Below are 56,370 nucleotides of genomic sequence, written 5' to 3' on the forward strand. Positions count from 1 at the left end.
CGGCCACGTCCCGGGTCTGGATCGTCCGGGACGGCGAGGTGACCGAGGAGGCCTTCGACCCCCGGGACGTGGGCCTCGAACTGGTCCCCGTCGAGGCTCTGCGTGGCGCGGACGCCTCCTACAACGCGGAGGTCGCGCGGCGGCTGCTGGACGGAGAGACGGGGCCGGTGCGGGACGCGGTGGTGCTGAACTCGGCCGCGGCCCTGGTGGCCCTGGAGCCCACCACCGCGCCACTGGCCGATCAGATCCGCGCCGCGATGGTGAAGGCGGCCGAGTCGATCGACTCCGGTGCGGCGAAGCGGACGCTGGAGCGCTGGGTGGCCGCGAGCAACACGTAGGGAACCGGGACGGCGTCCCGCGATCCGGACTCGGGTTGCGGGACGCCGATCTTTTCGCGTACGTTCCCGGCAGGTCATGAGTGACAGTCATGAGGCCCCGGCCGACTGTCCGGCAACCCTCCGTCCGTGGCGGGGTGCCCCGGGTGAAGACCAGGCCGCAGGCAGCGAGGTCTGTGGCAAGCGCGTGACGAGGAGTCTCTCGTGAACCAGCGAATGCGATAGGGCCGCAGAGCCCCGCCTCCGCATCCCCTCTTTCCTTCACCCCCGCTTGTAGCCGTATGTGCTCGCGGGCGGATTCCACCTGCCGTCACGGGAGTTCACCCATGTCCGTCTCCACCGTTGCCGCCGATCAGTCTGTTTGTGCCCCGCTGCCCGTTCTGGGCCGGGATGTCACCGTCCCGCTCGTGACCGGGGGCGAAGTCACCTACGCCGCGCTCGACTACGCCGCCAGCGCCCCGGCCCTCCAGCGGGTCTGGGACGACGTGGCCGCCTACGCGCCGTACTACGGCAGCGTGCACCGCGGGGCCGGGTACCTGTCCCAGCTGTCGACCGACTTGTTCGAGAACGCCCGCCGGACCGTCGCGGAGTTCCTCGACTGCCGCGAGGGCGACCAGGTGATCTTCACCCGCTCCACCACCGACTCCCTCAACCTCCTCGCCGCCGCGCTCCCCGCCGACTGCCAGGTCTTCGTCTTCGAGACCGAGCACCACGCCGCCCTGCTGCCCTGGCGCAACGCCCGCGTGACGTGCCTCGACGCCCCGCGCAGCCCCCGTGAGGCCGTCGAGACCCTGGAGCGCGCCCTGGCCGGCCGGTCTGTGTCGACCGAGGGGGGCCACGGGCCGGCCTTGGTCTGCGTCACCGGCGCCTCGAACGTCACCGGCGAGCTGTGGCCCGTACGGGAACTCGCCGCGGCCGCGCACGCCCACGGTGCGCGGATCGTGCTGGACGCCGCCCAGCTGGCCCCGCACCACCCGGTGTCCGTCGCCGGCCTCGACGTGGACTGGGTCGCCTTCTCCGGGCACAAGCTGTACGCGCCCTTCGGCTCGGGCGTCCTGGCCGGACGGGCCGACTGGCTGCGCGCCGCCGAGCCGTATCTCGCGGGCGGCGGCGCCAGCCGCAAGGTCGGCCGGCGGGATGACGGGGGAGTGGACGTGGAGTGGCACGACAGCGCCGCCCGCCATGAGGCCGGTTCGCCCAACGTCATCGGCGCCTACGCCGTCGCCTCGGCCTGCAAGGCGCTGACCGAGGCCGGTTTCGACACCCTCGTGGCCCGTGAGCAGTACCTCATCCGCGCGGTCCGGGAGGGTCTCGCCGGCGTTCCCCAGGTGCGGTTCCTGTCCCTCTTCGGGGACGACGCCCCGCGGGTCGGGGTGCTCTCCTTCGTCGTCGAGGGCTGGAACAGCTCCCACTTCGCCGCCGCCCTGTCCGCCGAGTACGGCATCGGCGTGCGGGACGGGCTGTTCTGCGCCCATCCGCTGGTGCGCACGCTGCTCGGCAGCGACCCGCAGTCGCAGGGGGAGTGCGGGTCGCCGGAGGCCGTGCCCGGGGAGAAGTCGCTCAACGCCATCCGGGTCAGCTTCGGCGCGGGCACGCCGGACGAGCACGTGGAGCGGTTCGTGCGGGCGGTGCGGGAGCTCGTGACGGACGGGGCGAAGTGGAACTACCGCACCGAGGACGGGCGCTGCGTGCCGGACACCTCCGCCTGAGCCGGTGGGCGGCTGCCCGGGACGATCATCCGCGGGGCGGGTTCGGGGGTGTCCGTGAGCAGGTCACGCGCGCGGGGCGGGACGCGACGGCCTCAGTTGTCCAGGCCGATCGAGAATGCCGCCTCCAGGTCGTGCTGCGAGTACGTACGGAACGCCACGTGCGTGTCGGTCCCCTCCACTCCGGGGATCTTGCTGATCCGGCCCGGGATGACCTCCGCCAGGTCCTCGTGCTCCTTCACCCGGACCATCGCGATCAGGTCGTAGGTGCCGGTGACGGAGAAGACCTCGCTGACGCTGTCCAGCGCCGCGATCGACTCGGCGATCTCGGGGATCCGGTCCACGCTGGTCTTGATCAGGACGATCGCGGTGATCACGGCTGGTTCTCTCCCTCGGGGGCCGGAGCAGGGGCGGCCTTCACTCTAGTAGGGCTGGTGGGGCGGCCGTAGCGGACCGACGCATAGCCGAAGCCCAGACCGAACCCGATGAGGTGGGCGAGGTAGGCCACCCCCGGCCCGTCCGAGGCCCGCCCCGCCGCCAGCCACTGCAGCGCCGCCCAGAACGGCAGTACGACCCACGCCGGGAAGCGCACCGGAAGGAAGAAGAGGAACGGCAGGAGACTGGTGACCCGGGCGCGGGGGAACAGGTACAGGAACGCGCCGAGGACCGCCGAGATCGCCCCCGAGGCGCCGACCAGGGACTGCTCGGAGTGCGCGTTGGCGACGGTGTAGCCCAGCAGGGCCAGGTAGCCGCAGCCGACGTAGAACAGGGTGAACTGCACGCGGCCCATCCGTTCCTCGGTCATCGCCCCGAAGACGTAGAGGAAGAGCATGTTGCCGAGCAGGTGCACCCAGCTGCCGTGGACGAAGAGCGCCGTCGCGGGCGTGAGGGCCGACCCCGCGGACCCTTCGAACAGTTCTGCGGGAATCACCCCCCAGCGCCGGAAGTAGGCCCGCTGTACGGCCAGGAGCTCGTCGCCGGTGCCGTACGCCGGGTTCAGGCCCGAGGCGGGTCCGGCCAGGAAGGACAGACAGCACAGGGCGATCAGTGAGTACGTCACCGGCGCCGACGACCCCCTGACCGATCTGCCGGCCCGGACGATCGACGCACTCCACTTGGAGATCATGAGCACAAAGCATGACGCAAACGGACGCAACCACCCAGGTCGCCTCGCCGCCGTGGACGGGCAGGCGGCGAGGACCCGCCAGGCCGTAGGGTTACGAGCCATACGCACCGGGGATGCCGGTCGCGTCACGGACACTAGAAGGAAAGAGAACAGGTCACGATGACGGTTCCCCTGCCGACCGCCGAGACGCGGTGGCGCTGCACCCTCTGCGGCAACCTCACGAGGTTCGACGTGACCCGCTCGTCGAAGGTCGTCGAGTACGTCCACCTCGACCTGGCCGGAGAGCCGAAGGTCGAGGAGCGCGAGGTGCTCAGTGAGAGCATCGAGTCGGTGCGCTGCCGCTGGTGCAACGCGGTGGACCAGGTGGAACTCGTGGACAGGCCGGGCGCCGGCTCCTGACGGGAGGCGGCCCCGCACAGGCATTGGGGTGTGACGGATGGTGGAGACCACGGGCGGGGGGCCGGGGGACGGCGCCGCCGAGGTGCTCGACCGTCCCCTGCCCGACGGTGTGCGCCGCAGGGTCGTGCAGATCGTCTCCGACGGCTTCGGCTCGCTGACGGTGGGCGAGCTGCCCGCCCAGCTCAGGCAGTACGCCAGGTTCGCCCCGAACCGCAGGGCCAAGTTCGCCGGCAACGCGATGGCCGCGGCGCTGGAGACCGATCCGCTGTTCCGGCAGCGCATCGGGGAGAACCTCAGAGAGACCCAGCCGGAACTGACCGGCGCTCTCGACTCAGGCTCCCCGCCCCCGGCCGCGGACCCGCTCGACGTGGCGGCCGCGGCCTACGTACTGCGGCCGCCCGGCTGGGTGAAGCTGGTCACCGCCGCCGGCGAGGAGGCCCAGCGGGCCGACGCCGAGCGCGCCGACGAGGAGAGCCGGGCCGAGCTGGAGCGGCTGCGCGCCGAACTCGACCGGGCCCGTGACCACACCCGGGCCGAGACCGAGCGGCTGCGCACGGAGCTGGAATCGGCCAAGAAGGAGACCGAGTCCCTGCACCGCAAGCTGCGCGCCGCCCTCAGCGACGTCAAGCGCGGCGAGGCCGCCCTGCGCAAGGTGCACGGTGAGATCGAGGCCATCCGCGCCGAGGGGCACGCCCAGGTGTCCGCCGCCGAGAGCGAGACCCGGCGGCTGAAGTCCCGGCTGGGCGAGACCGAGGCCGCCCTGGAGGCCGCGCGTCGGGCCGCCCGCGAGGGCCGCAGCGTCGAGGACATGCGGGTACGCCTGCTGCTGGACACCCTGCTGGACGCGACCCAGGGGCTCCGGCGTGAACTGGCCCTGCCGCCCGTGTCGGTGCGGCCCGCCGAGACAGTCGACGCCGTCGAGCCGGGCCGGATGACCCCCAAGGACATCGCCGCCCGCGCCCTGTCCGAGAACGACCCGCAGGTCCTCGACCAGCTGCTGGCGCTGCCGCAGGCGCATCTGGTCGTCGACGGCTACAACGTCACCAAGACCGGCTATCCGCAGATGCCGCTGGAGAAGCAGCGCCTCAGGCTGCTCGGACAGCTCTCCCAGCTGGCCGCGCAGAGCGGCGCGGAGGTGACCTGCGTCTTCGACGGCGCCGAACTCGCCGCACCGGTGCTGCTGGCCCCGCCGCGCGGGGTGCGCGTGCTGTTCTCGAAGCCGGGCGTCACCGCCGACGAGCTCATCCGCCAGCTGGTGCGGGCCGAACCGCCGGGCCGCCCGGTCATCGTGGCGTCCACGGACCGCGAGGTCGCCGACGGCGTGGCCCGCGCGGGCGCCCGCCCGGTCGCCTCGGCCATGCTCCTCAAGCGCCTTTCGTGAGCCTAGGGGGCGTACGCACCATGCGTAACGTCCGGGCGTGATGCCTGAATTGATGGCGTCTGTGGGCCACGTTGCGTCAAGAGGGCCTTACCGCCTGTGAGTCCAGAGGAAAAGTTGGCCTACCGTGACGCGATTTTTCATCTGAGGATTTGAACTGATCACAGGAAGGTCACTAGGGTCAGGCCGAACCTCCGCTCGGGTGATCACTCATCGGGAGAGACGGCGGAGGGGCCAGAAGGAGCTTTTCACCCGTGGCGTCCCACCGTCGTCCGAAGCAGCCGAGCCGCGCACGTGTGACCGTGCTGACCACCGCCGCCGCCGCTGCCGTCGCCTTCAGCTCGCAGGCCGCCAACGCGGCCCCCAGTGAGAAGCCGAGCAAGGACGAGGTCAAGGCCAAGGTCGACAAGCTCTACGAAGAGGCGGAGCAGGCCACCGAGAAGTACAACGGGGCCAAGGAGAAGCAGGAGAAGCTCCAGAAGGAGATCTCCACCATCCAGGACAACGTGGCCCGCGGCCAGGAGGAGCTCAACGAGCTCCGCGACGGCCTGGGTCTGGCCGCCGCGTCGCAGTACCGCACGGGCTCCATCGACCCCTCCGTCCAGCTGTTCCTCTCCGCGAACCCCGAGGACTACCTCGACAAGGCCTCCACGCTCGACCAGTTGAGCAGCCAGCAGGTCGAGGCGCTGAAGAAGGTCCAGGAGAAGCAGCGCGAACTCGCCCAGGAGCGCGCCGAGGCCTCCGACAAGCTCAAGGACCTCGCCTCCACCCGGACCGAACTCGGCGAGAAGAAGAAGGAAGTCCAGGGCAAGCTCGCCTCGGCGCAGAAGCTGCTCAACAGCCTCTCCGCCGCCGAGAAGGCCAAGCTCGCCGAGGAGCAGAACCGTGCCAGCCGGGCCAGTGAGCGCGACGCCCTCACGGCCGACGTCCCGCCCGGCTCGGGCCGTGCCGCCGCCGCCTTCGCCTTCGCCCAGGGCCAGCTCGGCAAGCCCTACGTCTACGGCGCCACCGGCATGAGCTCCTTCGACTGCTCCGGCCTCACCTCCCGGGCCTACGCCGCCGCCGGTGTGCAGATCCCGCGCACCTCCGAGGCGCAGACCGGAGCCGGCACCAAGATCTACTCGGTCAGCCAGCTCAAGGTCGGCGACCTGGTCTTCTTCTTCAACGACCTGCACCACGTGGGCCTCTACGCCGGCAACGGGCAGATCATCCACGCCCCGCGCACCGGCACGGTCGTCCGCTACGAGTCGATGAACACCATCGGCGGCCCGTTCATGTTCGGCGTCCGGGTCTGATCCTCGCGCCGCGAGGTCCCTCGAACTCTCCCCGGCGTCCCGGAGATCGGACACCACGTCCGCCGTTCGGGCGAATCACGACAGCTCCGAGTGAGCCCACGCCCCGCCATTGACCTGCGTCAGCGGCGGGGCGTCGTGCCGGACACCCACGGATGGTCGTTGGCGGCACCCTGTCACGGGGCTACTGTCTGCCGCGTTCCAAGTCCGCCAGCGGAAGGAGAGCGGCTTCCCGTGGGGTCCCATCGCCGCCTTGCCACGTCCGGGTTCGACCGGGGCGCCAGTGTCGCCGTCGGTTTCCTGTCCGTTTCCGCCGCCGCCCTGGGGGCGGTACCGGCCGGCGCCGCACCGTACGACGACACCCGGGCCACGGTGGACCGGCTCTACGAGCAGGCCGAGAAGGCGACCGAGGCCTACAACGAAGCCGACGAACGCGCCGACGAGCTGCGCGCCGAGGTCGGCACCGCCCGGGACCGCATCGCCCGCCGGCAGCAGCGGATCAACTCCATGCGCGAGTCCCTCGGTTCGCTCGCCGGCGCCCAGTACCGCTCGGGGGGCATCGACCCCTCCCTCGCCCTGCTGCTCTCCGCCGACCCGGACGACTACCTCGACCGCGCGTCCCGGCTCGACCGCCTCACCGCCCACCAGGCCGGTGAGCTGAGGGAGCTGCAGGACGCCATGCGCGAACTCGCCCAGGAGCGCGAGGAGGCCGCGGGCAAGCTCCGCGAACTGGAGAAGAGCCGCAAGGCCGTCGCCGCCCACAAGAAGACCGTCGAGCGGAAGCTCGCCGCGGCCCGGCGGCTGCTCAACTCCCTGCCGGACGACGAGCGCGACGCCTACGGCCGCGCCTCCCGCTCCGGGCGCGGCGGCATGGCCGGCCTCGACGGCGCCACCGCCGCCTCGGGACGTGGGTCCGCCGCCGTCGCCGCCGCCCGCAGCGCGCTCGGCAGACCCTACGTCTGGGGGGCCAACGGGCCCTCGGGCTTCGACTGTTCGGGCCTGATGCAGTGGTCGTACGCACAGGCCGGGGTCGCCCTGCCGCGCACCTCGCAGGCCCAGCGCTACGCCGGCCGGCAGGTCCCGCTGTCCGAGGCGCGCCCCGGTGACCTGGTCGTCTACCGGGGCGACGCCAGCCATGTCGGGATGTACACGGGCAACGGCCAGGTCATCCACGCGCCCTACCCCGGCGCGCCCGTGCGCTACGACCCGGTCGGGATGATGCCCGTCTCGTCGGTCACCAGGGTCTGACCCGCGCGGCCCGTCGCCCGTACGATCGGGAACGTGGCTGGTCGAAGGTCGGGATCCGGGGTGGTGGCACTCGTTGTGCTGCTCGTCGCCCTGGCCGGGTGCGGCGGGCGGCCGGCCGCGGACAGCGCCACGGCCGACGTCCAGCGGCTCTTGGACCGGCGGGCCGCCGCGGTCCTCGACCGCGACGAGCGGGCCTACGAACGGACGGGCCGGGGCACCGATTTCGCCCGGCTGCGCGCGATGCCCGTGGCCGCCTGGTCGTACCGCGTCACCGGGTTGCGCCGCAGCGGCGACACGGCCACGGCCGACGCCGAGCTGCGCTATCGCGTCGCCGGGTACGATCCGGCGCCGGTGACCGCCGGTCGCACCCTGCGGCTGAGCCGCGACGTGGGCGGGCAGTGGTCCGTCGACACCGACCGGCCCGCGCGGAAGTCCGCGCAGCAGCTCTGGGACCAGGGGACGGTGCAGCTCGTCCGGGGACGCCACAGCCTCGTCCTCGGCGTCGGGCAGTCGGGACGGTCGCTGAGCGACTTCGCGGACCTGGCCGACCGTGCGGTGCCCGCCGTGTCGGACGCGTGGGGCGCGGACTGGAGCAGACGGGTCGTAGTGCTCGTGCCGAAGTCACTGGAGGGGATGGCGGGGCTCCTCGGCTCGCCCGCCTCCTCCTACCGGGGGATCGCGGCGGTCACCACCGGCGAGACGGGCGCGCGGCGACGGGCACCGGCGGACCGCATCATCGTCAACCCGGATGCGTTCGCGCTCCTCGGCGGCCCCGGCGAGCAGGTCGTCGTCACCCACGAGACCACCCACGTCGCCACCCGCGCCCGCACCACCGCCGCCACACCCCTGTGGCTGTCCGAGGGGTACGCCGACTGGGTCGGCTACCGCGCCGCCGGCCGCACCCCCGCCGAGGCCGCGCCCGAGCTGTCCCGGTCGGTGAGCGAGGGCCGGATCCCCGCCGCGCTGCCGGAGGACGAGGACTTCGGCTTCACCGGCGACGCGAGCCGCCTGGCCCGCGCATACGAGAGTGGCTGGACGGCGTGCCGGCTGATCGCCGACCGCTGGGGCGAGTCCCGGCTGCGCGCGTTCTACCGGGCCGTGGGGGCGCACGGGAAGCGGGCCGGGGCGGTTGAGGACGCCATGCGGGAGGTACTGGGGACGACACCGCAGGCCTTCACGACTGAGTGGCGGGAGTCCCTGCGGGGGCAGCTGGGCTGACGTGCGAGCGGGACCATCGGCGGTTTCACTCCGGCCGGTCGAGCACCTCGACGGCCTCCCGCAGCCAGGCCCGTTCCGCCTCGCCCGTCGCGCGGGCCACCCTGAGCATGCCCTGGCGGAACAGGTCCTCCGCCTCCTCGGCACGGACCGGCTTGCCGGACGCGTAGAAGAAGCTCGTCGGGGTCTCCAGGAACTCCAGCCGGCGGCGGAGCACCGCGGCCTGCTCGTGCCGGTCGGGCAGGTGGCGCAGGAAGGCCAGGACCGTGTTGAAGCGGACCTGGTCGGTGATCTCGGTCTGCTTCGGGTGACGCAGGCGCTGCAGCAACTCCTCGCGGCCCTTCCCGGTGAGGGCGAGGATCCGGCGCGGGGCCGCGCTCGCGCCAGGCTCGGTGCGCTGGTCGAGCAGGCCCGCTGTGGTCAGCCGGGTGATCGCGGGGTAGAGCGCGCCGTCGCTCACCGGCCGGACATGCCCGGTCAGCGCCTTGATGCGCTCCTTCAGCTCATAGCCGTGCAGCGGCTCCTCGGCCAGGAAGCCCAGGATCGACAGCTCCAGCATGGTCCTCCTTGCGGGTGGATGACACTGCATGCTACCTCTTAACGAGCTACCTCGAATCGATATAGCTCGGTTCGAGGTCGCTCGACCTCAGGGGGACCGCCACCGTGAACGCCCACCGCAGACAGCTCGTGCTGCTCGCCCGCCCCGTCTACTTCTCCCTGCTCGCCCCCGTCGCCGCCGGGATCATCAACACCGTCTGGGTCGCCGGACTGGGCGGGCCGGCCGTGGCCGCCGTCGCCGTGGCGACCAACACGGAGAACGTGCTGCTCGGCATCGCCCTGGTCTTCGGCTCCGGCACGACCGTGCTGGTCGCCCACGCCCGGGGCGCCCGCGACCCCGGCGCGGTGCGGGCCGCGGTGCGTGGCGGATGGGCCTTGTGGGCCCTGGTGACACCCCTGGTCGTGGCGGGCGGCCTGCTGGGGCGTGAACCGCTGGCCCGGCTGGTGCTGGGCGGACCGGACAGCTCCGCCTTCCCGCTCGCCGTCGCCTACCTCACGGTCTCCCTGCCCGGCATGGCCGTCTTCTTCGCGCAGCAACTCGTCGACGGCCTCCTCAAGGGCACTGGCGACACCCGAACTCCGATGCGCCTCGCCCTCTTGGCCAATGGCCTGGTACTGGTTCTGGACCCGCTCTTCATCCACCTCCACGGTGTCCGGGGCGCCGCCGCCGCGACGGTGCTGGCCCGATGCGTGGCGCTCGGGGCCGGACTCGTCGCCGTCCGGCGCAACGCCCTGCTGCGGACGGCCCGCGGGGTGCAACCGGGCGAGTCCCCGGGCGCCTGCCTCCGGCGGACGCTGAGGACCGGCCTGCCCATGTCCGCCGACTTCACCGTGCGGCAGACCGGCACCCTCGTCCTGGTCGCGATCGTGGCCCGGCTCGGGGTGACGGCGGTGGCCGCGTACGCGATCGCCTACAAGGTCATGTACGTGGCGACCATGGCCTTCTACGCCGTCCGGCAGGCCGCCTCCATCCACACCGCGCACACGTGCGGGGCCGGGCTGGACGAGCGGCGGGCGATCGGCCGGCAGGCCGTGCTTCTCGCCGGTGCTCTCGGGCTCACCGCGGCCGCTGTGCTGTCCGTCGCCGCCCCCTGGATCATGGCCGCCTTCGGCGCCGGGCCCACGGTCGCGCGGGAGGGCGTGCTGTTCCTGCGCTGCGCCGGCCCCTACCTGCTGCTGATGAGCTGCCTCATCGCGCTGGGCGGGGTCTTCGAAGGCAGTGGGGGAGCCTCGGTGCTGCTGCGGGTGAGCGTGCTCGGGACGGCCGTCCAGCTCGGACTCGCCTACGGCCTGGCCGGGCTGGGGCTGCCCGGGGTGTGCCTGGCGCTCGCGCTGGCGACGGGTGTGCAGTGTGGCCTGGCCGGACTGCTGGCGCGGTGGGTCCCGGCTCAGGAGGAGACGGGAGTCTCCCCGGCGCGGGCGGGCTGAGGGGGCACGGGGGCGGGGAGCGTACCGGGGACCGTCGCCTTCCACAGGGCCCGGGCCGCGGTCAGCGTGGCGGCCACCAGGAGAGCGTTGCGCAGGAACAGCAGGGTCAGACCGAGGCCGTCGCCGGCCACCACGCTGCCGAAGTAGAGCGGGAACTCCAGCACCGTCACGAAGCTCGCCACCAGTACCAGGACGACCGGCAGCCGCATCCGGCTCCCCGGGAAGTACAGGCACACCGCCGCCAGCCCGACCAGCCACACCATGTACTGCGGGCTGATCACCCGGCTGGTGGTGGTGAACATCAGCACCGCCACGAAGGCCGCGTCGGCGAGCGTGTGCTCCGCGAAGCGCCGGGCCAGCAGCCGCCACAGCACCAGCCAGCCGAAGGCCGCCCCGGTCAGGAACAGCGCGCCCGTGCTCACCTCGCTCACATACGGCCCGAGGAACTCGATCGATCCGTAGTTCAGCTTCACCTCACCCTGCCAGCCGAAGTGCCGGGCGACATGGAAGACCAGCCCGCCCAGCGACTCCACCTCGGTGCCCCGGTCCCGCTGGAACGTCAGGAACGCGAACGCACCCGGCATGGCCACGGCGAACACACCCGTCACCGCGATGCCCGTCACCAGGGCCGACACCCAGGCGCTACGGCGGCGGGCGGCCAGCAGCAGCATCACCGGCCAGACCTTCAGCAGAGCGCCGAAGGCGGCCAGGGCACCCATCGCCCGCGGGTGCCGGGCGCCCGCGAGCAGCGCGGCCATCGCCACCGCCGTGACCATCACGTCGTAGCGGGCGTACACCGTCGGCCCGAGCAGCGGCACGCCGATCACCCACACCCAGGCACCGCGCAGCGACCGGCCCGGGCGGCGTCCCGCCCAGGTCATCAGGGCCAGCACGGCCGCGTCGGTGACGCAGACCAGCACGAAGAACGCGGTCGCGTAGTCCAGGAAGGGCAGCAGGCCGGGGGAGAGGATCGCCAGCGCGGCGGCGGGCGGGTACTGCCAGGTGACATCGTGCAGAGGGAACGTTCCGCTGCTCAGGACGCCGTACCAGCCCTGGTAGATCACGTGCACGTCGCTGGTCACGTCCGGGCCGGGGAAGACGTACACCTTCAGGACGAACAGCAGCAGCAACAGCCTCGTGAGACACCAGACCACCGGCAGCCATGCCGGGGACCGCCTCAAGCCCGTCGTCTTCACGTGATCCCGCCCGTTCGCATGCCGTGTCGAGGGCCATGATGGGCCCGCCGCCTGTGAGCGTGCCATATCTGCCGCGGCGCGGAGCTGTGAGGGGCGGTTCGGTAGGGTCGGCGGCGTGCGCAAGACCCTGATCGTGACGAACGACTTCCCGCCCCGGCCCGGTGGCATCCAGGCGTTCCTGCACAACATGGCGCTGCGGCTGGACCCGCAGCAGCTGGTCGTCTACGCGTCCACGTGGAAGCGGAGCCGGGAGGGCGTAGAGGCGACCCGCGCCTTCGACGCCGAGCAGCCCTTCACCGTCGTACGGGACCGCACGACCATGCTGCTGCCGACTCCGGGCGCCACCCGCCGGGCCGTCGGGCTGCTGCGGGAGCACGGCTGCACCTCGGTGTGGTTCGGGGCGGCGGCCCCACTCGGTCTGATGGCCCCGGCGCTGCGCGACGCGGGCGCCGAGCGGCTGGTCGCCACCACGCACGGCCACGAGGCGGGCTGGGCCCAGCTGCCGGCCGCCCGGCAGCTGCTGCGGCGGATCGGCGACGCCACCGACACGATCACCTACCTCGGCGAGTACACCCGCTCGCGCATCGCCCCCGCCCTGACGCCCGAGGCCGCCGCGCGCATGGCGCAGCTGCCGCCCGGCGTCGACGAGAAGACCTTCCACCCCGGATCGGGCGGCGACGAGGTGCGGGCCCGGCTGGGTCTGACGGACCGGCCGGTGGTGGTCTGCGTCTCCCGGCTGGTGCGGCGCAAGGGCCAGGACACCCTGATCCGGGCCATGCCCCGCATCCTCGCCGCCGAGCCCGACACCGCCTTGCTGATCGTCGGCGGCGGCCCTTACGAGAACGACCTGCGGCGGCTCGCGCGCGAGACCGGGGTCTCCTCGGCCGTGCGCTTCACCGGCGCCGTGCCCTGGTCGGAGCTGCCCGCCCACTACGGCGCCGGTGACGTCTTCGCGATGCCCTGCCGCACCCGGCGCGGCGGCCTCGACGTCGAGGGCCTCGGCATCGTCTACCTGGAGGCCTCCGCGACGGGTCTCCCGGTCGTCGCCGGCGACTCGGGCGGCGCCCCGGACGCGGTCCTGGACGGCGAGACGGGCTGGGTGGTGAGAGGCGGCGACCCGGAGGAGACGGCCGACCGCATCTCGGTCCTCCTCGGCGACGCCGAGCTGCGCCGCAGGATGGGCGAGCGGGGGAGGGAGTGGGTCGAGGAGAAGTGGCGCTGGGACCTGCTGGCGGAGAAGCTCAGAAGCTTGCTCTAGGGAAACAAGGGGCGCGAGGAACTGCGCGACAAGCCACCACCCGCACCCGCCCACAAGGATCAAGCCGCACCCCACTAGGCGGAACCGCATAATCCGCCGATGCTGCGCCCATGACAGCTAACCTGACGCATCGTCACCTGACAAGACGTCAAATCCTGGGCGTGGCAGCCCTGCAGACCGCAGCCGCCCTCGGCTTCACGCGCATCGGCCTCGAAAGTGCCCGGGCCGCTCAGCCCGACGCAGTCGACACCGCCCCCGCGATCGTCGTCGGCTCCGGCTACGGCGGCGCCGTGGCCGCTCTCCGTCTCGGCCAGGCCGGCATCCGCACGATCGTCCTGGAGATGGGCCGCCTCTGGAACACCCACGGCCCCGACGGCAAGGTCTTCTGCACCACCAGCGCACCCGACCACCGTTCCATGTGGTTCCGCACCCGCACCGAGGCCCCCCTCGGCTCCTTCCTCTGGCTGGACGTCGTCAACCGGGACATCGGCCGCTACCCGGGCGTCCTGGACCGCGTGCACTTCGACCACATGTCGGTCTACGTCGGCCGGGGCGTCGGCGGCGGCTCCCTGGTCAACGGCAGCATGGCGGTCACCCCGCCCCGGTCGTACTTCGCCGAACAGTTCCCGACCGTCGACGCCGACGAGATGTACGGCACGTTCTTCCCGCGCGCCCGGGCCGCCCTGGGGGTGAACACCGTCGACCCGGCCTGGTTCGAGTCGACGGAGTGGTACCGCTTCACCCGCGTCTCCCGCAAGCACGCCGAGAAGACCGGCCTGCGGACCACCTTCGTGCCCAGCGTCTACGACTTCGGCCACATGCGGCGCGAGGCGGCCGGCACCGCCCCGAAGTCGGCGCTCGGCGGCGAGGTCATCTACGGCAACAACCACGGCAAGCGCAGCCTCGACAAGACGTACCTCGCCGGCGCGCTCGGCACCGGCAAGGTCACCGTCCACACCCTGGAGAAGGTGCGTGCGATCAGCCGCGCGCCGGACGGCACCTACGTACTGACCGCCGACCGCATCGACGAGACCGGCCGCGTCGTCGGGACGAAGGAGTACGGCTGCACGTACCTCTACCTCGGCGGCGGCAGCCTCGGCACCACCGAACTGCTGCTGCGCGCCCGGGAGACGGGCACCCTGCCCGGCCTCGACGCCAGTGTCGGCGCCGGCTGGGGCACCAACGGCAACGTGATGCTGGGCCGGGCCAACCACCTGTGGGACACGGTCGGCGCGAACCAGTCGACCATGCCGGTCATGGGCATCGACGACTGGGCGAACGCCGCCAACCCGGTCTTCGCCGAGATCGCCCCGCTGCCGACGGGCCTGGAGCACTGGGTGAGCCTCTACCTGGCGATCACCAGGAACCCGGAACGGGCTTCCTTCTCCTACGACACCGGCTCGGACCGGCTGCGGCTCGGCTGGACGGCCGCCCACTCCGCGGTCTCCGTCGCCATGGCGAAGAAGCTCTTCGACCGGATCAACGCGGCCAACGCGACGATCTACCGGTACGACCTGTTCGGCTCGAAGAGCAAGGTCTTCGCCGACGACTTCACCTACCACCCGCTGGGCGGCTGCGTGCTGGGCCGGGCGACGGACGACTACGGGCGGGTCAAGGGATACTCCCGGCTGTACGTCACCGACGGCTCGCTCGTGCCCGGGTCGCTCGGGGTCAATCCCTTCGTGACCATCACCGCCCTCGCCGAACGCACGATGGCGCGGGTGCTCGCGGAGGACATGGCGCCCTGAGGGCGGTCCGGCCACGCCTCACATGTACTGGAAGTACCGGTCGTACCAGGCCAGCGGAAGATCGTCTTCCTCCTCTTCTTCCTCCTCGTCCGCGGACGAGGCCGCCGCCAGCGCCGCCAGAAGCGCCTCGCCGGCCTCGTCGTCCCCCAGGTGAGTCGGTCCGTCGTACGGCTCCATGAGCAGTGCGATGGGCACGTAGACACAGCCGAGTTCGGTACACAGCTCGTCGAGCCAGGTCACGAACTCGTCGTCCAGGCCTTCCTCACAGCCGGGCAGACCCCATCGCCTTCCCGTTCCGGCGGTGACGAAGGGACCGAAATTGCTTATCAGCACCCACAGGGGCCGGCCCGTCCCCGTGGCCTCAGCAGGGACCGAAGCGGCACCGAGGAAGCTCGAGTCCTGCCCCATGCCGGCCGACACGGACGGTCCGAACCGCCCCTCCAAGGCGTCGGCGAACCGCCGAAAGCGCTGCCGGGCGGCCGGAACGTCGTAATTCCGGGGCATCTCCCGGTGTTCGGGGTCGGGGTCGTCCAGCTCGCGCAGGAGCTCCCGGAGGCGGTCGAGGGGAAGCATGGTGGTTGCCCTTCGTGGTTTTCGCCGTACGTCGGCAATCAAGGGATGATTCTCGTCCGGACACGCGGCCGGGGCTCAGCCAGTTCTGGCCCCGGCCGGGCACATCACTCCGTCGGGCACTCCCTCGACGGCGACGGGTACGCGCTGATGACGCGGTACATCTTGCTCTTGTACCGGGTGACGATGCACAAGAACTTCTCGCCGCCGTCTCCGATCGCTTCCCCGTATTCGACGGGGAAGACCTTGTTGCCCCGCTTGAGGATCGGGTCGCCGCGCTTCTTCCAGGCGTCGTCGATCAGCGCCAGGAGCTGGCCCTGGTCCTTCTGCTTGAAGACGCCGTGCCGCGGCTTGTCCGGTTTGGGCCGCGTGTGCTCCATGACATGGTCGATGCGGTGCTTGGTCGCGCTTTCCCGCATGTACACCAGGCCGCCCGGCGACTGGAACACGTCGTTGCCCAGGTTCTGGAAGCCCACCGGACAGCTGATCGAACTCGCCGCCCGTGCGAGTGACATGGCGCGCAGCGACCGCGCGCACAGCGCGAACGCCGGGTTCTTGCCGAACAGCTTGCGGAAGAAGTCGTCCGCCTTGGTGCCCCACTTGCCGAACTTGACGCCCGCGGCGCCCCACCCGGCGAACGGCACGGCTCCGGCGCAGGACAGCCCCGCGTCGATCTTCTGGTCCTCACCGAAGTACCAGGCACAGTTGACGCCGTCGGCGGCCTCGCCGAAGCCGGGAATCAGGCCGAGGACGTCGAGGGTGAAGTGGCCGCCCTCGGAGAACAACTGCCCCCAGTCGATCTCGTTCAGCTTGGCCATGTACTCCGCGAACTCCTCGTCCTCCCTGAGCAGAGCGCGTTCCTCGTTCTCGGCGACGACGTCCGCGAAGTGCTTGCGGATCTCCTCCTGGAGCTTGCGGAACGCCACGTCGCCCGCCGCGTCCGCCGCCTTGCTCGCGGCGTCCGCGTCCTTGCCGGCCTCGATCGACGAGGCGTACGCGGCGTCCGCCGCGGCCCAGGCGTCGCTCGCGGAGACCTGTGCCGCTGCGGCGGACGCCGTGGCACGGTCGGCCGACAGGTCGGCCGAGCGCGCGGCCCGCTTCGCGTCGGCTTCGGCGGCCCGGGCCTTCTTGGCGGAGGCAGCGGCGTCGGCCGCGGACTTCTCCGCCGCGTCGGCGTGCGCGTCCGCCTCCTTGGCGAACTCGCCCGCCTGTCTCGCCGACTCCCGAGCGTCGCTCGCGTGCTTCGCCGCGTCCTCGGCCGCCTTGATGGCCTCGGCCGCGACCTTGGCGGCCAGAGCGGCGTCCTGCTGTGCCGTCGCCGCGATCTTCGCGGCCCCGGCGATCAGACCCTGGACCCGGGAGACATGGGTCGCGGTGAGCTTGTCCTGGCGCGCCGCGCGGTACTGCTCGACCTCGATGAACCGGTGCAGCACCTGCGGCGGTCCGGCCACCGCCACGTCGGCCGCGGCCTTGAGCTCCGGTCCGCCCGTGCTGCGCAACTGGACGGCGCGGACCCGCTCGTCGCTCGTCCGGGCCGTGTAGTACCCGGTGTGGATGAACGCCCGCATCTTGTCGGCGGAGCCGGAGTCCAGTGCCTCCTGGCCGGCCTTCTTCACCGCGGCGCCGGCGTCCTGCATCAGCTGCGTGACCAGGATGCGGTAGTCGTTGCGGGCCGCTTCGTGCTGACCGGTCGCGATGAAGGCGCCGATCTGTGCCGCGTCGCCGTTCAGCGCGGTCTTGGCCGCCGTACGGACGGTGTCGTACTCCGACTGCCACGCCAGGTTGACCGTACGCGCGTACTCGTCGCGCTGGGCCGCTTCCTTCAAGCCGGAGCGGATGTACTCCACAACCAGTGCGTCCGAGCCCGCCAGGGCGGCCTCCGCCGTGGTGGCGCTCCACGGGCCGCGGGTCTTGGCGACGTGCAGTGCGATCTTGCGGGCCTTGGCCGCGGCGGTCGGCAGGTCCATGTCCGGCGCGTTCACCTCGGAGGCCAGACGCACCGCCTCCTCGTCGGCCGCGCGGCTGTCCGCCGCGGCCTTCCGCTCACGCGCCTTGCGCTCGTCGTCCGCGGTCTTCAGGGCCTTGGCCGTCTCGACCTCGGTGTACCGGCGATCGGCGAGTTCTTCCGTCTCCACTTCCCGAGCCAGGTCGAAGGTGTTCTTGGCCTTCACCACGGCCGCGGTCGCGGCGTCGGCGGCCTTCTTGGCCTCGGTGGCGTGCTTCTTGGACTCGGTGGCGGCGGTGGCGGCTTCACCGGCGTTCTTGGCCGCCTCTTCGGCGGCCTTGCCGGCGTTGCGGGCGTGAACGGCCGCGGAGTTGGCGGCGTCCCGGGCCTCCCGGGCGGCCTGGGCGGCCTTCCCCGCCAGGGTCACCGCCCGGTTCGCGGCACGGGTGGCCTCGGCCGCCTGCCGCCGGGCGTCGGCGGCCGCGTCCCGGGCCCGCTGGGCCTGGGCGGCGGAGACGTTGGCGTGACCGCTCGCCTCCTGTGCCGCGGCCGCCGCGCTGTCGGCGTTGGCGCCCGCGCCGGCGGCGGCCTTCGCGGCCTTGCCGGCCTCGTCGGCCGCGGTCGCCGCGTGGTCGGCGGCCTTGGCGGCGGTCTCCGCGCCTTCGGCCGCGGCGTAGGCGCCCTTGGCGGCCTTGCGCGCGGCATCGGCCTTGCCCGCGTTCGTGGCGGCGTCGGCGGCGGCGCTGCGGGCGCGGGAGGCGGCCTGGGCGGCGGCAGCGGCGGCGGAGGCCGCCTGGGACGCGGCGTTGGCGGCGATCCGTGCCGACGTGTTGGCGGCGCGGGCGGCGCTGATGGCCTCCTGGGCCGCCTTGGCGGCCCCATGGGCGGCGTCGGCGGCCCGGCCGGCGGCGTTGGACGCCTTGGTCGCGTCGTCCTTGGCGGCCGCGGTCTCGGCAGCGGCTTTCTGTGCGGCTTCCTTGGCCAGCTTGGTCGCCGCGATGGCGCGTGCGGAGGCTTCCTTGGCGGCCTCGGTCTCCACCCGTGCCTGTCGGCCGGCCTCCTTCACCAGGGCGACCAGGTCCTCGACGGTGGCCTGTTCCTGGTCCCGGGACCGGGCGATGTGCTGGCCCACCGTCAGGAAGTCGGTGACGTCCTCGGGCGTGCCGTTCAGCGCGGCCTGCGCGGCCTCGCGGGTGGCGGGGCCGCCCGTGCTGAGGATTTGCACGACCTCCACGCGCTCGTCGTTGCGCCGGGCGTCGTACTGGCCTTCCGCGATGAAACGCCGCACGTCCTCGGCGGTGCCGTTCAGGGCGGCCTGGCCGGCCTGCTGCACCTCGGGCCCGCCGGTGCTGACGATCTGGACGGCGCGGACCCGCTGGTCCTGCTCCAGCGGCGCCCGCCAGCCCGATTTCAGGAAGGTGTCCAGGTCCTGGGGTGTCCCGGCCAGCGCCTTATCGGCGGCCTCGCGCACACCCCGGCCGCCGGCCGAGAAGACCTGCACGGTGGACACCCGGTCGTCGGACAGCTGGGCGACCGCACGCTCACTGTCGAGGAACGCGCGCACCTGGGCGTCCGTGCCCAGCAGCGCCGCCTCCGCGGCGGCCTTCACACCGGGTCCGCCTGTTTTCCAGGCCTTCAGGACCTCCCCTCGCGGGGTGGCGGGGATGTGGTCGGTGCTCGTCTCTTCGGGGTCGACGGCTTCGGCTGCCGCCGCATGGGCCGGGACGCCGAGCAGACCGACGGTGAGGGACAGGAAAAGGGCCAGGCAAAGCGCCCGGGCGGAATGTTGTCCGACGTGTGCGTGTTGGTTTCTCCCGGCCAACCGGAATATGCCGGTCCGGGCTCCGGATCTCTCAGTCAAGGAACAAGCACCCATTTCGTTTCTGGTCAACCGACGGACCAGTCACCGAACTTCGGCCTCACTGAGAATACGCCGTGATTTCCAGTCTCCTATTTCGCGCGCAACGCGGGCAGACGGTTTTCGGACGCACGCGCGCGGAGCGCCAGGCTGTGACTTCAGCCACACAAAACGACGGTGAAGGCTCAGTGAAGCGCCGGCAGATACGGCATAAATGGGCTGTTAAGGTGTCGTACGCATACGAAAAATGTGACCAAAGAGTGTAAGTCACGTGTTTCACTCGTGGGGTGTTTAGGTGGCGATTACTTGCTACCGTGCGATCGCCGCCGGGACCGGGCGGCTGTGAAGGGGGCGTTTCAGCGATCACGCAGGAACGCGTTCTGGGGGAACGAGGGGGAGTCGTGCCACCGGGTTGAATTCCCGGTGTTTTCACGCGCATCGCCATCTGTCTGCGTTCCTGGATCCTTTCTCGGCATGCCGTTCCGGCATGCCTGCGGTGCCGATCGACGTCTGTCGCCCGGCCCGTATTCACATGCTCTCGCGTGTCGCTTCCCGGAAGGAATCCTCCGTGATATCCAGAGCCCGAAAAGTCCTGCTCGCCGCCCTCATGGTCGGCGCGGTGGCAGCCGGAGGCACCGCTCTGGCCACCGCCGCCCCGAGCGCGGCCCCCGGCGTCGCTGCCGGAGCCCAACCGCCGGTCGCGGTCGAGGACTTCGCCTACCCGGACGCGGACCGGATCCTCGCCGAGCAGGGCATCGCCCTCAAGCGCGGCGACGGTCGCATCACCCTGGCCACCTGCAACGAAGCCGCTGACCAGATCAAGGTCATGACCCGGGTCGGCGCCGGCGAGTTCTGCTTCAAGGCCACGCACACCACCGGTCATCTCACCCTCGAACTGCCCAACGTCTTCGGCATCCAGACGGAAAGTCACCCGGTACGGGCCGAGCTGACCGCCGAGGGCAAGAGCCAGACGGTCGACGTCCCGAAGAACGAACTCAAGGGCGTCGGCGAAGGTTTGGGCGAGCCGCCCGCCGTGCTCCTGGAGATCCGCGTCACCGGCTGATCCACGTGCCGAGACCGCACCCGCCCACCGCACGGCGGCCGCGTACGGCCACCGTCCCCACCCGAAGTCCGAAGGAAACGAACGTGTCTCCTCTCCGCCCGCGCACGGCGCTGCTGAGTACGGCGGTCGTGGCCGCCCTGCTGACCGGCGCGTTCACCAGCGGCTCCGCGCAGGCCGTGACCGGCAGCCCGAGCACCGACGGGACTCTCACCTTCACCGCCCGACTCGACATCGGCTCCGGCGAACGAGCCTGCTCCGGCGTGCTCGTGGACCCCCGCTGGGTGCTGACCGCCGCGAGCTGCTTCGCCGACAACCCGCAGCAGAGCTTCCAGATCCGCGCGGGCAAGCCCGCGAAGACCACCACCGCCACCATCGGCCGCACCGACCTGACCAGCACCGCCGGCCAGGTCCGCCAAGTCGTGGAGCTCGTGCCGCGCACCGACCGCGATGTCGTCCTGGCCCGGCTCGCCACGCCGGTCACCGGCGTCACACCGGCAGCGGTCGGCACCACCATGCCCACCACGGGCGAGACCCTCACCGTCCCGGGGTTCGGCCGCACCAAGACGGAGTGGTCACCGCTGAAGCTGCACGCCGGTGCCTTCACGGCCGGCGCGATGGCGACCGAGACCCTGGATCTGGCCGGCAAGGACGGCGTCGCCGTCTGCGCCGGTGACACCGGCGGCCCGGCCCTGCGCGCCCGGACCGGCGGAGCCGGCGGCTACGAGGTCGTGGCCATCGCCACCAGATCCTGGCAGGGCGGCTGCTTCGGCCAGAACCCGGACGAGACTCGTACCGGCGCGGTCAGCACCCGCGTGGACAACCTGCGCTCGTGGCTGGACGCCACCATGCAGGCCGCTCCCGTCACCGACTTCAACTGCGACGGCGTCCGCGACACCGCCGTCGCCGACCCCGACGCGGCCGTCGGCGGCGACGCGGGCGCGGGACTGGTCCGCGTCGTGCACGGCGGCGGCAGAGGCACCGCCGAGATCACCCAGGACCTCGAGGCGGTGCCGGGCGGCTCGGAGGCGAAGGACCACTTCGGCACGACGCTCGCCACCTTCGACCACAACCTCGACGGCTGCACCGACCTTGTCGTCGGCGCCCCGTCCGAAGACCTGGGATCGGCCGCTGACGCCGGCATGGTCAACGTCCTCTACGGCGCCCCGGCGGGGCTTACCACCGGCAAGGCGGCCGTCAGCCTGGAGCAGGGCTCGGGCAGCGGCGCCCTGGCGGCGATGGCGTCCGAGTCCGGCGACCAGTTCGGCGCCGCCCTCGCCGCCGGCACCACGCTCGCCGGTGAGCCGTACCTGGCCGTCGGCGCGCCCGGCGAGGACGCCGCCGGGGGTGCGACCGACGCGGGCGGGGTCATCTATGTGCGCGGCTCCGGCACCACCAACGTCCTGATCCATCAGGACAAGTCGGGCGTGCCGGGCGCCCTGGAGAAGGGCGACAAGTTCGGCTCCTCCCTCGCCGGTTCGCCGCAGCACCTCGTGGTGGGCGCCCCAGGCGAGGCCATCGGCACGCTGGCCGCCGCCGGTGGTGTCTCCCTGTTCAGCCACACCCTCAACGCCGACAAGCTGCCGACCGGTGTGACCGGTCTGGACCAGGACCTCGACACCGTCGAGGGCGGCGCGGAGGCCGACGACCGGTTCGGCGCGTCGCTGGCCCTGGTGCAGTACCGGGCAGGCGCCTCCGCGAACGGCACCGAGTCGCTCCTGGCCGTCGGATCCCCGGGTGAGGACGGCGCCCAAGCCGTCAACGCGGGCCGCGTCGACACCTTCCGTCTCACGGCCTCCGGGTTCACCCAGGTCTCCGGCATCTACCAGGGCTCCTCCGGTGTCCCGGGCGCCACCGAGGCCAATGACAGCTTCGCCCAGTCCCTGTCGGCCGTGAACACCGCCCCGGGCGCGGTCAGCACCGCGCAGAACACCCTGCTCGCGGTGGGTGTGCCCGGCGAGGACAGCACCGGCGCCACCGACGGCGGCACGGTCTACACCTTCAGCCTGACCAACGGCGCCTTCATCAACACGGTCTACCCGGGCAAGTTCGGCATTCCCGGTGCCCTGGGCAACGGGCAGAAGGTGGGCACCGCGCTCCACGCCACCGGCTCCGAGCTCTACCTCGGTCTGCCCAACGGGCCCGTCTCGTACGGCTCCGCGCACGCCGTGCCGTGGGGGAACGTCCTCAGCGGCGGCACCCAGCCGGTCACGACGTTCCAGCCGGGCACCGGCGGCCTGCCCGCGGCCGGTGAGACGTTCGGCTCCGTGATCCGCTGACGCGCCGAAGTCCCGGCCGCACCACGGCCGGTCCCGCGGCAGCTCGCAGCCGTCGCCGGACCGGCCGTTCACCCCCTCTTCTTCGTCTGAAAGCACACACCCATGCGCCGCTTACTGCTGCCCGCGCTCGCCGCCCTCACCGTGGCCGGCACCGCCGCCCTCTCCACCACCGCGTCGACGGCTCCGGCCGCCCAGGAGGCCCGCACGACACAGAAAGTGCAGGCCGGGGCCACGAAGGCCACCCACAAGTACGGCCCCCACGCCCGTCAGACCCTCGACGCCCATTGGAACGCGAGCAGCTCCGGGCCAAAGCCCGCGCTGATTCTCATCCACGGCGGATACTGGTACCACCAGACCGACTGGTCCTCCTCGGCGGAGCGCTTCGCGGCCGAGGGCTTCCAGGTGTTCGCCATCAGGTACCGGCTCAACTTCGAGGCCGGCTGGCCGGCCCAGCGCGACGACGTCGCCGACGCCGTCGCCTGGATCCGCTCCCACGCCGCCGAGTTCGACGTCGACCCCGACCGCGTGCTGCTGCTCGGTTCCTCGGCCGGCGGCCAGCTCGCCACCGACGCGGCGACGCACGGCGCGGGCACCCTGCGACTCAAGGGCGTGGTCGCCCTCTCGCCCGTCGCCTCGCCCTACCGGGCGTGGAACGACGGCAACACCTCTACCGACGCCAAGAAGCGCAAACTCCGGGACAACTCGGCCATCCTCGCCCGCTGCTACCCCGACTCCGACGACACCTCGACCACGCTCCACCCCTCCTGCTGGGACACCTGGCGCAGCATGGTCTCCAAGAACTGGGTCGACCCGGCCGACGCCCCGATGTACCTGGTCCACTCCGAGGACGACTTCGTGCCACCCGTCCACTCCACGGACCTGAAGGCCACAGCCGAGGAGAAGGGCGTGCCCAGCGGCCGGATCCAGACGCAGGTCGTCGCCGGATCCGCGCACGGCGGCTCCCTGCTGAGCGCGCCGGGCGTGTATGACCGCATCGTCGCCTGGCTGAAGAGCAAGGTATGAGGCGGCAGCGCGAGCTTTCATGCTCTCTTCGGCGCGGAGGTTGCCGCAGGTGACGTCACCGGGGCCTCGGCCACCAGCCTGGCGGTCGGCGCCCCGGGGGGAGCACTCCGGTGACGGCACCGTCGGCCCCGGCGGCACCGGGCGTCTTCACCGGACCGGCCGTCGCGGGCATCCCGGCGACGGGGTACCGGGAGCCGTCCTCGCGCCGTGCCCGGGGCGCTCGGGGTCAATCCCTTCGTGACCATCACCGCGCTCGCGGAACGCACGATGGCGCGGGTCCTCAGCGAGGACACCGCGCCATAGCCGGCCCGGCCGTGGGTCACTTCGCGTAGATCGCCTCGACCTCGTGCGCGTAGTCCTTCGCCACCACGTTCCGCTTCAGCTTCAGCGACGGCGTCAGGTGGCCCGACTCCTCCGTGAACTGGGAGGTCAGAATGCGGAACTTGCGCACCGATTCCGCCTTCGACACCGCGGCGTTGCCGTCGTCGATCGCCGCCTGGATCGCGGCCAGCAGGTCCGGGTCCTCGCTCAGCGACGCCGCGGTGGAACCCGCCGGCTTGCCGTGGTCGGAGCACCAACGGCCCAGGAACTCCTCGTCGATGGTGACCAGCGCGCCCACGAACGGCCGCCCGTCGCCCACCACCATGCACTCCGCGACCAGCGCGTGCGCCCGGATGCGGTCCTCGATCACGGCCGGGGCGACGTTCTTGCCGCCCGCGGTGACGATGATCTCCTTCTTGCGGCCGGTGATCCTGAGGTAGCCGTCCTCGTCGAGGGTGCCGATGTCACCGGTGTGGAACCAGCCGTCGGCCAGCGCCTCCGCGGTCGCGCCGGGGTTGTTCCAGTACTCCTTGAACAGGTGCTCGCCGTGCAGCAGCACCTCGCCGTCGTCGGCGATCCGCACCACCGAGCCCGGCAGCGGCTGCCCGACCGTGCCGATCTTCTGCCGGTCCCACGGGTTGAACGCGGTGGCCGCGCAGGACTCGGTCAGGCCGTAGCCCTCGAGGACCGTGAAGCCGATGCCGCGGAAGAAGTGCCCGAGGCGCTCGCCGAGCGGAGCGCCGCCGGAGATGGCGTACTCGCCCCGGCCGCCGAGGACGGCGCGGAGTTTGCTGTAGACGAGCTTGTCGAACGTCTTGTGCTTGATCCGCAGGCCGAGGGACGGGCCGGACGGGGTGTCCATCGCCTTGCTGTAGGCGATCGCGGTGTCGGCGGCCTTGTCGAAGATCTTGCCCTTGCCGTCGGCCTGGGCCTTGGCGCGCGCGGAATTGTAGACCTTCTCGAAGACGCGCGGCACGCCCAGGATCAGCGTCGGGCGGAACGTGGCCAGCTCGTCGGTGAGGTTCTTGATGTCCGGGACACAGCCGAGCTTGATCGGCGCCATCATGGGCGCGATCTGCACCAGCCGTCCGAAGACGTGGGCGAGCGGCAGGAAGAGCAGCACCGAGCACTCGCCCGTGCGGAACAGCGGACGCAGGCGCTCCACGATGTTGCCGCACTCCGCGAAGAAGCTGCGGTGGGTGAGCACGCAGCCCTTGGGGCGGCCGGTGGTGCCGGAGGTGTAGACGATCGTCGCCGGGTCGTCGGCCTTGGCGAACGAGCCGCGCTCCTCGACCGTCTCGTCCGTGACGTCCTGGCCGAGCCGGCCCAGCTCCTCGATGCCGCCGCCCTCGATCTGCCACACGTGCTTCAGCGCCGGCAGCCGGTCGCGCACCGACTCGATCGCGGCCGCGTGGGCGTCCGACTCCACGACGCAGGCCGTCGCGCCCGAGTCGCCGAGGATCCACTGCACCTGCTCCGGCGAACTGGTCTCGTACACCGGCACGGTCACCGCGCCCGCGCTCCAGATCGCGAAGTCCAGCAGCGTCCACTCGTAGCGGGTGCGGGACATCAGGCCCACCCGGTCGCCCGGCTGGACCCCGGCCGCGATCAGTCCTTTGGCCGCCCTGTGCACCTCGGCGAGGAAGGTGGTGGCCGTGACGTCCTGCCAGCTGCCGCCGATCTTGCGGGCGATGACGGCGACGTCCGGGTGCTGCGAGGCGTTTCTGCGGACGATGTCGGTCAGATTTCCGTCCGCAGGGACCTCGTACAAAGCCGGAAGGCTGAACTCGCGCAAGACTGCTGCTCCTCATAGGGCGCCGGCGCCACGACGGTGTGTGCTGCGACGGTGCGGTCCAAGGCTCGGGGAGGTACTCAGGCATTCACTTGTTGAAATGCAGAGCACGACTGGACTGCCCGGACGTTACCCGCCGGTATGGCTTCTCCGACAGGGGGTTCCGTCGAGATGTTCGCTGCGTCACACAGTTGGGTATTCCTTCGCGCACAGTAGTCCACGGGCTAACTGACTGGCCAGTAACCGCAGGTAGGATCGCCACTGTTCACGTGTGCCGCACACGCTTACGCTTGATCGTCATGGCATCCACACCAGGCGGAAAACACCGCACCCGCGTGCACGTGGTCAGCGACGTCCACGGCAACGCCCGCGACCTGGCCAGGGCCGGCGAGGGTGCCGACGCCCTGGTGTGCCTGGGCGACCTCGTCCTCTTCCTCGACTACGCCGACCACTCCCGCGGCATCTTCCCCGACCTGTTCGGCGTGGAGAACGCCGACCGCATCGTCGCGCTGCGCACCGCCCGCCGCTTCGAGGAGGCCCGGGTGCTCGGGGCCGAGCTGTGGGCCGGCCTCCAGGAGGACCGCGCCGCGGTGATCGAGGAGGCGGTGCGCAAGCAGTACGCCGAGCTGTTCGCCGCGTTCCCCTCTCCTACGTACGCCACCTACGGCAACGTCGACATGCCGCCGCTGTGGCGGGAGTACGCGGGCCCCGGCACGACCGTCCTCGACGGCGAGCGCGTCGAGATCGGCGGCCGGGTCTTCGGCTTCGTCGGCGGCGGCCTGCGCACCCCGATGCGGACGCCCTACGAGATCAGCGACGAGGAGTACGCGGCGAAGATCGAGGCCGTCGGCGAGGTCGACGTGCTCTGCACGCACATCCCGCCCGAGGTCCCCGAGCTGGTCTACGACACCGTCGCCCGCCGCTTCGAGCGCGGCAGCCGCGCCCTGCTGGACGCCATCCGCCGCACCCGGCCCCGCTACTCCCTCTTCGGGCACGTGCACCAGCCGCTGGTGAAGAGGATGCGGATCGGGGCGACCGAGTGTGTGAACGTGGGGCACTTCGCGTCGACCGGAGCGCCCTGGGCGCTGGAGTGGTGAGGACGCCCCAGGTCGGATGAGATCGGCGGGTCCCGTGCGCGGTAGCCTTCACGCTGCACTCACGTGCGCACGACCTCATATTCGGCCCGTATCCGGAGGAGCCACGGCGATGGCGGAACACACCAGCTCGAGCATCACCATCGAGGCGGCCCCGGCCGACGTCATGGCGGTCATCGCCGATTTCGCCCGCTACCCGGACTGGACGGGCGAGGTGAAGGAGGCCGAGGTCCTGAAGACCGACGCCGAGGGACGCGCCGAGCAGGTCCGCCTCGTCATGGACGCGGGCGCGATCAAGGACGACCAGGTCCTCGGCTACACCTGGACGGGCGAGAACGAGGTGTCCTGGACGCTGGTGAAGTCCCAGATGCTCCGGTCCCTCGACGGCTCGTACATCCTCAAGCCGTCAAGCGCGGGCGGCACCGAGGTCACCTACCTGCTGACCGTGGACGTCAAGATCCCCATGCTCGGCATGATCAAGCGCAAGGCGGAGAAGGTCATCATCGACCGGGCGCTGGCCGGCCTGAAGAAGAGGGTCGAAGCGGGCAAGTAGCCACGGCCGCACACCCGGACGGCCCCGGCCGCACACCCGGACGGCCCCGGCGGCGACACCGGGCGCCCGGCCGGCGGCCGGTACCGTCACACCCATGCGCACCATCCTGATCACCGGGCCCGGCGGCAGCGGCCGTACCACCCTCGCGGCCGCGACCGCCCTGGCCGCGGCGGCCGAGGGCACCAGCACCCTCGTCCTCGGCACCGATCGCACGGACACGCTCGGTGCCGCCCTGGGGGTGACGACCGGCCCGGCCCCGGTGCGGGCGGCCCCTCACCTCACCGCCTGGCGCCCCGACGCCGCCCAGGATTTCCGCGGGGACCTCACCGCCCTCCAGGACCGCGCCTCCTCCGCCCTGGACCTCCTCGGCGCCTCCCGCCTCGACTCCGAGGAGCTCACGCCCCTGCCCGGCGCCGAGGAACTCGCCCTGCTGCGCGCCCTGCGCGACGTCGCGCTCTCGGAGAAGTACGGCACCCTCGTCGTCGACCTCCCCCCGGCCCCGCAGGCCCTCGCCCTGCTCGCCCTGCCCGAGGAACTCCGCCGCTACCTGCGCCGCCTGCTCCCACCGGAGCGGCAGGCCGCCCGCGCCCTGCGCCCCGTCCTCGGCCGCCTCGCCGGTGTGCCCATGCCCGCCGAGTGGCTCTACGACGCGGCGGCGCGCTGGGACCTGGAACTGGCCGCCGTCGAGGCGGTCGTCGCCGACCGTGACACCGTCGTACGGCTGGTCGCCGAGCCCGGCCCGGCCGGCGCCGACGCGCTGCGCACCGCCGGCCTCGGTCTCGCCCTGCGCCGACTGCGCACCGACGTCGTGGTCGCCAACCGCGTCCTGCCCGAGGCCTCCCCGGACACCTGGCTCGCCGGCCCGGTCGCCCAGCAGCGCAAGACGCTGGAGGAGTGGCGGGAGTCGTACGACGTCCGCACCGTGGCCCACCTCGGACGCGACCCGCGCGGCACCGACGATCTCACCGCCCTCGCCGTGCCCGGCGCCGAGCAGACGGCCACCAAGGCCGACTGGCCGGTGACCGACCGGCTCGACGAGGAAGGCGTGCTCGTCTGGCGGATCCCGCTGCCCGGCGCCATACGCGAGGAACTGGACCTCGTCCGGCGCGGCGACGAACTCGTCGTCACGGCGGGGCCGTTCCGGCGGATCGTTTCGCTGCCCTCCGCGCTGCGCCGCTGCACCGTCGACGGGGCCGCGCTGCGCGACGGCGAGCTGCGCATCCGCTTCACACCCGACCCGAAGCAGTGGCCGCAGGGCCGGTGACCCGGTGGGGCGGAACCGGGGAGAGACAGGTCCGCCCGGCCCGTGAACCGGTTACGCCCGTTCGGGTACCGTCGTAGGGACGAACCGTAGTCAGGAGTCCGTCATGAGCGAAGAGCTCCCCCCGTCCGACGCCGCCCGCGAAGAGGCCGCGGACGAGATGCGGGCGACCGACGCCGACGCCTGGGCGACCGCGTGCGCCGAGGACCTCCAGGCGGAGAAGGACCGCCGCCGCACCCGGTACGGCACGCCTCCCGGCTCCGCGGCCGAGGAGCTGAAGAAGCTCGTCGACGCCGTCGCGGAGAAACTGTCGGGTGTCCGGTCCCCGCTGCTCGGCGCGATCGCGGGGCCCGCCGCCGAGCAGGCCGTCCGGCAGGCCGTCCAGCAGGCCAAGGAGGCCGTGGAACCCGTCATCGAGCGCAATCCGGACGTCTTCGACCACCTGGCGGCGGCCGGGAACGAGCTGCTCGCCGCCTATCGCTCGGCCGTCCAGGCCCAGGAGCGGCGCTGGACCGGCCGCGACGACAGGGACGACCCCCGCGACCAGGACGGACGCCGGGACGGTGGCGACGACGCCGGTCCCGGGCAGCGCATCGACCTGGACTGAGCCCCCGGCTCCGGTCGCGCGGCGGCTGCGGAGCGGCCCTTCGGGGTGCCCAGCGTGCGGACGACGGCGAATCCGACGGCGGGGCCTCGGGTACCGTTGGCCGTAGCGGGGCTCGACCGAAACTGAGGGATTCATGGGACTCACCATCGGCGTCGACATCGGCGGCACGAAGATCGCGGCCGGCGTGGTCGATGAGGAAGGCAACATCCTCTCGACCCACAAGGTGCCGACCCCGGGCACGGCTGAGGGCATCGTGGACGCCATCGCCTCGGCGGTGGACGGCGCACGCGTCGGACACGACATCGGAGGCGTGGGCATCGGTGCCGCCGGCTACGTGAACCGGCAGCGCTCCGAGGTCTACTTCGCGCCCAACATCCACTGGCGCAACGAGCCGCTCAAGGAGAAGGTCGAGGCCCGCGTGGGCCTCCCGGTGGTCGTGGAGAACGACGCGAACGCCGCGGCGTGGGGCGAGTACAAGTTCGGTGCCGGCAAGGGTCACCGCAACGTCATCTGCATCACGCTGGGCACCGGCCTCGGCGGCGGCATCATCATCGGCAACAAGCTGCGCCGCGGGCACTTCGGCGTGGCCGCCGAGTTCGGCCACATCCGCATGGTGCCGGACGGCCTGCTGTGCGGCTGCGGCTCCCAGGGCTGCTGGGAGCAGTACGCGTCGGGCCGGGCGCTGGTCAGGTACGCCAAGCAGCGCGCCAATGCCACCCCCGAGAACGCCGAGATCCTGCTCGGCCTCGGTAACGGCACCCCCGACGGCATCGAGGGCAAGCACATCTCCATGGCCGCCCGGCAGGGCGACCGCGTGGCCGTCGACTCCTACCGTGAACTGGCCCGCTGGGTCGGCGCGGGCCTCGCCGACCTGGCCTCCCTCTTCGACCCCTCCGCGTTCATCGTCGGCGGGGGCCTCTCCGACGAGGGAGAGCTGGTCCTCGGACCGATCCGCAAGTCGTACAAGCGCTGGCTGGTCGGCGGCAACTGGCGCCCGGTCGCCGAGGTCCGCGCGGCGGAACTGGGCAACAAGGCAGGCCTGGTGGGCGCGGCCGACCTGGCCCGCGAGCCCGCCCCGATCATGTAAACGCCCCCCGGGGGGACGCGCTTCAGGGGCGCGGGGAACGGCGCGATCAGCCACACACGGCCGGCACTCGCGCACGATCCCCGCGCCCCGACCCGTTGGGCGTAGATTGATCACATGCCGCTGCTCCCCAACTCCCGTACCGAACCCGACGGTTCCGCGGTCATCAGGGTCCTCAGCTACAACATCCGCTCCCTGCGCGACGACACCGACGCCCTGGCCCGGGTCATCAGGGCGTGCGAGCCCGACCTCGTCCTCCTCCAAGAGGCACCCCGCTTCTTCCGCTGGCGCAAGAAACTCGCCCGCCTGGCCCTCGCGTCCGACCTCGTGATCGTCACCGGCGGCGCCACCACCACAGGACCGGCGATCCTCAGCTCGCTCCGGGTGAGCGTCGAACGCACGGAGGACATCCTCCTGCCCCCCACCCCCGGCCTGCACCGCCGCGGCTTCGCCACCGCGGTCGTCCGCATCGCCGGCACCCGCCTCGGCGTGCTCAGCTGCCACCTGTCCCTGCAGAAGGACGAGCGCTACGAGCAGTCCGGCATGCTTCTCGACCGGCTCGCGAGCATGGGTGTGGAGCACGCGATCGCCGGCGGCGACCTCAACGAACGCCCCGACGGACCGGCCTTCCGCCGGCTCGCCGACGTCCTGACGGACTGCCGGGCCGCGGCTCCCTGGGGCGGCGAGCACACCTGGACGCCCACCGACCCCTACCAGCGCATCGACGCGATCTTCGCGACCGCGGACATCCAGGTGCTGGGCTGTGGTGTGCCCACCCCACTCCCGGCTCCGCTCGAGCGGGGGGACCCCCATGGACAGCCCGGGGTGTCCGACGCGGACCTGAGGGCGGCCACGGACCACCTCCCGGTCCTGGCCGCCCTCAGGGTCCCGGCTTCCTAGACGACCGCGCCCCGGCCGGGGTCGTCATCGTCCTCGTCGTCCGTCCGCATGCGCATCACCAGCGTCGCGAACCCGCCGACGAACCCGCCGATCCCCAGCGTGGCCAGCCACCACGTCATGTCCCAGCCGAGCAGCACGGCCAGCAGGAGCAGCACCGGCCCGCCGAGCACACCGAGCCAGGCGAACTTGGCGGTGGGGTCGGCGGTGGGCACCGGGGGTGGTTCCGGCGGCACGAAGTGGCCCTCGTCGTCCTCGTCGAAGTCGTCCTCGGCGGGCTCGCGCACGGAGTAGTCGCGCGGGCCGACACCGGGCGCGAAGGAGACGGAGCCGCCCAGCGGCTTCGCGGGTTCCGCCGGCTTCTCCTCGGGCACCTCGGCCTCCTCCGGCTCGGCCGGCTTCACGGCGTCCCCGGACTTCACGGCCGTATCGCCCCGGTCGCCGTCCATCACGATGTCATTGGTCCCGGCCGCCGGCAGGGCCAGGTCCTCGATCGACTTGAACGGCTTGGCGCCCGGCGGGTCCGGCGGCTCCTCGCCGTATCCGGCGACGATCGCCGCCCAGGCGGCCTCCTCGTCGAACGGGACGCCCTTCTCGTCCGGCTCCCGGCCCTCGCGGTCGGAGTCGTGCTCAGCCACCTGCGGTCGTCCCTTCCTTGCCGAGCCCGGGCTCCTTGGCGAGGCCGGACGCGATGCGGCGGATGAACGCGAGGCTCTCCTCGTGGATCCGGTCCGCGTCATGGTCCAACGTGGCGACGTGGTAGCTCTGTTCCAGGATGACCTCTTTCACGTCCGTCGAGGAGATGCGGCCGAGGATCCGGGCCGAGTCGGCGGGCGGCACCACATGGTCCTGCGGGCTGTGCAGCAGCAGCACCGGCTGGGTGACCTGCGGCAGCTCGCGGTCGGTGGCCTGGAAGAACCGGCGCAGCGAGTGCGCCGCGTGCAACGGCACCCGGTCGTAGCCGAGCTCCCTGCTGTCCGGCTTGGCGATGTCGCTGGCGATGCCCTTCGTCGCGGGGACGAGGTGGCGGACCACCGGGAGGGCGTGCGCGGCCAGGCCGTGCACCTTGTTCGCGGGGTTGACGACCATGACGCCGCGGACGGCGTCGCCGTGCTTCGCGGCCAGCCGCAGTGCCAGCGCCCCGCCCATCGACAGACCGGCCACGAAGACCGTCTCGCGGCGCTCGCACAGCAGGCGCAGCTCGCGGTCCACCTCCGCGTACCAGTCCTGCCAGCCGGTGATCCGCAGGTCCTCCCAGCGGGTGCCGTGCCCGGGCAGCAGCGGCAGGGAGACGGTCATGCCGTGTTCGGCGAGGTACTCCGCCCAGGGGCGCAGCGACTGCGGTGATCCGGTGAAGCCGTGGCAGAGGAGGACGGCGACCTCCCCGCCCTCGTGGTGGAACGGCTCGGCTCCGGCAAGGACCGGCACCTTCGGCCTCCTGGTCGTGAGAAGGGACTGACACGATCACGGGATGTCACGGAACGTCATGGAAGGGGTCGCACGTCGTTCGCGGGACCTTCACCGTACGCGACCGCACTGACACCGACCAGGGCCGTCGGCGCCTTTGACGGCGCTCCGGGTTAAGGTCTGATCGACACATACAGGAGGCACTCGGTTGTTGTACGGCGCGATGAAGGTCACCATCGGGGGTCCGCTGAAGCTCGCCTTCAGACCCTGGGTGGAGGGCCTGGAGAACGTACCCGCCGAGGGCGCTGCGATCCTGGCGAGCAATCACCTGTCGTTCTCCGACTCGTTCTTCCTGCCCGCCGTCCTCGACCGCAAGGTCACCTTCATCGCGAAGGCCGAGTACTTCACCACGCCCGGCGTGAAGGGCCGGCTGACGGCCGCCTTCTTCAAGGGCGTCGGGCAGCTTCCCGTGGACCGCTCCGGTGCGCGCGGCGCGGGTGAGGCCGCCATCAAGAGCGGAATAGACGTGCTGGAGCGCGGTGAGCTGTTCGGGATCTACCCGGAGGGCACGCGTTCGCCCGACGGGCGGCTCTACCGGGGCAAGCCGGGCGGCCTCGCGCGCGTGGCGCTGGCCACCGGCGCACCCGTCCTCCCCGTCGCGATGATCGACACGGAGAAGATCCAGCCGCCCGGGAAGGTCGTGCCGAAGCTGATGCGGCCCGGCATCCGGATCGGCGAGCCCCTGGACTTCAGCCGCTACCAGGGCATGGAGCACGACCGGTTCGTGCTGCGCGCGGTGACGGACGAGGTCATGTACGAGATCATGAAACTGTCCGGCCAGGAGTACGTCGACATGTACGCGACGGCCATGAAGAGGCAGCTCACGGAAGCGGCGAAGGCGGAGAAGGAAGCCGAGAAGGCGGCCAGGGCCGCACTCGCGCGGGCCGAGAAGGAACAGGCCGAGAAGGAAAAGCAGACGGAGCAGCGGCGGACCGAGCCCTAGCCGGGGCGTCGGACGGGGCGGGGGAGATGGCCAAGCGCGAGCGTGTCATGAGGATGTCGGTCGAACAGCCGCTGTGGCGTGCGCTCACCGCCTACCGGGTGCTCACGATGCTCTACGCGGTCGGTCTGTTCGCCACCGCCTACGACGAGTTCACCCGCCCCTGGATCGCCGTCGCCTACTACGCCGTGCTCGGCACATGGACCCTGGCCACACTGCCCCGGGTCGCGAACGCGGCCCGCTGCACCAAGCGGTTCCTCGCCGCCGACCTCACCATCGCCGTCACCGGCATCCTGCTCACGCCCGCCGCCGACGCGTACGAGCGGATCCAGGCGGGCGGGCCGACCCTGCCGTCGATATGGACCGCCGGTGCCGTCCTCGCCTTCGCCATCAAGGGCGGCTGGCGCTGGGCGGCCCTCGCCTCCGGCCTCGTGGCCGTCGCCAACCTGATCGAGCGCGGCAGCCCGGCCCGCGACACCGTCCACAACGTCCTCCTGGTCTGCATCGCCTCCATCGCCATCGGTTACGTCGTCGAGGTCGCCCGTGCCTCCGAGCGCACCCTCGCCCGCGCCCTGGAGATCGAGGCCGCCACCCGGGAGCGCGAGCGGCTCGCCCGGGACATCCACGACAGCGTGCTCCAGGTGCTGGCCATGGTGCAGCGCCGCGGGGCCGTGATCGGGGGAGAGGCCGCCGAGCTGGGCAGGATGGCCGGTGAGCAGGAGGTCGCGCTGCGCACGCTGGTCTCCGGCGGACTGGTGCCCGTCTCCCGTGTCTCGGAGGACGCTGCCGAGGGCGCTCTCGTCCGGGCCGTCGACGAGGAGCCGGACGAGAGCGGCCCCGTCGACCTGCGCACCCTGCTCGCACCGTTCGCCGCGGCCCGGGTCAGCCTCGCCGAGCCCGGCGCGCCCGTGCCGCTGACGCCGGTCGCCGCCCGGGAGGTGGCCGCGGCGGTGGGGGCCGCCCTGGACAACGTCCGCCGGCATGCCGGTGAGGACGCGCGCGCGTGGATCCTGGTCGAGGACGAGCCGGACGAGGTGATCGTGACCGTGCGGGACGACGGCCCCGGCATTCCGGAGGGACGGCTAGTCCAGGCCGAGGGCGAGGGACGGCTCGGCGTCGCCCTGTCGATCCGCGGCCGGCTGCGCGACCTCGGCGGCAGCGCCGAGCTGATCTCGGTTCCGGGCCAGGGCACGGAGGTCGAGCTGAAGGTACCGAAGGACGTGACGCACACACGGGGGAAGGCGGAGCAGCGATGACGGAGAGCACCGAGGAGCGGCGGGACCCGATCAGGGTCATGGTCGTCGACGACCACCCCATGTGGCGCGACGCCGTCGCCCGCGACCTGGCCGAGTCGGGTTTCGAGGTGGTCGCCACCGCGGGCGACGGCGACCAGGCCGTGCGCCGCGCCAAGGCCGCCGTGCCCGACGTGCTCGTGCTCGACCTGAACCTGCCCGCCAAGCCCGGCGTGCAGGTCTGCAAGGAGGTCGTCGCCGCGAACCCCGCGCTGCGGGTCCTCGTGCTGTCGGCGAGCGGCGAGCACGCCGACGTCCTGGAGGCGGTGAAGTCCGGCGCGACCGGCTACCTGCTGAAGTCCGCCTCCACCGAGGAACTGCGGGACGCGGTCCGCCGCACGGCCGTCGGCGACCCGGTCTTCACCCCCGGCCTCGCCGGGCTGGTCCTCGGCGAGTACCGCCGCCTGGCCTCCGAGCCCGGCCCCGCCCCGGACACCGACGAACCCAGCGCGCCCCGGCTCACCGACCGCGAGACCGAGGTGCTGCGCCTGGTCGCCAAGGGCCTGAGCTACAAGCAGATCGCCGAACGCCTGGTCATCTCCCACCGCACGGTGCAGAACCACGTCCAGAACACCCTCGGCAAACTCCAGTTGCACAACCGCGTGGAGCTCGTGCGGTACGCGATAGAGCGCGGCCTCGACGACGAGTGAGGCGCACGTCACACTGACCCTTCGTCAGACACCCGCGGCGAAGGGACTGTTCCATGCGCGTCGGAGTACTGACCGGAGGCGGCGACTGCCCCGGCCTCAACGCCGTCATCCGGGCCATCGTCCGCAAGGGCGTGCAGGAGTACGGCTATGACTTCACCGGCTTCCGGGACGGCTGGCGAGGACCCCTTCAGAACGCCACCGTCCGTCTCGACATCCCGGCCGTGCGCGGCATCCTGCCCCGCGGCGGCACCATCCTCGGCTCCTCGCGGACCAATCCTTTGACGGTGGAGAACGGCATCCGCCGGATCAGGCAGACCCTCGCCGGGCTGGAGGTCGAGGCGCTGATCGCCATAGGCGGCGAGGACACACTCGGCGTGGCCGCCCGCCTGTCCGACGAGCACGGCGTGCCCTGCGTGGGCGTCCCGAAGACGATCGACAACGACCTGTCCGCCACCGACTACACCTTCGGCTTCGACACCGCCGTCGGGATCGCGACCGAGGCCATCGACCGGCTGCACACCACCGCCGAGTCCCATATGCGTGTCCTGGTCGTGGAGGTGATGGGCCGGCACGCCGGCTGGATCGCCCTGCACTCGGGCCTGGCCGGCGGCGCCAACGTCATCCTCATCCCCGAGCAGCGCTTCGACGTCGAGCAGGTGTGCTCCTGGGTGACCTCCCGCTTCCGGGCGTCGTACGCGCCGATCGTGGTCGTCGCCGAGGGGGCGATGCCGAAGGACGGCGACATGGTCCTCAAGGACCGGTCCCTGGACTCCTTCGGACACGTCCGGCTGTCCGGGGTCGGCGAGTGGCTCGCCAAGGAGATCGAGAAGCGCACGGGCAAGGAGGCCCGCACGACGGTCCTCGGGCATGTGCAGCGCGGCGGCACCCCCAGTGCCTTCGACCGCTGGCTCGCCACCCGCTTCGGGCTGCACGCCATCGACTGCGTCCGCGACCGCGCCTTCGGCCGGATGGTCGCCCTGCGCGGCACGGACATCGTCCGCGTCCCCATCGCGGACGCCACGGCCCGGCTGAAGACGGTGGACCCGGCGCTGTACGAGGAGGTCGGGGTGTTCTTCGGCTGACCGCCCGGCCGTCGGTACCGGCCGGGGCCGGGCGGCCCCGACCGGAGCCGGGTCAGACCGACGGCGCGCCCGCGCTCCGCAACCGCCCCACGAGTTCGCGCACGACCCGCGCCCCGTTCAGCGTCAGCACCGACTCGGGGTGGAACTGCACGCCGGCGAACCCGGCGGTGCGCAGCGCGTGCACCTCACCGTTCGCGGCGCGCGAGACCTCGACCCCGTGCGCCGCCAGTTCGGCCGCCGTCTCGTCGTCGCAGCGCGCCACGAAGCTGTTGTAGAAGCCGACGGTCTCCCGCCGTCCGAACAGCTCGATCTCCGTCTGCGCCCCCTGGTACGGCACCTCCTTGCGCACGATGTCCAGCCCCAGCTCCGCCGCGATCAGCTCGTGGCCGAGGCAGACGCCCAGCACGCCCTGGCGTTCGCCTCTGATCACCTCGGCGGTCAGGGAGCGCAGGAACCGCATCTTGGGGTCCGCCAGGTCGGACGGGTCTCCCGGCCCGGGGCCGAGGACCACGGTTCCCTCGTGGGCGAGCACCGCCTCCCGCAGCCCCGGCTCGTCGTACCGCCGCACGCTCACCTCCAGGCCGCCGGAGCGCAGCACGTGCGCGAGCATCGCCGTGAAGGTGTCCTCGCCGTCGACGACCAGGGCGTGGCCGGCCAGTTCGTCCGCGCGCTCCTGCATGCGCAGCCAGAAGGGCGCCAGCGAGGCCCGGCGTCCGTCCAGCGCGGCCCGCACGCGCGGGTCGTCGGCCAGACGTGCGCGGGTGTGCTCGGCACGCGGCCGTGACGGCCGTACTCCCAGCGCCGCCAGCACACCCGCCGCCTTGGCGTGCGTCTCGGCCACCTCGCTCGCCGGGTCCGAACCACGCACCAGGGTCGCGCCGACCGGCACCCGCAGCCGCCCGCCCGCGTCGATGTCGGCGGTGCGGATGAGAATGGGGGAGTCCAGGGTCTGGACCCCGCCCGGGTCCCGGCCGACCAACGCCAGCGCCCCGGCGTAATACCCGCGCCCGCCGCTCTCGTGCCGCTCGATCACCCGACAGGCGTTCTGCACCGGCGAGCCGGTGACCGTCGCCGCGAACATGGTCTCCTTCAGTACCTCCCGCACGTCCAGCGAGGACCTGCCGCGCAGCTCGTACTCGGTGTGCGCGAGGTGCGCCATCTCCTTCAGCCGGGGCCCGACCACGACCCCGCCCATGTCGCCGACGGTGCACATCATCTTGAGCTCCTCGTCGACGACCATCGACAGCTCCTCGACCTCCTTGCCGTCGGCGAGGAAGTCCAGCAGGTGCTCGGGCGTCGGCCCCTCGGCGGGGTAGCGGTACGTCCCGCTGATCGGGTTCATGACGACCGTGCCCCCGGACATCCGCACGTGCACCTCGGGGCTCGCCCCGACCAGGGTCCGCTCTCCCGTGTGCACGACGAACGTCCAGTACGCCCCCCGCTCGCCCTCCAGCAGCCGCCGGAACAGCGCGAGGGCGTCGGACCGCCCGAATCCGGGGATCTCACCCTCGTACGTGCGCCGGATCACGAAGTTGGCGCCCTCGCCCCGGCCGATCTCCTCCTCCAGCACGCGCCCGACGATCCGCGCGTACTCCTCGTCGGGGATGTCGAAGCCACCGCCCCCGCCGCTGACGCGGACGTCGTACGCCGGGAGCTGCTCCAGGGCCTCGGCCAGCGGGACGGCGCAGGACTCCTGGGGCGTGAGCGCCAGCAGGGGCGTGCCGTCGTCGCGGACGTCGAAGCCGCGCTCGCGGATCTGCCGGAAGGGCACCAGCGCGAGGCAGGTGTCGGGCAGGTCGGCGAGGCGGTCGTATGCGGCGACCGGGCCGATCAGGACCTCGACCAGCTCGTGGTCGTGGCCCGGGGTGCGGCGGCGCAGCAGGGCGAACGGGCGGGGGTCGTCCAACAAGCCGAGCAGGTTCATGGGTCCGTGCTCCATCTCGGTGAGAGAGGAACGGACCCCGGGAAAGACCGAAGGCCGCCCCTCGGGCGGCCTTCGCGAAGTCGTGAGTACGCGCAGTCAGCGGGCCGCCGGATGAGCGGTCCACCACCAGGTCTGGGTCGAGTGCGCGAACATGGCAGGCACCTTACCCCACGTCCGAGGGGTGTACGGGGTGTCTCAATTGCTGGGCATGGGTCAGGACGCCCGACACGAACCCGTAGTGTTGAGGTCGTGACCGTGAACGCTAAGACCAGCGCGAGTGCTGGCAACACCTGGCGAGACCTGCCCGCGGCGCAGCAGCCCGAGTACCCCGACACCGAGGCTCTGCGCGCAGTGATCGCGGACCTCGAGTCGTATCCGCCGCTCGTCTTCGCGGGCGAGTGCGACCAGCTGCGCGCCCGGATGGCGGCCGTCGCCAAGGGAGAGGCGTTCCTCCTCCAGGGCGGCGACTGCGCCGAGGCCTTCGACGCCGTGTCCGCGGACCACATCCGCAACAAGCTCAAGACCCTGCTCCAGATGGGTGCCGTGCTCACGTACGCCGCCTCGGTGCCGGTCGTGAAGGTCGGCCGCATCGCCGGCCAGTACTCCAAGCCGCGCTCCAAGGGGACCGAGACCCGTGACGGCGTGACGCTGCCGACGTACCGCGGCGACTCCGTCAACGGCTTCGAGTTCAACGAGAAGGCCCGCATCCCGGACCCCGAGCGGCTGAAGCGGATGTACCACGCGTCCGCCTCCACGCTGAACCTGGTGCGCGCCTTCACCACCGGCGGTTACGCCGACCTGCGCCAGGTGCACGCCTGGAACCAGGACTTCGTGAAGTCGTCCCCGTCCGGCCAGCGCTACGAGCAGCTCGCCCGCGAGATCGACAACGCGCTGAACTTCATGCACGCCTGCGGGACCGACCCGGAGGAGTTCAAGACCGTCGAGTTCTTCTCGTCGCACGAGGCGCTGCTGCTCGACTACGAGTCCGCCCTGACCAGGGTCGACTCCCGCACCGGGCAGCTGTACGACGTCTCGGCTCACATGGTGTGGATCGGTGAGCGCACCCGGCAGCTGGACCACGCGCACATCGAGTTCGCCTCGAAGATCCGCAACCCGATCGGCATCAAGCTGGGTCCGACGACCACCGCCGAGGACGCGCTCCAGTACATCGAGCGCCTCGACCCCGAGCGGGACCCGGGCCGGCTGACCTTCATCGTCCGCATGGGTGCCGACAAGGTCCGCGACAAGCTCCCCGAGCTGGTCGAGAAGGTCACCGCCTCCGGTGCGACCGTGGCCTGGGTGACCGACCCGATGCACGGCAACACCTTCGAGGCGGCCTCCGGGCACAAGACCCGCCGCTTCGACGACGTGCTCGACGAGGTCAAGGGCTTCTTCGAGGTCCACAAGGCCCTCGGCACCCACCCGGGCGGCATCCACGTGGAGCTCACCGGTGACGACGTCACCGAGTGCGTGGGCGGCGGCGACGAGATCTTCGTCGACGATCTGCACCAGCGCTACGAGACGGCCTGCGACCCGCGGCTCAACCGCAGCCAGTCGCTCGACCTGGCGTTCCTCGTGGCCGAGATGTACAGGGACCAGTAACGGGACCGCCTGTTACCGGGGCATGGACTGGGGCGCGGATCACACGATCCGCGCCCCTCTCCACTTTTGCGCTCCGGACCCGCCGGGTAAGGTTAGGTTAGCCTCACCGATCAACGGGGACGGCGCCAGAGAACGACCCCCGTCGGGAGGTGAACCGCGTGTACGTCTGCAGTTGTTTCGGGATCACCGAGCAGCAGGTCAAGCAGCACGCGGACGGCGGCGCCTGCACTCCCCGCCAGATCGCCTCCGCCTGCAAGGCGGGCACGGACTGCGGGTCCTGTGTGCGCCGCATCCAGGCGATCCTGGGCAGGGGATCCTGCCCTCGCCGCGATCTGGCCGACCGGGGCGAGCCGGTGCTCGCCGAACTGGAAGACGCCGCCTAGGGCGACATGCCCTGGACCCGCTAGCTCGGCTGCTCGATCTGCTGCGCGATGTACAGCGCCTCGCCGAGCTTGTCGATCAGCTCCAGCTGCGTGTCCAGATAGTCGATGTGGTGCTCCTCGTCCTCGAGGATCGACTCGAAGAGGTTCGCGGACGTGATGTCGCCCTTGCTGCGCATCACCTCGATGCCGCGCTTGAGGCGGTCGATCGCCTCGACCTCCACCTGGCGGTCCGCCTGGAACATCTCGGTGACCGTCTGGCCGACCCGCACGTGGAAGAGCCGCTGGTAGTTGGGTAGACCGTCCAGCATGAGGATGCGCTCGGTGATCTTGTCCGCGTGCTTCATCTCATCGATGGACTCTTCACGCGTGTACTTGGCGAGCTTGGTCCAGCCCTTGTTGTCCTGGATCCGGTAGTGCAGCCAGTACTGGTTGATCGCCGTCAGTTCGCCGGTCAACTGCTCATTGAGAAATTCGAGAACCTCGGGGTCGCCCTGCATTGCAGAGGCTCCTTCCATGCGGGGGAACTGACAGGTTGTGCCGCATGATTCCACTGGTGAAGAAGATCGTCCAGTAAGTCTTCGCTTAGTAAGTAAGGGCATGCTTAGTTGATTTTGTCCGGCTTGGGGGTGGTCCCGGTCAGGGGCACCACCCGAGGTCTGTCAGGATGGAGTCATGGGTCAGTCGCTGGAACACGAATCGGGAGAAGGGCGCGATCCAGCAGGAGCGACGCAGCCCGAGCTGCCCCCGGGACAGCGGCTGCAGCGCGGCTGGCCGGTCACGCACTACGGGCCCGTCCCCAAGTTCCGGCCCGAGCGCTGGGAGTTCCGGGTCTTCGGAGCCACCGCCGACGGCGGCAAGCACTGCTGGACCCATGAGGAGTTCACCGCCCTGCCCCACACCACCGTCGTGGCCGATCTGCACTGCGTCACGAAGTTCAGCATGCTGGGCGCGGAGTGGGGCGGCATCCCCGCGCGCACCATCCTCGACCTCGCCCCGCCCGCGGACGACGTCACCCATGTGATGGTGTGGGCCGAGTACGGATTCAGCTCCAACCTCCGGCTGTCCGACTTCGCCGACGAGCACGTCCTGTTCGCCACCCACAAGGGCGGCGAGCTGCTCACCGCCGAGCACGGCTTCCCGCTGCGCCTGATCGTGCCCCACCTGTACGCCTGGAAGGGCCCCAAGTGGGTGCGCGGTGTGGAGTACATGACCGCCGACCGGCGGGGCTTCTGGGAGGAGCGCGGCTACCACAACATCGGCGACCCCTGGCAGGAGCAGCGCTACTCCTACCAGGAGGAGCCCGGGGACGGCCCCGGCATCTGACGCCTCAGCCGTCGCGCAGCTTCTTCAGCCGCTCCACGTCCCCGGCGTGCCCCTGCTTGCCGCCCGGCGTCTCGATGACCAGCGGCACCCCCTCGGTTGCGGGGTGCGTCATCAGGGCCCGGAACGGGTCCTCCCCGATGTGGCCGACACCGATGTTCTCGTGCCGGTCCTTGTGCGCGCCCACCACGTCCTTGGAGTCGTTGGCGTGGATCAGCTTCAGCCGGCCCTCGCCGACCGTGTCCACCAGAAGATCCAGCGTCTGGTGCATCCCGCTCGGGCCGGTCAGGTCGTGCCCGGCGGCGAAGATGTGACAGGTGTCCAGGCACACGCCGAGCATCGGGTGGGCGTCCAGCGCCTCGAAGTACGGGCCGAAGTCCCAGGTCCGTGAGCACAGGGAGGCGCCCTGGCCGGCCGTCGACTCCAGCAGCAGGAACGGGTCGTCGTCGTGGGTCAGCTCGTCCAGCAGCGGCAGGAGGTGCTCCCGGACCTGCTTCAGCGCCACCGACCGCTCGCGGCCGCCGGTCGCGCTGCCGGTGTGCACGACCACGCCCAGCGCCCCGATGTCCCGCGCGCGCCGCAGCGAGTGCCGCAGCGACTCCACCGAGCGCTCCACGGTCGCCTCGGTGTGCGAGCCGAAGTTGATCAGGTAGGGGGCGTGCACATAGGCCGGGATCGACTCGGCCGCGCAGGCCGCGCGGAAGGCCTCGTCCTGCTTCGGGTTGCCGGCCGGCGTGGCCCAGCCGCGCGGGTTGGCGACGAAGACCTGGACGGTCTCCGCCTTCAGGTCACGGGCGTACGACAGACCTACGGAGTGGAGGCCACCGGCCACGGGGACGTGGCCGCCCACGGGGTTGCGGGAGGGACCGGACAGCTGACTGTTCACCCGTTCAGGGTGTCATGCGTCCGGCCCTGCCCCGTCCACGGGCCCCGGCCGTGCCCGTCACTTGATCTCGATGGTGATCGTCGAGCCCTTGGGCGCGGTCCGGCCGCCCTCGACGGACTGGCTCTTGACCTCGTCGCCGAACAGGCCGAGCAGACCCCGGTCCTCGTCGACCTCGAACCCGGCGCCCTCCAGCGCCTGCCTGGCGTCGTCGACACTGTCGCCGACCACGTCCGGGACCTCGATCATCTCGGGGCCCTTGGACAGCGTCAGCGTCACGGTGTCGCCCTCGGCCGCCGGGCCGCCGGACTTCGGCGTCTGACGGACGACCTGGCCCTTGTCGTACTCGGAGGAGTTGACCCGCTCGGCGGCGATCTTCACCTTGAGGCCGGCGTCCTCCAGCTCCGCCCGGGCGTCGGCCTCGTCGTCACCGGTGACGTCGGGGATGTCGATGCGGGCGCCCTTGCTGACGACCAGCGCGACGGCCGTACCGGAGCGCACCTTGGTGCCGTCCGCCGGGCGCGCGGAGATCACCGAGCCCCGCGGCACCTCCTCGCTGAACTCCCGGGTGACCATGCCGGGCTCCAGCTCGTCCTCCCTCAGCCGGTCCCGCGCCTCCTCCAGCTTCCGGCCCGCCAGGGCGGGCACCCGCACGGTCTCGGGGCCGTCTGAGATGGTGAACGACACCGAGTCGTTGACGCGGATACGGGCGCCCGGCGCGGGGTTGGTGCCGATGATCGTGCCGCGCTCGACGGTGTCGCTGTGGGCGTGGCTGACCTCGCCGACCTTGAGCCCGGCCTCCTCCAGCTGGTCCCTGGCCTGCGCCTCGGTCTTCGTCAGCAACGCCGGGACCTTCGTGAACTGTCCGGAGTTGATGTACCAGACGCCCGCGCCGACGCCGAGGACCAGCAGCAGGGCGACGACGATCGAGACGACGCCGCGCCGCGGCAGGCGCCGCCCGGGTGGTGGGGGAGGCGGTGTCTCCAGCCGGCTGGTGCGGAGCACCTCCGGCTCGGCGTCCTCGCCGACGGGCAGCAGACGCGGCACCGTGAGCGAGCGCGGGATCACACTCGTACGGTCGCCGGCGTTGTCGTGCTCCAGGGTGACCGCCTGCGGCGGCAGTGCGTCCAGCTGGTCCGCGCTCAGCCCCTCGCGCGACTGACGGGTCTGCGACAGCAGCGCCACGGCGTCGTACGGGCGCAGGTCGGGGTTGCGCGCGGTCGCCGACGCGACCAGCTCGTCCAGCTCGTACGCCAGCCCCGGCACCGACGCCGAGGGCGGCGGGACGTCCTCGTGGAGGTGTTTGTACAGGATGACGGCGGGGGAGTCCCCGTCGTGCGGCTTGTCGCCGGTCAGCATCTCGAACAGCATCACGCCGCACGCGTACACGTCGACGCGGGGGTCGGCGGTGCCGTTCTCTATCTGCTCGGGGGCGAGGTACGAGACCGTGCCGAGGACGGCGCCGGTGGTGTTCGTCACCGTGTCAACGGCCCGGACGAGACCGAAGTCGGCGACCTTGACCCGGCCGTCGTCCCCTATCAGAACGTTCTCCGGCTTCATGTCGCGGTGCACGAACCCGGCGCGGTGCGCGGCGCCCAGCGCGGCAAGCACCGGCTCCAGGATGTCCAGGGCGGCCCGCGGCTGCAGGGCCCCGCGCTCGCGCAGCACGTCCCGCAGGGTGCAGCCCGCGACGTACTCCATGGCCAGGTAGACGTACGAGCCGTCGGTGCCCTGGTCGAAGACCTGCACCACGTTCGGGTGCGCCAGCCGGGCCACGGACTTCGCCTCGCGGATGAACCGCTCCACGAACGAGGCGTCGACCGCGAGCGAGGGGTGCATCACCTTGAGCGCGAGGACCCGGTCGAGCCGGGTGTCCACGGCCCGGTAGACCGTGGCCATCCCGCCGACCGCGATCCGCGCGTCGACGCGATACCGGCCGTCGAGCACCTGCCCGACCAAGGGGTCCTGAAGGGTCGTGTCCACGCAGGCGAGTGTACGAGTCACGACCGACAGCCCCGTCCCCCGCCGGATTTCGAGGCGGGACTGCAGCCGACCTGTGACGTGTGTCCCGCCGATTACCGGAAGGCGGGCCGTTCCGGATCCAGCGCGGCCATCCCCTCCACCGGAGACGACGCCTCCGCGAAGTGCCGCCGCGGGATCCGCCCCGCCCGGTACGCCAGCCGCCCCGCCTCCACGGCGTGCCGCATCGCGTCGGCCATCAGCACGGGCTCCTGCGCCCGTGTCACCGCTGAGGCGAGCATCACACCCGCGCATCCCAGTTCCATCGCCAGCGCCGCGTCCGAGGCCGTACCCGCGCCCGCGTCCAGGATCACCGGCACGCGCGCGTGCTCCACGATCAGCTGGAAGTTGTGCGGGTTGCGGATTCCGAGCCCGGAGCCGATCGGCGAGCCCAGCGGCATGATCGCCGCGCAGCCCACGTCCTCCAGCTTCCGCGCCAGCACCGGGTCGTCGTTGGTGTACGGCAGCACCGTGAACCCGTCGTCGACCAGGGCCTCCGCCGCGTCCAGCAGCTCGATCGGATCCGGCAGCAGGGTGCGCTCGTCGGCGATGACCTCCAGCTTGATCAGGTCGGTGCCGAGGGCCTCGCGCGCGAGGCGGGCCGTGAGGACGGCCTCCCCGGCGGTGAAGCAGCCCGCCGTATTGGGCAGCACCCGGATGCCGAGCCTGTCCAGGACGGACAGCACCGAGCCGTGCACCGAGGCGTTCACCCGGCGCATCGCGACCGTCGTCAGCTCCGTCCCGGACGCCACCAGCGACCGCTCCAGCACATCGAGGCTGGGCGCCCCGCCCGTGCCCATGATCAGGCGGGACGCGAAGGACGTGCCACCGAGGACAAACGGATCGTCGGCCATGGTCAGCCTCCTTGGACGGCGGTGAGGACTTCCACGCGGTCTCCCTCGGCCAGGGGCGTGGAGGGCCACTCGGTGCGCGGGACGACGGTTTCGTTGAGGGCGGCGGCCACACCCGAGCGCGAGGCGGTGAGCGACCTCACGACGGTGTCGAGAGCCGTGCCGGGCCGGACCTCCCGGGGCTCCCCGTTGACGGAGATGTTCATGCGGGCTGCTCCGTGAGTGCGGTGGCGGGAGTGAAGCGCTTCGGCGTGAAGGGCCGGGCCTCCTCGGGGAGTTCGCCCGTCGTCAGGACGTGGGCCAGGGCGTCGCCGGTCACCGGCGTGAGCAGGACGCCGTTGCGGTAGTGCCCGGTGGCCAGCGACAGCCCCTCCAGGCCGGTGGGGCCGAGCAGCGGCGCGTTGTCGGGGGAGCCGGGGCGCAGCCCGGCCCGGGTCTCGGTGAGCGGGAGCTCGGTGATGCCGGGGACCAGCTCGTGTGCGTCCCGCAGCAGCTCGTAGACGCCGCCCGCGGTCACGGTGGTGTCCCAGCCCAGCTCCTCGCTGGTCGCCCCGATCACGAGTTCGCCGCTCGCGCGCGGCACCAGGTAGACGTGGCTGCCGCGCACCACCGCGCGTACCGTCCGGCTCAGGAACGGCCCGTGCCGCTGCGGCATCGTCAACCGCACCACCTGCCCCTTCACCGGGCGCACGGGAGGCAGCACGTCCCGCGGGACACCCGCGAGCCGCCCGCTGAGGCTGCCCCCGGCGAGCACCACCTGGCCGGCGGCCGGCGCGGTGCCGTCGGCCAGGACGACCCCCGCGGCCCGGTCCCGTACGACGGTCAGCCGCTCCGCCCACGCCCGGTGGAAGACCACGCCGGCCCGCTCGCACGCGGCCACCAGGGCCCCGGCCAGCCGCCGCGGGTCGATCTGGTGATCACCGTCGACCCGGAGCCCGCCACGCACGCCCGGCGCGAGCATCGGCTCCAGGCGCCGGCACTCGCGCCCCGACAGCCACTGCGAGTCCAGCCCCGACTGCTGCTGAAGGGCGTGCAGTTCGCGCAAGTGGGCCCGGTCGTCGGCGTCCAGGGCCACGGCGAGCGTGCCGCAGCGGCGGTAGCCGAGGTCCTGGCCGGTCAGCTCGGTGAGCTCGGCGGCGAAGTCCGGGTAGCGCCGGGCGGAGGCGAGGTTGAGGCCGAGCAGGGTCTGCTCGCCGTAGTGCAGTTCCGTGACGGCGGCCAGCATGCCGGCCGCCACCTGTGCGGCTCCGCCACCGGGCTCGGGGTCCACGACGGCCGTGGCGAGCCCGCGTTGCGCGGCCCGCCAGGCCGTGACCAGACCGATGATCCCGCCCCCGATGACCAGCACGTCTGATGTGGTGGACGTAGGCGACATGGGCGTCCAGCCCCTCCCTTCGCCGGCATGACCCGGATCAGGTTCGTACGGTCGGAGGCCGCCAGCCTCCCTCTCAGCCCGGTGCGTCCGGGCTCCCGCGAGTGCTTTACGTTGGCCACCCTAGCCCGATGCCGCATGCCGCAGTAAGGGAGCCTCCGCCCATGGCCCGATCCCTCGACGGTCTCGTCCTCGCCCCGGTGGCCGACCAGGCGCCAGGTCAGGTGGGCACCCGCACCCGGTTCACGTACCACGAGCGGCAGGGCGGGATCTGGGCCGAGTACAGCGGCGGCGATGTCGTACGGGGGTATCTCGTGGGTATCCGGGAAGGTGACCGGCTGGACTTCCGGTACGTGCAGCTCAAGCGGGACGGCACCACGTCCTCGGGGCACTGCGTCTCGGCGGTCGTGGAGCTGCCCGACGGGCGGGTGCGGCTGGAGGAGAGCTGGGAGTGGGAGTCCCAGCGGGGCAACGGCACGAGCGTTGTGGAGCAGGTCACGGCGCATGAGCACTGATTGACAATCCGTCAGGTGTCTATGGTGATCAGGTGAGCGAGCAGACGCAGGAACCAGGTTCGTCCGCGCCCCGGCGCGTGGTCGTGGCGGGCGCGGGCATGGCCGGGGTGCAGACCGCCGTCGCGCTGCGCGAGCAGGGCTTCACCGGCGATGTGATCCTGATCGGCGCCGAGCCCCACCAGCCCTACGACCGGCCGCCGTTGTCCAAGGCCGTCCTGCTCGGCAAGTCCGAGGGCTCCGCCTTCGACGTCGACTTCGATGCCCTCGGCATCGAACTGCGGCTCGGCTGCGAGGTGCTGGGCCTGCGCCCCGCCGACCACGAGCTGGACACCGAGGACGGGCCCGTGCCCTACGACGTCCTGGTCGTCGCGACCGGCGCCGAGCCGGTCCGGCTGCCCGGCGCGCAGGGCGTGCCCGGCGTGCATCTGCTGCGCACCCTGGACGACGCCGAGCGGCTGCGCCCGGTGCTGGCCCGCCGGCACGACATCGTGGTCGTCGGCGCGGGCTGGATCGGCGCGGAGTTCGCCACCGCCGCGCGCGAGGCGGGCTGCGCGGTGACCGTCGTGGAGGCCGCCGAGCGGCCGCTCGCCGGGGCGCTGCCCGCCGAGGTCGCCGCCCCGATGGCCGGCTGGTACGCCGACGCGGGCGCCGTACTGCGGACGCACGCGCGCGTGGAGCGCGTCGAGCAGGGTGCCGTGCTCCTCGACGACGGCACCCGGCTGCCCGCGGGCGCGGTCGTCGTCGGCATCGGCGCCCGCCCCGCCACGGCCTGGCTGGCCGGGTCCGGCATCGCGCTCGGCGCCCACGCCGAGATCCTGGCCGACGAGCACCTGCGCACGTCCGTACCGGACGTGTACGCGGTCGGCGACTGCGCCTCCTTCCCCTCCGGGCGCTACGGCGAGCGCCTGCTGGTCCACCACTGGGACAACGCCCTCCAGGGGCCGCGCACGGTCGCCGTGAACATCGTCGGCCGGGCCACGGGGGAGGCGCCGGCGGTGTACGACCCGGTGCCCTACTTCTGGTCCGAGCAGTTCGGGCGGTTCGTCCAGTACGCCGGGCACCACGCCGCCGCGGACACGACCCTGTGGCGGGGCGAGTCCTCCGGACCGGCCTGGACGGTGTGCTGGCTGCGCGATGAACGGCTGATCGCGCTGCTGGCGGTCGGCCGGCCGCGGGACCTGGCGCAGGGCCGGCGCCTGATCGAGTCGGGCACGCGGATGAATCCGCTCCTGCTGGTGGATCCGGCCAGGCCCCTGAAGGCCGCGACGGCGTAGGCGCCGGGGCCGTTGCCCGGGGCCCGGGGCAGTGCTGCCGGACCCGGCGCGTCCGCCCGGGTGGACGGGGCCGACTTCCGACTGTCAGTGGCAAATGGCAGGCTTGTTTCCGTGACCGAGATTGACGCAAAGATCGATGCTCTCGTCCCCGCCTGGCTCACCCTCCCCGACATCGCCGAACAGTTCGGCGTCGAGGTGACGCGTGTGCGGCAGCTGGTCAAGGACGGCCAGCTCATCGCCGTACGCCGCGGTGAGAACCGCGCGCTGCACGTCCCCGCCGCCTTCATCGACGGGGACAAGGTCGTCAAGGGCCTGTCCGGGACCTTGACGCTCCTGCGGGACGACGGCTTCACGGACGAAGAGATGCTGGAGTGGCTCTTCACCCCGGACCCCAGCCTGCCCGGCACCCCCGCGCAGGCGCTCAGCGAGAATCGCGGCACGGAGGTGAAGCGCCGCGCCCAGGCGCTCGCGGTCTGACCCGGCCGCGACGGACAACCGCCCGGTGCCGTGTGAGCGGGGCCGGGCCTGAACACCAGCCCGACGTGGGGGCCGTGGCCCAGTGGTCACGGCCCGGGGGAGTGCCGCGCCCGTCATGGGCGAGCACGTACCCGGCAGGGCCGGGGCGGGCGTAAGGTGCCCGGGGCGTTCGCCGCGGGACACCCGTCGCCGGACGGGGACGCTCGCGGGCCCCGCCCCGCCGGCACCCGGGCGGACGCACGCGCCTGCCGCTGACGCGCGTGCGGGCCCCGCCCGCACGCCACCGACACTCTGGGGGACACGCATGACCGGCACCGCCGCCGCACGGGCCCAGCTCGCCGACGCCCGCGTCTACCTCTGCACCGACGCGCGCAAGCGGCAAGGCGACCTCGGGGAGTTCCTCGACGCCGTGCTGGCCGGCGGGGTCGACATCGTGCAGTTGCGCGACAAGGGCATGGAGGCGGGCGAGGAGCTGGAGCACCTGGCCGTCTTCGCCGACGCCTGTGCGCGGCACGGCAAGCTCCTCGCGGTCAACGACCGTGCGGACGTCGCCCACGCCGCCGGCTCCGACGTCCTGCACCTCGGCCAGGGCGACCTCCCGGTCCCCGCGGCCCGCGCGCTCCTCGGCGACGACATCCTGATCGGCCGGTCCACCCACGCCGGGACCGAGGCCGCCGCGGCCGCCGTCCAGCAGGGCGTGGACTACTTCTGCACCGGCCCGTGCTGGCCGACCCCCACCAAGCCGGGCCGCCACGCCCCCGGCCTGGATCTCGTCCGCTACACCGCCGCCCTCGGCACCGACCGCCCCTGGTTCGCCATCGGCGGCATCGACCTCGGCAATCTCGACCAGGTCCTGGAGGCCGGTGCCCGGCGGGTCGTCGTCGTCCGGGCGATCACCGAGGCCGACGACCCGGGGGCCGCTGCGGCCGAGTTCGCCAAGCGGCTGCGGGGACAGTAGTCGGGACGGTTTGTCCAAGGGGTGGACAACAAGCGGATAATCCGGGCAAATGTCGTTCCTTGGTTGGGGGACCGACCGCCCCTGGCTAACCTGCCGGTATGGCCCTCGGCACCGCATCCATCAGGTCGGACCACGCGCGCACCGTCCGCGACATGCTCGCGGCCGGCAAGACGACGTACTCCTTCGAGTTCTACGCCCCCAAGACCCCGAAGGGCGAGCGGAACCTGTGGAACGCGCTGCGCCGGGTCGAGGCGGTGGCGCCCGACTTCGTCTCCGTGACCTACGGCGCGGGCGGCTCCACCCGGGCGGGCACGGTCAAGGCGACCGAGGCGATCGCCTCCGACACCACCCTCACCCCGATCGCCCACCTCACCGCGGTCGACCACTCGGTGGCCGACCTGCGCAACATCATCGGCCAGTACGCCGACGCCGGGATCCGTAACATGCTCGCCCTGCGCGGTGACCCGCCCGGCGACCCCATGGGCGACTGGGTGCCGCACCCCCGGGGCCTCGCCTACGCCGCCGAACTCGTCGAGCTGATCAAGGCCTCCGGCGACTTCTGCGTGGGCGTCGCCGCCTTCCCGGCGATGCACCCCCGCTCCGCCGACTGGGACACCGACGTCCGCCACTTCGTCGACAAGTGCCGAGCGGGCGCGGACTACGCCATCACGCAGATGTTCTTCCAGCCGGAGGACTACCTCCGGCTGCGCGACCGGGTCTCGGCCGCAGGTTGCGACACCCCGATCATCCCCGAGGTCATGCCGATCGCGAGCGTGAAGACGCTGGAGCGGATCGGGTCGCTCACCAACGCCGCGTTCCCGGCCGCCCTGAAAGAGCGGATCCTCACAGCAAAAGACGATCCGGCCGCTGTACGCTCCATTGGTATCGAATTCGCCACGGAGTTCTGTGCGCGGCTGCTCGCCGAAGGCGTGCCCGGCTTGCACTTCATCACGCTCAACAACTCCACCGCGACACTGGAGATCTACGAGAACCTGGGCCTGCACCACTCATCGCAGGCCTAGACCGTTCGCACCGGTATACGACACACTGCGTAGCGGCCACTGGGAGAGGGGCGTACATGGGCTGGGCGGTCCTCTACATCGCGTTCGGCATCGTCGCGCTGTGGCTGCTGGGCGAGGTGCTGCTGCAGTACAAGGCGCGGCTGCGCTGGCGGCTGCTTGCCTTCGCCGGGTTCCTCGGTGTCGTCGTCGGTGTTCTGATCCCGTCGGTCGTCGTCATCGGACTGGGCGCCGCCGCCTTCGCGGTCGGGCAGACCTACGTCACCCTGTCGTTCCGCAGCGGCTTCGCGGCCGGCTGGGCGATGAACGCGCCCGCGCTGGGCGGCAGCAAGCGCCGCCGCGGGGAGCGCGGCCGCCGGGAGCCGACCCTGGAGGTCTCCGGGCTCGAGGCCGAGGGCGGCTACGACGACGAGGCCGGCGCCTACCGCCGTGACCCCGCCGCCTACGGCGAGGACGACGACTACGACCGCGACGACGTCTTCACCCCGGCCCGCCCGACCCGCCAGCCGACCTCCGCCGAGACCACCGCCGTCTACGAGCCGCAGCCCATGCCCGAGGACACCGGCTCCTACGGCGTCTACAACCACGGGTACCAGGGCGGGGGGCAGCAGACCCACGATCAGTACGCCGCCCAGGCCGCCGACCAGTCCTACGCCTACGACCACTCCGGCTACGGCCAGCAGCAGGGCTACGACGCCACCGGCCAGCAGCAGTACGCCGCCTACTCCGACCCGTACATCGGCTCCTCGACCTACGGCCAGGCCACGCACGACACCACGTACGGCGACCAGCAGTACTACGGCCAGCAGGGCTACGCCCAGGACCAGTACGCAGGCACCTACGGCGGCGAGACCACGCCCGGCGGGGTGTGGGTCCCACAGCAGCGCGACACCGACGAGTACGGGCAGGAACTGCCGCCCGAGCAGCCGTACCCCTATCAGGGGGGCGGGCAGCAGCCGCAGGGCAACGGGTTCGACGAGCAGTACCGTTTCTGAAACCCGAACCCCGGGGGCGCGGCGTGTTCACTGCGAACCGCGGAACTCCGGGCCCTCCACGATCAGTCCCGCCACCAGCGCGCCCGACATCCCCGCATGCGGCAGCCCGCCGCCCGGGTGGGTCCAGCCGCCCACGGTGAACAGGCCGGGCACCCGTGTGCTGTTGGACGGATGCAGCAGCCGGCCGCCGGCCGCCGCCAGGGCCGGGACGGGGACCGCCCCGCCCTCCGCTCCCGTCACGTCCTCGATGTCGGCCGGGGTGCGCACCTCGCGCCACAGGAGCCGGTCGCGCAGGCCGGGCACGGCCCGTTCGGCGACGGTGAGCATGTGGTCGGCGAGGCCGTCGTGAGACCGACCGGGCCGCGCGGGCACCACCGTCGTGACGGTGACCGCCTCGTGGTCCGCCGGGGCCAGGCGCGGATCGCCGGGCCGTAGCACCGCGACCGTGGGACTCGGACTCCCGGCCGCCGTGCCGAACAGGGCGTCCCACTCGGCCTGCCGGTCCCCGGTGTGCACCACCGTGCGGTGCGCCGTGCCCTCGGGGCGGGCGCCGCGCAGGGCCAGCAGAAGAGTCAGCCTGGCGATCGCCGCGGGCTGCGGGTGCACCTCGCCCTCGCCCCGTACTGCGGTTCCCGCCGTCAGCCGGTCCAGAATGCCGGGCGCGACGCCGGCGACCACGACGTCCGCCTCCGCCACCGACCCGTCGGCGAGTTCCACCCCCGACGCCCGGCCGTCCTTCTCCAGCACGCCGGTGACGTCGGCACCGAAGTGGAACTCGACCCTCCGGGCCAGGCACCGCTCATACACCGCCCGCGCCAGCTCGCGCAGACCACCGCGCACGTACCAGGTGCCGAAGGCGTGCTCCATGTACGGCAGCACGGCCGCGCTCGCCGGGGTGAGCCGGGGATCCAGGCCGTACAGGAGGGCGTGGCTCTCCAGGAGTGCCGCGAGCCGGGGGTCGCGCAGCTCCCAGGCGCCGACCTCGGCGAGTGTGCCGGCCCGTCGGGTGCGCAGCAGCCGCCTGTGGGGGACCGACGGGTAGGGCTCGCGCTCGCCCAGCACCTGCCAGTCGGGCCACAGCGGCTCCTCCAGCAGCGGCCGACGGGTGCGGTCCCAGGCCTCGCGGGCCCGGACCAGGAAGTCGCCCCAGCGCTGCCCGGCACCCGCGCCGAGCCCTTCGTCCAGGGCGGCGACGACGCCCGCGCGCGAGGCGTTCGGCAGTGACACCTCGGTACCGTCCGCGAACACATGACGGGACGACGGGTCGACCTGGACGAGCTCGACAGCGGACTCCAGGGGCTCCTTGCCGGTCTTGACGAACAGGTCGCGGTACACGGCCGGCAGCGGGAGCAGGGCGGGGCCCGTGTCGAAGGAGAACCCGTCGCGCTCGAAGCGGCGCAGGGCTCCGCCATAGGTGTCCGTCCGTTCGTACACCGCCACCCGGTGGCCCGCGACGGCCAGCCGGGCGGCGGCCGTCAGTGCGCCCATCCCGGCGCCGATCACCGCAATCCGTGCCATGCCAGGGACTTTATCGGCCCCCTCCCGCAGCCTCCGCCGACAGCCCCTCCGACGGCGATCCCGGCGGCTCGGGGTACCGGCGCGGAGGTGATCGTGACCAGCCGGCCGCGGAGCGTTCTGGGGTCGCGTGCGCAGGACTGAGTATCCGTACCTAGCCGGGGACTTGAGTACGGGCGCGGATGGGGGACGACCTGCGCGGACGAGAGAGTGGAGACACGGAGAGGGGCTCGGCTCCGGCACCGGCGACACGGGGCGCCGGAGCAGGGGCCGGCCCACGATCCGCTCCTTCCGCCGGCGGTGTCGGCGGGAGCGAGGCACGGGGGAGTACCGGGGGACGACCGAACGGGGGTCGTGCGGGGGGACGCACGGGGGAGCACGGAAGGCGCCGGTTCGGTGTGGCCCGCGGGGGACGCGGCCACACCGAACCGGCGCCTTCATGTCCGCGCGATCAGCGGCAGCCGCTCACCCGTCCCTGGAGCAGCCGGGACAGGGCCGCGTGCACGTCGTCCAGGGAGCGTTCCGCCTGGAAGGACTTCCAGTCGAGGGCCGCCACCAGAACCATGCCGACCAGCGCGGACGCCGTCAGCGAGATGTCGATCTCCTCGCTGAACTCGCCGCCCGCCACGCCGTCGCGCAGGACGTCCTCCACGACTGCGACGGCCTGCTGCCGGACCACCATCAGCGTGGACTGCCAGGTCCGGTTGGTGCGCCACAGCTCGGCCACGTACAGCTGGGTGAAGGCCGGGTAGCGGTCGATGAAGACCAGGCCCGCGCGGATCATCGCGTCGAGGGCGTCGACCTTGGTGCCGCCCTCCCGCTCGGTCCGCTCGGCCGCTTCCCGCAGGGAGGCGGTCAGCAGACCCACTCCGTGCCGCAGCAGTTCCTCGAAGAGGACGGACTTGCTCGCGAAGTTGTAATAGACCGTGCCCTTCGCGACCCCGGCACGTTCGGCGATCTCGTCGACGGTCGTGGCGGAGAACCCCTGCTCGGCGATGAGCGTGACGGCCGCTTCGTAGAGCTTTTGCCGGGTGGCCTCGCGGCGCGTGCTGCCGCCCGACGCGGCACTGCTGCTTTCCATGGTCCTGATTGTCACAGGAACCTTTCCGGGGGGAGTGACGGTGGGGCTCACAGGGTCAGCTCCGGATGCAGCCGGTCCAGCGTCCACACCTGGCGCCGGCGGGCCGCCACGGCGGTCAGGGCGAGGGCGCCGGCGGTGAACGCCGTCAGCACCACGCACGCGTGCCACACCGGTTCGAGTCCCCCGCCCGTGATGAGCCGCCTGAGCGCCTCGACGACGTAGCTCATCGGCAGGAACGGGTGGAGGGCGTTGAAGAACCCGGGGCTGGTCTGCACGGGGTAGGTGCCGCCCGCCGAGGTCAGCTGGAGCATCAGCAGCGCGAGGACGAGGATCCGGCCCGCCGCCCCGAAGCGCGCGTTCAGCCACTGCACGATCGCCGCGAAGCACGCCGTCACCAGGAACAGGAACCCCACCGTCCCGGCCGCTCGCGCCATCTCCAGGCCGACCGCCCAGTGCAGCACCGACATCAGCGCCACCGTCTGCAGCACCCCGATCGCCACCACCGGCAGCCAGCCCGCCAGCGCGATCCGCCACGCCGGGGCGCCGGCCGCGAGCGCCCGCCGGTTCATGGGCACGATCAGCATGTACGCCACCATCGCGCCGACCCACAGGGACAGCGGGATGAAGTACGGGGCGAACCCGGTGCCGTAGTTGGGCGCCTTGTGCAGGTCGTGGGAGGCGAGCCGCACGGGGTCGGCCATGACCTCGGTGCGCCGGTCGCGGTCCCGCTCGTCGTAGTCGGGGATCTGCTCCGCCCCGTCGTGCAGACCGCCGGCGAGCTTCCCGGAGCCGCCGACGAGCTTGAAGATGCCGCCGTTGAGGTCGTCCGCGCCCGTCTTCAGCTTGCCGACGCCCGTGTCCAGGTCGACGGCGCCGGTCTTGGCCGTGCCGAGGCCCTTGTGCAGCCTCTTCGCGCCGGCGGCGACCTTCGCCGCCCCGTCGTTCAGCTTGTTGATCTTCTTGACGGCGTCGGCGAGGTCCTCGGAGAGGTGCGGCGCGCGGTTCGCGAGGGCCTGGGACTGCTTCTGGAGGGTGGCGAGGTTCTTGTCGAGCTTGTCCAGATCACCGTCCTGGTCCGCGATCAGCGTGTTGAGGTCGTCCGCGATGGTGGTCACGTCGGCGGCGGCGTCCTTGGCCTTCTTCAGGTCGGAACAGGCCGCGTCGGGCAGGACGGGATCGTCGCAGCGCCGGGCGTAGACGTCGTTCAGCGTGCCGGAGGCCGCGCGGGCGCCCTTGGCCGCGGTCGGGGCCGTCCTCACCAGGGTGTCCAGGTGCTTGCGGATCGCCCCGGAGGAGTCGGCCACCAGCTGGGCGGTGTCGCCGATCGTCTTCTCGTTGCCCTTGAGGAACGGGCCGACCTTGCCGGCGGTGCCGTTGACCCGGTCGGCGAGCGTCTGCGTGCCCTCCGCGACCCGTTTCGAGCCGTCCTCCAGGTCACCCGCTCCGGTGTGGAGTTTCCTCAGGCCCGTGGAGAGCTTGCCGCTGCCGTCCTTGGCGTCCTGCAGGCCGTCGGCGAGGTC

Annotated in this window: 52 protein-coding genes and 2 riboswitches (2 of these 54 running past the window's edge); of the genes, 32 read left to right on the forward strand and 20 right to left on the reverse strand. The window is 72.0% G+C overall.

The annotated features are described in order from the left end of the window. Together trpD and ACIQHQ_RS04515 are read left to right on the forward strand one after the other, a co-directional pair. Positions 1 to 338, forward strand: the final stretch of a protein-coding gene (trpD, locus tag ACIQHQ_RS04510) for an anthranilate phosphoribosyltransferase (RefSeq protein ID WP_402609978.1). The gene continues 727 nt to the left of window position 1, outside the view; 338 of the gene's 1,065 nt are visible here — the last part of the coding sequence; its start codon lies beyond the left edge, outside the window; it ends in the stop codon at positions 336 to 338. A 72-nt stretch (positions 339 to 410) separates the two neighbouring features. Beyond that, a riboswitch (SAM riboswitch) is annotated at positions 411 to 527 on the forward strand. Between the two features lie 134 nt (positions 528 to 661). Then, positions 662 to 2,044, forward strand: a complete 1,383-nt coding sequence (locus tag ACIQHQ_RS04515; protein ID WP_402609980.1) for an aminotransferase class V-fold PLP-dependent enzyme — start codon at positions 662 to 664, stop codon at positions 2,042 to 2,044. A gap of 92 nt (positions 2,045 to 2,136) precedes the next feature. Here ACIQHQ_RS04515 and ACIQHQ_RS04520 read toward each other — a convergent pair whose 3' ends face one another. Both ACIQHQ_RS04520 and ACIQHQ_RS04525 read right to left on the reverse strand, forming a co-directional pair. Next, the gene (locus tag ACIQHQ_RS04520; RefSeq protein ID WP_030848030.1) at positions 2,137 to 2,418 is read right to left on the reverse strand and encodes an Lrp/AsnC family transcriptional regulator; all 282 of its coding nucleotides are present in this window, start codon (positions 2,416 to 2,418) and stop codon (positions 2,137 to 2,139) included. Next, positions 2,415 to 3,167, reverse strand: coding sequence for a rhomboid family intramembrane serine protease (locus ACIQHQ_RS04525; RefSeq protein ID WP_402609982.1), 753 nt, complete (start codon positions 3,165 to 3,167; stop codon positions 2,415 to 2,417). The genes ACIQHQ_RS04520 and ACIQHQ_RS04525 overlap by 4 nt, the downstream gene beginning before the upstream one ends. Before the next feature lie 159 nt (positions 3,168 to 3,326). Here ACIQHQ_RS04525 and ACIQHQ_RS04530 point away from each other — a divergent pair, with 159 nt between their 5' ends. The 5 genes from ACIQHQ_RS04530 (at position 3,327) to ACIQHQ_RS04550 (ending at position 8,702) form a co-directional block, all read left to right on the forward strand. Beyond that, on the forward strand, positions 3,327 to 3,566 hold the full coding sequence (locus ACIQHQ_RS04530) for a hypothetical protein (RefSeq protein ID WP_351636562.1): 240 nt from the start codon (positions 3,327 to 3,329) through the stop codon (positions 3,564 to 3,566). 37 nt (positions 3,567 to 3,603) lie between these two features. Then, positions 3,604 to 4,947: an NYN domain-containing protein gene (locus ACIQHQ_RS04535; RefSeq protein ID WP_402609984.1), complete on the forward strand. Its 1,344-nt coding sequence runs from the start codon at positions 3,604 to 3,606 to the stop codon at positions 4,945 to 4,947. Positions 4,948 to 5,198: 251 nt separating this feature from the next. Then, positions 5,199 to 6,239: an NlpC/P60 family protein gene (locus ACIQHQ_RS04540; protein WP_402609986.1), complete on the forward strand. Its 1,041-nt coding sequence runs from the start codon at positions 5,199 to 5,201 to the stop codon at positions 6,237 to 6,239. Between the two features lie 231 nt (positions 6,240 to 6,470). After that, entirely contained in the window at positions 6,471 to 7,484 is a 1,014-nt protein-coding gene (locus ACIQHQ_RS04545; protein WP_402609988.1) for an NlpC/P60 family protein, read from the forward strand. Positions 7,485 to 7,517: 33 nt separating this feature from the next. Next, positions 7,518 to 8,702, forward strand: a complete 1,185-nt coding sequence (locus ACIQHQ_RS04550) for a hypothetical protein (protein ID WP_402609990.1) — start codon at positions 7,518 to 7,520, stop codon at positions 8,700 to 8,702. A gap of 25 nt (positions 8,703 to 8,727) precedes the next feature. Here the strand turns inward: ACIQHQ_RS04550 and ACIQHQ_RS04555 are convergent, their stop codons facing one another. Further along, positions 8,728 to 9,258, reverse strand: a complete 531-nt coding sequence (locus tag ACIQHQ_RS04555; protein ID WP_402609992.1) for a PadR family transcriptional regulator — start codon at positions 9,256 to 9,258, stop codon at positions 8,728 to 8,730. Between the two features lie 104 nt (positions 9,259 to 9,362). Here ACIQHQ_RS04555 and ACIQHQ_RS04560 point away from each other — a divergent pair, with 104 nt between their 5' ends. Beyond that, positions 9,363 to 10,685: an MATE family efflux transporter gene (locus ACIQHQ_RS04560; RefSeq protein ID WP_402609994.1), complete on the forward strand. Its 1,323-nt coding sequence runs from the start codon at positions 9,363 to 9,365 to the stop codon at positions 10,683 to 10,685. Here the strand turns inward: ACIQHQ_RS04560 and ACIQHQ_RS04565 are convergent. Continuing rightward, positions 10,646 to 11,881 (reverse strand): glycosyltransferase 87 family protein, encoded by a 1,236-nt coding sequence (locus ACIQHQ_RS04565; protein WP_402609996.1) that lies wholly within the window; start codon positions 11,879 to 11,881, stop codon positions 10,646 to 10,648. The genes ACIQHQ_RS04560 and ACIQHQ_RS04565 overlap by 40 nt on opposite strands. A gap of 115 nt (positions 11,882 to 11,996) precedes the next feature. On the opposite strand from ACIQHQ_RS04565, the gene ACIQHQ_RS04570 reads away from it, so the two are divergent. Then, positions 11,997 to 13,139: a glycosyltransferase family 4 protein gene (locus tag ACIQHQ_RS04570; RefSeq protein ID WP_402609998.1), complete on the forward strand. Its 1,143-nt coding sequence runs from the start codon at positions 11,997 to 11,999 to the stop codon at positions 13,137 to 13,139. A gap of 161 nt (positions 13,140 to 13,300) precedes the next feature. Continuing rightward, positions 13,301 to 14,887, forward strand: a complete 1,587-nt coding sequence (locus ACIQHQ_RS04575) for a GMC oxidoreductase (RefSeq protein ID WP_402610000.1) — start codon at positions 13,301 to 13,303, stop codon at positions 14,885 to 14,887. 18 nt (positions 14,888 to 14,905) lie between these two features. Here the strand turns inward: ACIQHQ_RS04575 and ACIQHQ_RS04580 are convergent, their stop codons facing one another. Both ACIQHQ_RS04580 and ACIQHQ_RS04585 read right to left on the reverse strand, forming a co-directional pair. After that, on the reverse strand, positions 14,906 to 15,460 hold the full coding sequence (locus ACIQHQ_RS04580; RefSeq protein ID WP_402610002.1) for a hypothetical protein: 555 nt from the start codon (positions 15,458 to 15,460) through the stop codon (positions 14,906 to 14,908). Between the two features lie 104 nt (positions 15,461 to 15,564). Beyond that, positions 15,565 to 19,224, reverse strand: coding sequence for an ALF repeat-containing protein (locus tag ACIQHQ_RS04585; RefSeq protein WP_402610004.1), 3,660 nt, complete (start codon positions 19,222 to 19,224; stop codon positions 15,565 to 15,567). Between the two features lie 604 nt (positions 19,225 to 19,828). Between ACIQHQ_RS04585 and ACIQHQ_RS04590 the strand changes: the two genes are divergently transcribed. The 3 genes from ACIQHQ_RS04590 (at position 19,829) to ACIQHQ_RS04600 (ending at position 23,622) form a co-directional block, all read left to right on the forward strand. After that, positions 19,829 to 20,323 carry a hypothetical protein gene (locus tag ACIQHQ_RS04590; RefSeq protein ID WP_402610006.1) on the forward strand — a complete coding sequence of 165 codons (495 nt, stop codon included), beginning with the start codon at positions 19,829 to 19,831 and terminating at the stop codon, positions 20,321 to 20,323. 83 nt (positions 20,324 to 20,406) lie between these two features. Further along, on the forward strand, positions 20,407 to 22,599 hold the full coding sequence (locus ACIQHQ_RS04595; RefSeq protein ID WP_402610008.1) for a S1 family peptidase: 2,193 nt from the start codon (positions 20,407 to 20,409) through the stop codon (positions 22,597 to 22,599). Between the two features lie 102 nt (positions 22,600 to 22,701). Continuing rightward, a complete protein-coding gene (locus tag ACIQHQ_RS04600) occupies positions 22,702 to 23,622 on the forward strand; it encodes an alpha/beta hydrolase (protein ID WP_402610010.1) in 921 nt (306 codons plus the stop codon). 319 nt (positions 23,623 to 23,941) lie between these two features. Here the strand turns inward: ACIQHQ_RS04600 and ACIQHQ_RS04605 are convergent, their stop codons facing one another. Further along, entirely contained in the window at positions 23,942 to 25,738 is a 1,797-nt protein-coding gene (locus ACIQHQ_RS04605; protein WP_402610011.1) for an AMP-dependent synthetase/ligase, read from the reverse strand. A gap of 296 nt (positions 25,739 to 26,034) precedes the next feature. Between ACIQHQ_RS04605 and ACIQHQ_RS04610 the strand changes: the two genes are divergently transcribed. The 6 genes from ACIQHQ_RS04610 to ACIQHQ_RS04635 all read left to right on the forward strand — a co-directional run bounded on the left by ACIQHQ_RS04610 (position 26,035) and on the right by ACIQHQ_RS04635 (position 31,234). Then, positions 26,035 to 26,832 (forward strand): metallophosphoesterase, encoded by a 798-nt coding sequence (locus tag ACIQHQ_RS04610; protein ID WP_402610013.1) that lies wholly within the window; start codon positions 26,035 to 26,037, stop codon positions 26,830 to 26,832. 109 nt (positions 26,833 to 26,941) lie between these two features. Beyond that, positions 26,942 to 27,382 carry an SRPBCC family protein gene (locus ACIQHQ_RS04615; RefSeq protein ID WP_402610015.1) on the forward strand — a complete coding sequence of 147 codons (441 nt, stop codon included), beginning with the start codon at positions 26,942 to 26,944 and terminating at the stop codon, positions 27,380 to 27,382. Between the two features lie 94 nt (positions 27,383 to 27,476). Further along, positions 27,477 to 28,646, forward strand: a complete 1,170-nt coding sequence (locus ACIQHQ_RS04620; RefSeq protein ID WP_402610017.1) for an ArsA family ATPase — start codon at positions 27,477 to 27,479, stop codon at positions 28,644 to 28,646. A gap of 103 nt (positions 28,647 to 28,749) precedes the next feature. Beyond that, positions 28,750 to 29,250, forward strand: a complete 501-nt coding sequence (locus ACIQHQ_RS04625; protein ID WP_402610019.1) for a DUF5304 domain-containing protein — start codon at positions 28,750 to 28,752, stop codon at positions 29,248 to 29,250. Between the two features lie 133 nt (positions 29,251 to 29,383). Further along, positions 29,384 to 30,337, forward strand: a complete 954-nt coding sequence (locus ACIQHQ_RS04630) for an ROK family glucokinase (RefSeq protein WP_402610021.1) — start codon at positions 29,384 to 29,386, stop codon at positions 30,335 to 30,337. Between the two features lie 114 nt (positions 30,338 to 30,451). Then, positions 30,452 to 31,234, forward strand: a complete 783-nt coding sequence (locus ACIQHQ_RS04635; RefSeq protein ID WP_402610023.1) for an endonuclease/exonuclease/phosphatase family protein — start codon at positions 30,452 to 30,454, stop codon at positions 31,232 to 31,234. Here the strand turns inward: ACIQHQ_RS04635 and ACIQHQ_RS04640 are convergent. Both ACIQHQ_RS04640 and ACIQHQ_RS04645 read right to left on the reverse strand, forming a co-directional pair. Next, positions 31,231 to 31,869 carry a hypothetical protein gene (locus ACIQHQ_RS04640; protein ID WP_402610025.1) on the reverse strand — a complete coding sequence of 213 codons (639 nt, stop codon included), beginning with the start codon at positions 31,867 to 31,869 and terminating at the stop codon, positions 31,231 to 31,233. The genes ACIQHQ_RS04635 and ACIQHQ_RS04640 overlap by 4 nt on opposite strands. Continuing rightward, positions 31,862 to 32,659 (reverse strand): alpha/beta hydrolase, encoded by a 798-nt coding sequence (locus tag ACIQHQ_RS04645; RefSeq protein WP_402610027.1) that lies wholly within the window; start codon positions 32,657 to 32,659, stop codon positions 31,862 to 31,864. The genes ACIQHQ_RS04640 and ACIQHQ_RS04645 overlap by 8 nt, the downstream gene beginning before the upstream one ends. A 202-nt stretch (positions 32,660 to 32,861) precedes the next feature. Between ACIQHQ_RS04645 and ACIQHQ_RS04650 the strand changes: the two genes are divergently transcribed. From ACIQHQ_RS04650 to ACIQHQ_RS04665, 4 genes are read left to right on the forward strand one after another with little or no spacing between them, the layout of a single operon-like run. After that, on the forward strand, positions 32,862 to 33,641 hold the full coding sequence (locus tag ACIQHQ_RS04650; protein WP_402610623.1) for a lysophospholipid acyltransferase family protein: 780 nt from the start codon (positions 32,862 to 32,864) through the stop codon (positions 33,639 to 33,641). Positions 33,642 to 33,667: 26 nt separating this feature from the next. Then, entirely contained in the window at positions 33,668 to 34,894 is a 1,227-nt protein-coding gene (macS, locus tag ACIQHQ_RS04655) for a MacS family sensor histidine kinase (protein WP_402610029.1), read from the forward strand. Further along, on the forward strand, positions 34,891 to 35,580 hold the full coding sequence (locus tag ACIQHQ_RS04660) for a response regulator (RefSeq protein ID WP_402610031.1): 690 nt from the start codon (positions 34,891 to 34,893) through the stop codon (positions 35,578 to 35,580). The genes macS and ACIQHQ_RS04660 overlap by 4 nt, the downstream gene beginning before the upstream one ends. A gap of 53 nt (positions 35,581 to 35,633) precedes the next feature. Then, entirely contained in the window at positions 35,634 to 36,662 is a 1,029-nt protein-coding gene (locus tag ACIQHQ_RS04665) for a 6-phosphofructokinase (RefSeq protein WP_402610033.1), read from the forward strand. 52 nt (positions 36,663 to 36,714) lie between these two features. On the opposite strand, the gene ACIQHQ_RS04670 is transcribed toward ACIQHQ_RS04665, so the two are convergent. Together ACIQHQ_RS04670 and ACIQHQ_RS04675 are read right to left on the reverse strand one after the other, a co-directional pair. After that, a complete protein-coding gene (locus ACIQHQ_RS04670; RefSeq protein ID WP_402610035.1) occupies positions 36,715 to 38,586 on the reverse strand; it encodes an anthranilate synthase family protein in 1,872 nt (623 codons plus the stop codon). A 96-nt stretch (positions 38,587 to 38,682) separates the two neighbouring features. After that, positions 38,683 to 38,739, reverse strand: a complete 57-nt coding sequence (locus ACIQHQ_RS04675; protein ID WP_078625594.1) for a trp operon leader peptide — start codon at positions 38,737 to 38,739, stop codon at positions 38,683 to 38,685. A 96-nt stretch (positions 38,740 to 38,835) separates the two neighbouring features. On the opposite strand from ACIQHQ_RS04675, the gene ACIQHQ_RS04680 reads away from it, so the two are divergent. Continuing rightward, the gene (locus tag ACIQHQ_RS04680; protein ID WP_402610037.1) at positions 38,836 to 40,188 is read left to right on the forward strand and encodes a class II 3-deoxy-7-phosphoheptulonate synthase; all 1,353 of its coding nucleotides are present in this window, start codon (positions 38,836 to 38,838) and stop codon (positions 40,186 to 40,188) included. A gap of 149 nt (positions 40,189 to 40,337) precedes the next feature. Continuing rightward, positions 40,338 to 40,571 carry a (2Fe-2S)-binding protein gene (locus ACIQHQ_RS04685; RefSeq protein WP_361307918.1) on the forward strand — a complete coding sequence of 78 codons (234 nt, stop codon included), beginning with the start codon at positions 40,338 to 40,340 and terminating at the stop codon, positions 40,569 to 40,571. Between the two features lie 20 nt (positions 40,572 to 40,591). Here the strand turns inward: ACIQHQ_RS04685 and bfr are convergent, their stop codons facing one another. After that, positions 40,592 to 41,068, reverse strand: coding sequence for a bacterioferritin (bfr, locus tag ACIQHQ_RS04690; protein ID WP_266465730.1), 477 nt, complete (start codon positions 41,066 to 41,068; stop codon positions 40,592 to 40,594). A gap of 175 nt (positions 41,069 to 41,243) precedes the next feature. Between bfr and ACIQHQ_RS04695 the strand changes: the two genes are divergently transcribed. Further along, positions 41,244 to 41,894, forward strand: a complete 651-nt coding sequence (locus tag ACIQHQ_RS04695; protein WP_402610040.1) for a sulfite oxidase-like oxidoreductase — start codon at positions 41,244 to 41,246, stop codon at positions 41,892 to 41,894. A 4-nt stretch (positions 41,895 to 41,898) separates the two neighbouring features. Here the strand turns inward: ACIQHQ_RS04695 and ACIQHQ_RS04700 are convergent, their stop codons facing one another. From ACIQHQ_RS04700 to thiO, 5 genes are all read right to left on the reverse strand, one after another. After that, entirely contained in the window at positions 41,899 to 42,777 is an 879-nt protein-coding gene (locus ACIQHQ_RS04700) for a deoxyribonuclease IV (RefSeq protein ID WP_402610042.1), read from the reverse strand. Between the two features lie 57 nt (positions 42,778 to 42,834). Continuing rightward, complete coding sequence (gene pknB / locus ACIQHQ_RS04705; protein ID WP_402610044.1) at positions 42,835 to 44,757, reverse strand: Stk1 family PASTA domain-containing Ser/Thr kinase; 1,923 nt, start codon at positions 44,755 to 44,757, stop codon at positions 42,835 to 42,837. A gap of 92 nt (positions 44,758 to 44,849) precedes the next feature. Next, positions 44,850 to 45,647, reverse strand: coding sequence for a thiazole synthase (locus ACIQHQ_RS04710; protein ID WP_402610046.1), 798 nt, complete (start codon positions 45,645 to 45,647; stop codon positions 44,850 to 44,852). 2 nt (positions 45,648 to 45,649) lie between these two features. After that, on the reverse strand, positions 45,650 to 45,850 hold the full coding sequence (gene thiS, locus ACIQHQ_RS04715; RefSeq protein ID WP_402610048.1) for a sulfur carrier protein ThiS: 201 nt from the start codon (positions 45,848 to 45,850) through the stop codon (positions 45,650 to 45,652). Beyond that, a complete protein-coding gene (gene thiO / locus ACIQHQ_RS04720; RefSeq protein ID WP_402610050.1) occupies positions 45,847 to 47,019 on the reverse strand; it encodes a glycine oxidase ThiO in 1,173 nt (390 codons plus the stop codon). Before thiO ends, thiS begins: the two co-directional genes overlap by 4 nt. Beyond that, a riboswitch (TPP riboswitch) is annotated at positions 47,017 to 47,128 on the reverse strand. Its footprint overlaps the gene before it by 3 nt. Before the next feature lie 52 nt (positions 47,129 to 47,180). Between thiO and ACIQHQ_RS04725 the strand changes: the two genes are divergently transcribed. The 6 genes from ACIQHQ_RS04725 (at position 47,181) to ACIQHQ_RS04750 (ending at position 52,254) form a co-directional block, all read left to right on the forward strand. Continuing rightward, positions 47,181 to 47,531, forward strand: coding sequence for a hypothetical protein (locus ACIQHQ_RS04725; RefSeq protein ID WP_402610052.1), 351 nt, complete (start codon positions 47,181 to 47,183; stop codon positions 47,529 to 47,531). A gap of 32 nt (positions 47,532 to 47,563) precedes the next feature. Next, positions 47,564 to 48,805, forward strand: coding sequence for an NAD(P)/FAD-dependent oxidoreductase (locus tag ACIQHQ_RS04730; protein WP_402610054.1), 1,242 nt, complete (start codon positions 47,564 to 47,566; stop codon positions 48,803 to 48,805). Positions 48,806 to 48,916: 111 nt separating this feature from the next. Then, positions 48,917 to 49,282: an Rv2175c family DNA-binding protein gene (locus ACIQHQ_RS04735; RefSeq protein ID WP_031131943.1), complete on the forward strand. Its 366-nt coding sequence runs from the start codon at positions 48,917 to 48,919 to the stop codon at positions 49,280 to 49,282. Between the two features lie 304 nt (positions 49,283 to 49,586). Further along, positions 49,587 to 50,240: a thiamine phosphate synthase gene (gene thiE, locus ACIQHQ_RS04740; protein ID WP_402610056.1), complete on the forward strand. Its 654-nt coding sequence runs from the start codon at positions 49,587 to 49,589 to the stop codon at positions 50,238 to 50,240. A gap of 98 nt (positions 50,241 to 50,338) precedes the next feature. After that, positions 50,339 to 51,262 (forward strand): methylenetetrahydrofolate reductase [NAD(P)H], encoded by a 924-nt coding sequence (metF, locus tag ACIQHQ_RS04745; RefSeq protein ID WP_283969649.1) that lies wholly within the window; start codon positions 50,339 to 50,341, stop codon positions 51,260 to 51,262. A gap of 56 nt (positions 51,263 to 51,318) precedes the next feature. Beyond that, complete coding sequence (locus tag ACIQHQ_RS04750; RefSeq protein ID WP_402610059.1) at positions 51,319 to 52,254, forward strand: hypothetical protein; 936 nt, start codon at positions 51,319 to 51,321, stop codon at positions 52,252 to 52,254. 27 nt (positions 52,255 to 52,281) lie between these two features. Here the strand turns inward: ACIQHQ_RS04750 and ACIQHQ_RS04755 are convergent, their stop codons facing one another. The 3 genes from ACIQHQ_RS04755 to ACIQHQ_RS04765 all read right to left on the reverse strand — a co-directional run. Next, entirely contained in the window at positions 52,282 to 53,772 is a 1,491-nt protein-coding gene (locus ACIQHQ_RS04755) for a phytoene desaturase family protein (RefSeq protein ID WP_402610060.1), read from the reverse strand. Between the two features lie 448 nt (positions 53,773 to 54,220). Then, positions 54,221 to 54,850 (reverse strand): TetR family transcriptional regulator, encoded by a 630-nt coding sequence (locus ACIQHQ_RS04760; protein ID WP_390990124.1) that lies wholly within the window; start codon positions 54,848 to 54,850, stop codon positions 54,221 to 54,223. A gap of 47 nt (positions 54,851 to 54,897) precedes the next feature. Beyond that, positions 54,898 to 56,370 carry the 3' portion of a YhgE/Pip family protein gene (locus ACIQHQ_RS04765; protein ID WP_402610063.1) on the reverse strand. The gene runs 612 nt beyond the window's last position, so only the last 1,473 of its 2,085 coding nucleotides appear in the window; its start codon lies beyond the right edge, outside the window; its stop codon occupies positions 54,898 to 54,900.

The organism is Streptomyces sp. NPDC092370 (assembly GCF_044755265.1).
GTDB lineage: Bacteria > Actinomycetota > Actinomycetes > Streptomycetales > Streptomycetaceae > Streptomyces.

Excerpts from the sequence above, each read along its gene's own strand:
- ACIQHQ_RS04580 (WP_402610002.1), bottom strand. The coding sequence starts at position 15,460 with ATGCTTCCCCTCGACCGCCTCCGGGAGCTCCTGCGCGAGCTGGACGAC.
- thiS (WP_402610048.1), bottom strand. The coding sequence starts at position 45,850 with ATGAACATCTCCGTCAACGGGGAGCCCCGGGAGGTCCGGCCCGGCACG.
- ACIQHQ_RS04635 (WP_402610023.1), top strand. The coding sequence starts at position 30,452 with ATGCCGCTGCTCCCCAACTCCCGTACCGAACCCGACGGTTCCGCGGTC.
- bfr (WP_266465730.1), bottom strand. The coding sequence starts at position 41,068 with ATGCAGGGCGACCCCGAGGTTCTCGAATTTCTCAATGAGCAGTTGACC.
- ACIQHQ_RS04630 (WP_402610021.1), top strand. The coding sequence starts at position 29,384 with ATGGGACTCACCATCGGCGTCGACATCGGCGGCACGAAGATCGCGGCC.
- ACIQHQ_RS04535 (WP_402609984.1), top strand. The coding sequence starts at position 3,604 with ATGGTGGAGACCACGGGCGGGGGGCCGGGGGACGGCGCCGCCGAGGTG.
- ACIQHQ_RS04525 (WP_402609982.1), bottom strand. The coding sequence starts at position 3,167 with ATGATCTCCAAGTGGAGTGCGTCGATCGTCCGGGCCGGCAGATCGGTC.
- ACIQHQ_RS04665 (WP_402610033.1), top strand. The coding sequence starts at position 35,634 with ATGCGCGTCGGAGTACTGACCGGAGGCGGCGACTGCCCCGGCCTCAAC.
- ACIQHQ_RS04660 (WP_402610031.1), top strand. The coding sequence starts at position 34,891 with ATGACGGAGAGCACCGAGGAGCGGCGGGACCCGATCAGGGTCATGGTC.
- macS (WP_402610029.1), top strand. The coding sequence starts at position 33,668 with ATGGCCAAGCGCGAGCGTGTCATGAGGATGTCGGTCGAACAGCCGCTG.
- ACIQHQ_RS04755 (WP_402610060.1), bottom strand. The coding sequence starts at position 53,772 with ATGGCACGGATTGCGGTGATCGGCGCCGGGATGGGCGCACTGACGGCC.
- ACIQHQ_RS04515 (WP_402609980.1), top strand. The coding sequence starts at position 662 with ATGTCCGTCTCCACCGTTGCCGCCGATCAGTCTGTTTGTGCCCCGCTG.
- ACIQHQ_RS04625 (WP_402610019.1), top strand. The coding sequence starts at position 28,750 with ATGAGCGAAGAGCTCCCCCCGTCCGACGCCGCCCGCGAAGAGGCCGCG.
- ACIQHQ_RS04620 (WP_402610017.1), top strand. The coding sequence starts at position 27,477 with ATGCGCACCATCCTGATCACCGGGCCCGGCGGCAGCGGCCGTACCACC.
- ACIQHQ_RS04710 (WP_402610046.1), bottom strand. The coding sequence starts at position 45,647 with ATGGCCGACGATCCGTTTGTCCTCGGTGGCACGTCCTTCGCGTCCCGC.
- ACIQHQ_RS04530 (WP_351636562.1), top strand. The coding sequence starts at position 3,327 with ATGACGGTTCCCCTGCCGACCGCCGAGACGCGGTGGCGCTGCACCCTC.
- ACIQHQ_RS04615 (WP_402610015.1), top strand. The coding sequence starts at position 26,942 with ATGGCGGAACACACCAGCTCGAGCATCACCATCGAGGCGGCCCCGGCC.
- ACIQHQ_RS04725 (WP_402610052.1), top strand. The coding sequence starts at position 47,181 with ATGGCCCGATCCCTCGACGGTCTCGTCCTCGCCCCGGTGGCCGACCAG.
- ACIQHQ_RS04555 (WP_402609992.1), bottom strand. The coding sequence starts at position 9,258 with ATGCTGGAGCTGTCGATCCTGGGCTTCCTGGCCGAGGAGCCGCTGCAC.
- thiE (WP_402610056.1), top strand. The coding sequence starts at position 49,587 with ATGACCGGCACCGCCGCCGCACGGGCCCAGCTCGCCGACGCCCGCGTC.
- ACIQHQ_RS04695 (WP_402610040.1), top strand. The coding sequence starts at position 41,244 with ATGGGTCAGTCGCTGGAACACGAATCGGGAGAAGGGCGCGATCCAGCA.
- metF (WP_283969649.1), top strand. The coding sequence starts at position 50,339 with ATGGCCCTCGGCACCGCATCCATCAGGTCGGACCACGCGCGCACCGTC.
- thiO (WP_402610050.1), bottom strand. The coding sequence starts at position 47,019 with ATGTCGCCTACGTCCACCACATCAGACGTGCTGGTCATCGGGGGCGGG.
- ACIQHQ_RS04650 (WP_402610623.1), top strand. The coding sequence starts at position 32,862 with ATGAAGGTCACCATCGGGGGTCCGCTGAAGCTCGCCTTCAGACCCTGG.
- ACIQHQ_RS04760 (WP_390990124.1), bottom strand. The coding sequence starts at position 54,850 with ATGGAAAGCAGCAGTGCCGCGTCGGGCGGCAGCACGCGCCGCGAGGCC.
- ACIQHQ_RS04750 (WP_402610059.1), top strand. The coding sequence starts at position 51,319 with ATGGGCTGGGCGGTCCTCTACATCGCGTTCGGCATCGTCGCGCTGTGG.
- ACIQHQ_RS04610 (WP_402610013.1), top strand. The coding sequence starts at position 26,035 with ATGGCATCCACACCAGGCGGAAAACACCGCACCCGCGTGCACGTGGTC.
- ACIQHQ_RS04670 (WP_402610035.1), bottom strand. The coding sequence starts at position 38,586 with ATGAACCTGCTCGGCTTGTTGGACGACCCCCGCCCGTTCGCCCTGCTG.
- ACIQHQ_RS04600 (WP_402610010.1), top strand. The coding sequence starts at position 22,702 with ATGCGCCGCTTACTGCTGCCCGCGCTCGCCGCCCTCACCGTGGCCGGC.